The 50,445-nt window shown below is 61.2% G+C and carries 40 protein-coding genes, 1 tRNA gene and 1 pseudogene; 25 read left to right on the top strand and 17 right to left on the bottom strand.

Annotated features, from left to right (window positions below; translation table 11 throughout):
• Window positions 1–401: 401 nt before the first annotated feature.
• The 4 genes from K8U03_08400 (at window position 402) to lysA (ending at window position 4,247) form a co-directional block, all read left to right on the top strand.
• Window positions 402–788, top strand: a complete 387-nt coding sequence (locus K8U03_08400) for an acyl carrier protein (protein ID MCE9604906.1) — start codon at window positions 402–404, stop codon at window positions 786–788.
• Window positions 789–923: 135 nt separating this feature from the next.
• Window positions 924–1,463: a beta-hydroxyacyl-ACP dehydratase gene (locus K8U03_08395; protein ID MCE9604905.1), complete on the top strand. Its 540-nt coding sequence runs from the start codon at window positions 924–926 to the stop codon at window positions 1,461–1,463.
• A gap of 115 nt (window positions 1,464–1,578) precedes the next feature.
• The gene (gene fabF / locus K8U03_08390) at window positions 1,579–2,865 is read left to right on the top strand and encodes a beta-ketoacyl-ACP synthase II (GenBank protein MCE9604904.1); all 1,287 of its coding nucleotides are present in this window, start codon (window positions 1,579–1,581) and stop codon (window positions 2,863–2,865) included.
• Between the two features lie 50 nt (window positions 2,866–2,915).
• On the top strand, window positions 2,916–4,247 hold the full coding sequence (gene lysA / locus K8U03_08385) for a diaminopimelate decarboxylase (GenBank protein MCE9604903.1): 1,332 nt from the start codon (window positions 2,916–2,918) through the stop codon (window positions 4,245–4,247).
• 99 nt (window positions 4,248–4,346) lie between these two features.
• On the opposite strand, the gene K8U03_08380 is transcribed toward lysA, so the two are convergent.
• Window positions 4,347–4,823, bottom strand: coding sequence for a hypothetical protein (locus tag K8U03_08380; GenBank protein ID MCE9604902.1), 477 nt, complete (start codon window positions 4,821–4,823; stop codon window positions 4,347–4,349).
• A gap of 126 nt (window positions 4,824–4,949) precedes the next feature.
• Window positions 4,950–5,909, bottom strand: a complete 960-nt coding sequence (locus tag K8U03_08375; protein MCE9604901.1) for a Gfo/Idh/MocA family oxidoreductase — start codon at window positions 5,907–5,909, stop codon at window positions 4,950–4,952.
• 71 nt (window positions 5,910–5,980) lie between these two features.
• Between K8U03_08375 and K8U03_08370 the strand changes: the two genes are divergently transcribed.
• Window positions 5,981–6,916: an aminotransferase class IV gene (locus tag K8U03_08370; protein MCE9604900.1), complete on the top strand. Its 936-nt coding sequence runs from the start codon at window positions 5,981–5,983 to the stop codon at window positions 6,914–6,916.
• 140 nt (window positions 6,917–7,056) lie between these two features.
• On the opposite strand, the gene K8U03_08365 is transcribed toward K8U03_08370, so the two are convergent.
• Both K8U03_08365 and K8U03_08360 read right to left on the bottom strand, forming a co-directional pair.
• A tRNA-Cys gene (locus K8U03_08365) sits at window positions 7,057–7,127 on the bottom strand.
• A 183-nt stretch (window positions 7,128–7,310) separates the two neighbouring features.
• Entirely contained in the window at window positions 7,311–9,149 is a 1,839-nt protein-coding gene (locus tag K8U03_08360) for a hypothetical protein (protein MCE9604899.1), read from the bottom strand.
• A 534-nt stretch (window positions 9,150–9,683) separates the two neighbouring features.
• Between K8U03_08360 and groES the strand changes: the two genes are divergently transcribed.
• From groES to K8U03_08310, 10 genes are all read left to right on the top strand, one after another.
• Window positions 9,684–10,013, top strand: coding sequence for a co-chaperone GroES (gene groES / locus K8U03_08355; protein ID MCE9604898.1), 330 nt, complete (start codon window positions 9,684–9,686; stop codon window positions 10,011–10,013).
• Between the two features lie 179 nt (window positions 10,014–10,192).
• Window positions 10,193–11,812 (top strand): chaperonin GroEL, encoded by a 1,620-nt coding sequence (gene groL / locus K8U03_08350; protein MCE9604897.1) that lies wholly within the window; start codon window positions 10,193–10,195, stop codon window positions 11,810–11,812.
• Between the two features lie 365 nt (window positions 11,813–12,177).
• Window positions 12,178–13,788, top strand: a complete 1,611-nt coding sequence (locus K8U03_08345; GenBank protein ID MCE9604896.1) for a hypothetical protein — start codon at window positions 12,178–12,180, stop codon at window positions 13,786–13,788.
• Window positions 13,789–14,037: 249 nt separating this feature from the next.
• On the top strand, window positions 14,038–16,290 hold the full coding sequence (locus K8U03_08340; protein ID MCE9604895.1) for a protein kinase: 2,253 nt from the start codon (window positions 14,038–14,040) through the stop codon (window positions 16,288–16,290).
• 36 nt (window positions 16,291–16,326) lie between these two features.
• Complete coding sequence (locus tag K8U03_08335; protein MCE9604894.1) at window positions 16,327–18,144, top strand: adenylate/guanylate cyclase domain-containing protein; 1,818 nt, start codon at window positions 16,327–16,329, stop codon at window positions 18,142–18,144.
• Window positions 18,145–18,254: 110 nt separating this feature from the next.
• Window positions 18,255–18,776, top strand: a complete 522-nt coding sequence (locus K8U03_08330) for a hypothetical protein (protein ID MCE9604893.1) — start codon at window positions 18,255–18,257, stop codon at window positions 18,774–18,776.
• 237 nt (window positions 18,777–19,013) lie between these two features.
• Window positions 19,014–19,436, top strand: a complete 423-nt coding sequence (locus K8U03_08325) for a hypothetical protein (GenBank protein MCE9604892.1) — start codon at window positions 19,014–19,016, stop codon at window positions 19,434–19,436.
• Window positions 19,436–20,221: an SDR family oxidoreductase gene (locus K8U03_08320; protein MCE9604891.1), complete on the top strand. Its 786-nt coding sequence runs from the start codon at window positions 19,436–19,438 to the stop codon at window positions 20,219–20,221. Before K8U03_08325 ends, K8U03_08320 begins: the two co-directional genes overlap by 1 nt.
• Before the next feature lie 79 nt (window positions 20,222–20,300).
• Window positions 20,301–21,563 carry a TlpA family protein disulfide reductase gene (locus K8U03_08315; protein MCE9604890.1) on the top strand — a complete coding sequence of 421 codons (1,263 nt, stop codon included), beginning with the start codon at window positions 20,301–20,303 and terminating at the stop codon, window positions 21,561–21,563.
• A 49-nt stretch (window positions 21,564–21,612) separates the two neighbouring features.
• On the top strand, window positions 21,613–22,563 hold the full coding sequence (locus K8U03_08310) for a CHAD domain-containing protein (protein MCE9604889.1): 951 nt from the start codon (window positions 21,613–21,615) through the stop codon (window positions 22,561–22,563).
• On the opposite strand, the gene K8U03_08305 is transcribed toward K8U03_08310, so the two are convergent.
• A complete protein-coding gene (locus K8U03_08305; GenBank protein MCE9604888.1) occupies window positions 22,560–23,003 on the bottom strand; it encodes a hypothetical protein in 444 nt (147 codons plus the stop codon). The genes K8U03_08310 and K8U03_08305 overlap by 4 nt on opposite strands.
• A 262-nt stretch (window positions 23,004–23,265) precedes the next feature.
• On the opposite strand from K8U03_08305, the gene K8U03_08300 reads away from it, so the two are divergent.
• The 7 genes and pseudogenes from K8U03_08300 (at window position 23,266) to K8U03_08270 (ending at window position 33,140) form a co-directional block, all read left to right on the top strand.
• Window positions 23,266–24,087, top strand: a complete 822-nt coding sequence (locus K8U03_08300; GenBank protein ID MCE9604887.1) for a DUF1080 domain-containing protein — start codon at window positions 23,266–23,268, stop codon at window positions 24,085–24,087.
• A gap of 92 nt (window positions 24,088–24,179) precedes the next feature.
• Window positions 24,180–24,968, top strand: coding sequence for a formylglycine-generating enzyme family protein (locus K8U03_08295; GenBank protein ID MCE9604886.1), 789 nt, complete (start codon window positions 24,180–24,182; stop codon window positions 24,966–24,968).
• Window positions 24,969–25,445: 477 nt separating this feature from the next.
• Window positions 25,446–28,214 carry a DNA gyrase subunit A gene (gene gyrA / locus K8U03_08290; protein ID MCE9604885.1) on the top strand — a complete coding sequence of 923 codons (2,769 nt, stop codon included), beginning with the start codon at window positions 25,446–25,448 and terminating at the stop codon, window positions 28,212–28,214.
• A gap of 73 nt (window positions 28,215–28,287) precedes the next feature.
• Window positions 28,288–29,304, top strand: coding sequence for a GDP-mannose 4,6-dehydratase (gene gmd, locus K8U03_08285; GenBank protein MCE9604884.1), 1,017 nt, complete (start codon window positions 28,288–28,290; stop codon window positions 29,302–29,304).
• A gap of 10 nt (window positions 29,305–29,314) precedes the next feature.
• Window positions 29,315–30,259 carry an NAD(P)-dependent oxidoreductase gene (locus K8U03_08280; protein ID MCE9604883.1) on the top strand — a complete coding sequence of 315 codons (945 nt, stop codon included), beginning with the start codon at window positions 29,315–29,317 and terminating at the stop codon, window positions 30,257–30,259.
• A gap of 61 nt (window positions 30,260–30,320) precedes the next feature.
• Complete coding sequence (locus K8U03_08275) at window positions 30,321–31,775, top strand: HAMP domain-containing histidine kinase (protein MCE9604882.1); 1,455 nt, start codon at window positions 30,321–30,323, stop codon at window positions 31,773–31,775.
• Window positions 31,772–33,140, top strand: a pseudogene (locus K8U03_08270) (sigma-54 dependent transcriptional regulator). Before K8U03_08275 ends, K8U03_08270 begins: the two are co-directional and overlap by 4 nt.
• Before the next feature lie 7 nt (window positions 33,141–33,147).
• Here K8U03_08270 and K8U03_08265 read toward each other — a convergent pair.
• From K8U03_08265 to K8U03_08240, 6 genes are all read right to left on the bottom strand, one after another.
• Window positions 33,148–33,345 carry a hemin uptake protein HemP gene (locus K8U03_08265; protein MCE9604881.1) on the bottom strand — a complete coding sequence of 66 codons (198 nt, stop codon included), beginning with the start codon at window positions 33,343–33,345 and terminating at the stop codon, window positions 33,148–33,150.
• Between the two features lie 195 nt (window positions 33,346–33,540).
• Window positions 33,541–33,981: a hypothetical protein gene (locus tag K8U03_08260; GenBank protein MCE9604880.1), complete on the bottom strand. Its 441-nt coding sequence runs from the start codon at window positions 33,979–33,981 to the stop codon at window positions 33,541–33,543.
• 66 nt (window positions 33,982–34,047) lie between these two features.
• Window positions 34,048–35,433: a DUF1501 domain-containing protein gene (locus K8U03_08255; GenBank protein ID MCE9604879.1), complete on the bottom strand. Its 1,386-nt coding sequence runs from the start codon at window positions 35,431–35,433 to the stop codon at window positions 34,048–34,050.
• An 8-nt stretch (window positions 35,434–35,441) separates the two neighbouring features.
• Window positions 35,442–38,054 (bottom strand): PSD1 and planctomycete cytochrome C domain-containing protein, encoded by a 2,613-nt coding sequence (locus K8U03_08250; GenBank protein MCE9604878.1) that lies wholly within the window; start codon window positions 38,052–38,054, stop codon window positions 35,442–35,444.
• Between the two features lie 237 nt (window positions 38,055–38,291).
• Window positions 38,292–38,912 carry a response regulator gene (locus K8U03_08245; protein MCE9604877.1) on the bottom strand — a complete coding sequence of 207 codons (621 nt, stop codon included), beginning with the start codon at window positions 38,910–38,912 and terminating at the stop codon, window positions 38,292–38,294.
• The gene (locus K8U03_08240) at window positions 38,906–40,048 is read right to left on the bottom strand and encodes a PAS domain S-box protein (GenBank protein MCE9604876.1); all 1,143 of its coding nucleotides are present in this window, start codon (window positions 40,046–40,048) and stop codon (window positions 38,906–38,908) included. Before K8U03_08240 ends, K8U03_08245 begins: the two co-directional genes overlap by 7 nt.
• 1,020 nt (window positions 40,049–41,068) lie before the next feature.
• Here K8U03_08240 and K8U03_08235 point away from each other — a divergent pair.
• A complete protein-coding gene (locus tag K8U03_08235) occupies window positions 41,069–41,290 on the top strand; it encodes a hypothetical protein (protein MCE9604875.1) in 222 nt (73 codons plus the stop codon).
• Between the two features lie 445 nt (window positions 41,291–41,735).
• Here K8U03_08235 and K8U03_08230 read toward each other — a convergent pair whose 3' ends face one another.
• The 3 genes from K8U03_08230 to lpxB all read right to left on the bottom strand — a co-directional run bounded on the left by K8U03_08230 (window position 41,736) and on the right by lpxB (window position 44,777).
• The gene (locus tag K8U03_08230) at window positions 41,736–42,554 is read right to left on the bottom strand and encodes a hypothetical protein (GenBank protein ID MCE9604874.1); all 819 of its coding nucleotides are present in this window, start codon (window positions 42,552–42,554) and stop codon (window positions 41,736–41,738) included.
• Window positions 42,555–42,629: 75 nt separating this feature from the next.
• A complete protein-coding gene (locus tag K8U03_08225; GenBank protein MCE9604873.1) occupies window positions 42,630–43,379 on the bottom strand; it encodes a M50 family metallopeptidase in 750 nt (249 codons plus the stop codon).
• A 132-nt stretch (window positions 43,380–43,511) separates the two neighbouring features.
• Window positions 43,512–44,777, bottom strand: coding sequence for a lipid-A-disaccharide synthase (gene lpxB / locus K8U03_08220; protein ID MCE9604872.1), 1,266 nt, complete (start codon window positions 44,775–44,777; stop codon window positions 43,512–43,514).
• A 169-nt stretch (window positions 44,778–44,946) separates the two neighbouring features.
• Between lpxB and K8U03_08215 the strand changes: the two genes are divergently transcribed.
• A complete protein-coding gene (locus K8U03_08215) occupies window positions 44,947–46,128 on the top strand; it encodes an LptF/LptG family permease (protein ID MCE9604871.1) in 1,182 nt (393 codons plus the stop codon).
• Window positions 46,129–46,918: 790 nt separating this feature from the next.
• On the opposite strand, the gene K8U03_08210 is transcribed toward K8U03_08215, so the two are convergent.
• Together K8U03_08210 and K8U03_08205 are read right to left on the bottom strand one after the other, a co-directional pair.
• Window positions 46,919–47,986, bottom strand: a complete 1,068-nt coding sequence (locus K8U03_08210; GenBank protein MCE9604870.1) for a membrane dipeptidase — start codon at window positions 47,984–47,986, stop codon at window positions 46,919–46,921.
• A 24-nt stretch (window positions 47,987–48,010) separates the two neighbouring features.
• Window positions 48,011–49,243, bottom strand: coding sequence for a hypothetical protein (locus K8U03_08205; protein ID MCE9604869.1), 1,233 nt, complete (start codon window positions 49,241–49,243; stop codon window positions 48,011–48,013).
• Window positions 49,244–49,469: 226 nt separating this feature from the next.
• On the opposite strand from K8U03_08205, the gene K8U03_08200 reads away from it, so the two are divergent.
• Entirely contained in the window at window positions 49,470–50,144 is a 675-nt protein-coding gene (locus K8U03_08200; protein ID MCE9604868.1) for a hypothetical protein, read from the top strand.
• A 28-nt stretch (window positions 50,145–50,172) separates the two neighbouring features.
• On the opposite strand, the gene K8U03_08195 is transcribed toward K8U03_08200, so the two are convergent.
• Window positions 50,173–50,445, bottom strand: a 273-nt coding sequence (locus K8U03_08195) for a DNA integrity scanning protein DisA nucleotide-binding domain protein (protein ID MCE9604867.1), incomplete at its 5' end; no start/stop codon positions are given.

The raw sequence follows: 50,445 nt of genomic DNA, 5'->3' as shown, positions 1-50,445 counted from the left end.
TCGCGACGGTTTGATGGTTCGCCGTTCGTGGCTAATGAATGATTGAGCTTGGTTTGTGATGCGAAGTTTATGTTTGAGTTTTTCGTCCGCCTGATGCTGGGTAATCGAAGAGCAGCGTTTCGAAGTCGTGAGCGTGCCGTTGGGTAGACGGCAAGCTCGGGTAAACGACTTCGCGACTTGCTTTGCGAAGCATCGGTCGGGTTATTGTTTTGGGAACGCCGTCGGTCGCTGCGACCGCGGTCGGAGCACGCGCTTCTAAAGTCGTCGCTCACGAAATGCTCGGTGCCCGCGCTTGCGGGTTCGCCATCGTTTCGTGCGGTGGCGCATCTTTTCATGGAAGCGCCGAATTCGACGCGCGTTTTTCGCCTGCGCTCGCGGTATCAGCTTTTTGGGAGAATCGTATGCCGTCGCAGAATGAGGTGTTTGAGAAAGTCCAAAGCGTGTTGTGTGACGCGCTGGGGGTCGATGAAGACGAAGTTGCGCCCGAGGCCACGCTGGTCGGCGATCTCGGTGCCGAATCGATCGACTTTCTCGATATCGTGTTTCGCCTCGAAAAATCGTTCGACATCAAGATCAGCCGCGGCGAACTCTTCCCGGAAGACGTGCTGACCAGCACCGAATACGTCTCGAACGGCAAGGTCACGGCCGGGGGCATCGCGGAACTTCGCAAGCGCATGCCGTTCTTGAACCTCGACAAGTTCGCCGCCAATCCGAGCGTCAAGGATTTCGGCACGCTGCTGACCGTCCAAGACCTGGTTCGCTTCGTCGAAACGAAGCTCCCCAAGTAGTAATGACTAATGTCTAAATCCTAATGACTAAATAAGCACGAATGACGAAGCGTCGATCTCGCATTCGTCATTCGTGCTTCGGTCATTCCTTAGTCATTAGACATTAGTTCTTAGTCATTCAGCCCGGAGGGCGCCATGCGCTGGATTTGGATCGATCGTTTTTTGGAGTTCGAAAGCGGCAAGCGAGCCGTGGCGATTAAAAACGTCTCGCTCGCCGAAGAGCATTTGCACGACCATTTCCCCGGCCGACCGGTGATGCCGAATTCCCTCATCACCGAAGGAATCGCGCAGACCGGCGGGCTCTTGGTCGGCGAGTACCATGCCTTCGAGAAGAAGGTCGTGCTCGCGAAGCTCCCGAAAGCGATCTTCCATTTCCCGGTCGTGCCGGGCGATCAATTGCGCTACGAAGCGATCGTCGACTACATCAAAGACGACGGCGCCATGGTCACGGCGACGGCGAAAGTCGGCGACCGCGTACAAGCCGAATTCGAAGTCGTCTTCGCGCACTTGGCCGACGACGAACGCTCGAAGTCGCTCTTCGAGCCGAAGAACTTCGTCTTCACGTTAAAGCTGTTGGGCGTGTTCGACGTCGGTCGCAAAGCCGACGGCAGCCGCCTCACCGAGCCGCCGGGCCTCGCGAAGCTCGAACAAGAATTGAAAGGCGCGGGTTCCTAACGCGCCCGACAGTCAGAAGCTAGAAACCAGAAACAGAAGCTAGAAACCAGAAACTCATTGCGGCCGTCGTTCGCAGCGGATCACACGCGCGAGCCGTGCCGAGGAGCTTGTTATGATGCGTCGTCGAGTCGTCGTCACCGGAATCGGTTGTATCACGCCCGTCGGCAACGACGTCGAAACGATGTGGCAAGCGCTGCTCCGAGGCGACTCGGGCATCGGCCGAACCACGATCTTCGACGCCTCGAACTTTCCGACCAAGATCTCGGCCGAAGTGAAAAACTTCGATCTCCGCTCGGTCGGCGAAGATCCCGAAAACTGGAAGCACCAAGCTCGTCACACGCGGTTCGCCGTCGGCGCGGCGAAGCAAGCGGTGCGCGATGCGGGCATCGAAGACACGCGGATCGATCCGACCCGCTTCGGCGTTTATCTCGGCTCCGGCGAAGGTCCGCAAGATTTCGATCGCTTCACGAAGATGATGCTCGCGGCGATGGGGGACGACGGTTCGTTCGACGTGGCGAAGTTCACGAAGACCGGCCTGGAAGTCTTGCATCCGATCGCCGAACTCGAACAAGAACCGAACATGCCCGCCGGCCACATGGCGGCGCTGTTCAATGCCCAAGGGCCGAACGTCAATTGCCTCACCGCCTGCGCCGCGAGTAGCCAAGCGGTCGGCGAAGCGGTCGAAATGATTCGTCGCGGCGATGCCGACGTCATGCTCTCCGGCGGCACGCATAGCATGATCCATCCGTTCGGCGTCACCGGCTTCAACTTGCTCACCGCCCTCAGCACGCACAACGACGATCCGAAGGGCGCCTCACGCCCGTTCGATATGGAACGCGACGGCTTCGTGCTCGGCGAAGGATCCGGCATGCTCATTCTCGAAGAGCTCGAGCACGCGAAGGCTCGCGGTGCGCGAATCCACGGCGATCTCGTCGGCTACGGCTCGACCGCCGATGCCTTCCGCATTACCGATACGCATCCGGAAGGGCGCGGGGCGATCAGTTGCATTAAGATGGCGCTCCGCGATGCGGGAAAGAATCTCGATGAGATCGACTACGTCAACGCCCACGGCACGAGTACCGAGGTAAACGACAAAGTCGAGACCCTCGCCGTGAAGCAAACCTTCGGCGAACGGGCCTACAAGATGCCCGTCTCCAGCACGAAGAGTATGATGGGGCATCTGATCGCCGCGGCCGGGGCCACGGAGCTGATCGTCTGCCTCATGGCGATTCGCGACAAGGTTTTGCCGCCGACGATGAACTATGAGAACCCGGACCCGAATTGCGATCTCGATTACATCGCCAATGCCGCACGCCAAGCGAAGTGCGAATCGGCATTGTCGAACAGCTTCGGCTTTGGCGGCCAAAACATCACGCTGATCGCCTCGGCCTATAAGGGCTAAGCAGACCCGTTCACGCACCACTTGCATCGTAGAGACGTTTGATGTCGACCATGACGAGCGACCGTTTTCCTTCGACCCGAACTCAACTTGCCGGAGTCTCGCTCCGCGAGATCGCACGGAAGTTCGGCACGCCGACGTATGTTTACGACGAAGCTTCGATCGTCGAAAAGATTCAGGATCTGAAAGCGTTCGATGTCGTGCGCTTCGCACAAAAGGCCTGCTCGAACATCGCGATTCTCGACGTCGTGCGCCGCAACGGCGTGCTCGTCGATGCCGTCAGTGCCGGGGAAATTCATCGCGCGATCAAGGCCGGCTTCGAGCCGCATGCGAAGGCCGATGGAGGCGCGTCGCATCCGATCGTCTACACGGCCGACATTTTCGATCGCGAGTCGCTCGACGCGGTCGTGAAGTACGACATTCATGTGAATTGCGGTTCGCCCGACATGCTGGAGCAGTACGGCAAGCGCAAGCCCGGCGGCGATGTCACACTCCGGATCAATCCGGGCTTCGGCCACGGGCACAGCCAGAAGACGAACACCGGCGGCGAGCAGTCGAAGCACGGCATCTGGCATGAGCAACTCGACGAATGTTTGCGCATCGCCGATCGTAACGGGCTCACCGTAACCGGCCTGCATTTGCACATCGGCTCGGGCACCGACCTCGAGCACCTGTCGCAAGTTTGCGGAGCGATGGAGAAGCTGGCCGCGGAAGTCGGCCGAACGTTGACGACGATCAGCGCCGGCGGCGGCTTGCCGACGATCTACAAGCCCGGCGACACGTACGTCGACGTCGCGCACTATTTCGAGCTCTGGGATGCTTCGCGGAAGCGACTGGAAGCGAAATTCGGCCACAAGCTGACGTTGGAAATCGAGCCGGGTCGCTACTTGGTCGCCGAAAGCGGATCGCTGCTGACGGAAATTCGGGCGATCAAGCAGATGGGTAAGAACACGTTCTACCTGCTCGATGCCGGCTTCAACAATCTTGCGCGACCGATCCTCTACGGCTCGCACCATCCGATGTCGATCGTGCCGGGCCCGTTGGACGATGCGAGTGCGGCGGCGAGCGATGATTCCGCCGTTGCAGCTTCGGGAACGGCACGACCGGCGGCCGAGGTCGTCGTCGGCGGACCGCTCTGCGAGTCGGGCGATATCTTTACGCAAGAAGAAGGGGGCTACGTGCGGTCCCGAAGTCTGCCGACGGCGCAAGTCGGTGAGTTGCTGTTGATCGAGTGTGCCGGGGCATATGGCTTCGCAATGGGCTCGAACTACAACAGCAAGCCGCTCGCAGCCGAGGTGCTGCTACGCAACGGCGCAGCCCACCTAATCCGCGCGCGACAGACGCCGGATGATTTGATCCGAGGCGAAGCGATTCCGCCGGCATAACGCTCTTGTTTTATGAGAGTTCGCTAAGCGTTCCTTCAATAGCCGAGGGTGAATACCCTCGGCAGCACCGTAGCGCAGCTCTTGCCCCCAATCCTCGCGCTACGTGTTCCGTAGCGTATATCTCACGTTGCCATGCTGCGGCAAATACTTCCGCATCAGGTGCTCGAAGTGCTGCCGGTCGCGCACTCGCTTCCGGCTTTTACCGCGTGAGAACCAAGGCCCCTCACGATTGTTTGCCAGGCTCATTGCGCGACCTTGTCGCTGCTTGATGCGCATGGCGACTTCATCGGCGCGCTCCTCGCTTTTCCAGCTGACGAGCACATGCACGTGTGATGCCACGACGACCGCCTCGTAAAGTCGCCACTGCGACTGCTCGCAGAACGCAGCGGTTTCGTCGATCATGGCCCAACCGAACTGCGCATCGAACTTAATTTCGTCTGCTTGAGCGCGCTCGCGATATCGGTCTGCGAGATATTCGTTCGCCGGCAAGATTCCTTTTTCGCGCCGTACGAAGCCTCGCCGCCGATCCGGCATCCACGAGCAATAAGCGTGGAACGTGAATAGATAGACGGGCATCGAAGTGCGCCGCGCGTGGGGGCCGAGGGTATCCACCCTCGGCTATTGAAGGAGGCAACTGTGATTGGAATCATAGTGTGCGCGATCATGCCTGTTCAATAGCCGGGGGTGAATACCCCCGGCAACTCAGCGTCGCGCCGTATCGCGCACTGCTTGCACGACGCGCATGTTCGCGAGTCCGTCTTCCGCCGGCGCTTCGATTCGTTTCGCCGCGACGGAGCGCGCGAAGCAGTCGAACATTTCCGCGTACTGATCGGCCGCGGGAATACTAAGCGTTTCGGTGCCCGCGTCGGTTCGATAGACGAGCGTCGAGGTTTCCTCGGGGAGCACGCCGCCGGGGAACTCGAGAGAGCCCTGGGTGCCGACGAGTTCCAAGCGGTTTCGGTTCGGGCACTCGAAGCTCGCGTCGAGCAGCGCGATTACGTCGCCGGGGAAATGCAATTGCATCCCGAGCGACATATCGACGCCCGGCTTGAGGTATCGCGCTCGGGCATGGATCTCGCTCGGCTCGGCGCCGGTGAAGAGCCGACTGATGTTGATGCCGTAGCAGCCGAGATCGAACAGCGCCCCGCCGCCGCGAGCCGCGTCGAGCCGCCAGTCGGCATGGTCGATGACGAACGAGAAGTCCATCTTCACGTAACTGAGCGCGCCGAGTTTCCCTTCGGCCAAAAGTTTCCGTGCCAGAGCGACGCGCGGATGATGCCGCCACATGAAGGCCTCCATCAGCACGACGCCGGCCGCACGACAACCATGTACGATTCCCTCGGCGTCGGCGATGTCCAACGCCAACGGCTTCTCGCAGAGAACATGCTTCCCCGCCGCCGCGGCGCGTAGAGCCCAGGGGCGATGCAACTCGTTCGGCAGCGGGATATAGACGGCGTCGACGTCGGGATCGGCGATCAAGGCTTCGTAGTTGCCGTAGTGCCGTGGTACGCCGAACTCCGCGGCCCATTGAGCGGCGACGTTGCCGTCGCGCCCGGCGATCGCGTGCCACGAAGCGAGTTGCGACTTGGCAAGTGCGCCGGCGATGGCGCGGCGCACGATGCGAGCGCAGCCTAAGATTCCGATGCGAAGCGGTTGCGTCATGGTGTGAATGATTCTAGGTGTCGATGCGGTTTACGGGTTACGAGAGCCGGAGCGTCGAGCATAATAGCAGAATGCAAACAGCTAAGGCATTCTTGAACGGCCGGTTCCTTCCCGCCGATGAGTTGAAGATCGCGGCGTACGACGCCGGCTTCATGCTCGGGGCGACGGTGAGCGAGCAACTGCGCACGTTCGGCGGCAAGCTCTATCGGGTCGACGAACATCTCGCGCGCTTGAGGCGCGGCTTGGAGATCGCCGGGATCGAACCTGATTGCACGCTCGAAGAACTGGCCGAGTGGGCCGAGGAGCTCGCAGCCGCGAATCACGAGATGCTCGACCCGGCCGACGACCTCGGCCTATCGATGTTCATCACGCCTGGCCCTTATGCGACGTCGGCACCGGCCGATGTGCCGCGCCAGCCGACGATCGGCATGAGCACTTATCCGTTGCCGTTTCAGCTGTGGGCGGAGAAGTATGAGCAGGGGGAACGACTCGCTACGAGCATCGTTCGACAAGTCCCGCCTGAATCATGGCCGAGCGAATTGAAGTGTCGCAGCCGGATGCACTACTACTTGGCCGATCAAGACGTGCGTCGCGCCGTGCCCGGCGCTCGGGCGTTGTTGCTCGATCGCAACGGGTATGTGAACGAAACGCCGACGGCGAACATTGTCGGCGTGATGGGATCGGACGCGGCGACTTCGTTCTGGTCGCCGCCGAAGATCACGACGCTTCCCGGCATCAGCCAAGCCGTGGCGGAAGAGTTGGCTCATCGAAAACTCGGCGTCATCCAGTTCGGCGAAGGGGAATACTCCCCCGACGAATTCGGAAGCAGCATGCGTGAAATCTTGATCACCAGCACGCCGTTTTGCTTGCTGCCGGTCGTAAAGCTCGACGACGCCGCGATCGGCGACGGCCGGCCGGGCCCGACGTATAAGAAGTTGCTGGCCGCTTGGAGTGAAGAAGTTGGTGTAGATATTGCCGCGCAAGCGAGACGGTTCGTGGTTCGCTAGCGAGAGAGGGGGAGGTAGTAAGTAGAGAGGAGAAGGACCGAAGTTCGCCGCTTCTCACCTTTCCACTTTCTCCTCTCTCCTATCTCGAACACGAAAAAAGCCTTCGACGAGTGATCGTCGAAGGCTTTTCGTGTTCGCAGAGAGGACGGTGGGAATCGAACCCACTTTCACCGGGTTGCAGCCGGTTGCCTAGCCGTCTGGCTCCATCCTCGCATGGTCGAAGCATAGCGTGCGGGGCATTCGGACCTTGCGTTTCGCTCAAGCGTTGCGGCTTTCGCGTCGCTGGTTTCCGTAATGCCTCCGCACGTTACTTATCGACCGCCGAAGGGGAGCCCTTGAGCGAGTTTTTCCGCTCAAGAAATGAAGGGAAAACGACTCAAGAACGGAAGAATCGCTACTTGCCGATCCCGCCGATCAACGTGTTGATCTGTTGCACGTAGTCGCGCGTGTTTTCCATGAGTTGCATCGGGATGACCAATTGCATCTCGACCGCTTGCGGCGCGAGGCGCCCGGCCACGCCGATCGGCGGAGAAGCCGGGAACGGCGGGATCGCGAACGGCAGCGCGCCGCCGGGAACACCGTTGCCGGCCATGAACGCCGAGGCCATTTTCTTCGCGAGGTCGATGTAGCCGCCGACGTCCATGAAGCCGATCGCGTGCGGCGACGGCAACAAGAGCGCCGCGGTCTTCTTGATCTCGACGTCGTCGGCCAGTCCGCGCTTGCCGGCCTTCGACGCGGCGATGAGCGACTTCAACGACTCGACATCGTAAGCGAGGACGACGGTTTCCTTATCGACGGCCGTGAAGAAGGCTTGCATCTTTCCTTCCGCTCCGAACATCGCTTGGAACATCTGCTTCCCGGCGGCGCCGCCGGGGCCTTTCTCCATTTGCTCGAGCACTGCGGCAAGGTCGCTCGTGAGCACGACGACGTCGAGCCCGTCGATCGTCTTGCGCTCCAACGTCTGCATCGGGATGTTTTTGTCTTTCTTCGTCAGCTCTTGCATGAGTTCGACCGAGGCGGCGTTCTGTTTAAGAAACTTCTCGGAGTCTTCGACTTTGTAGATCGCCGCGATTCCGGAGAAGAGAGTCGCGCCGCTGAAATCGACCGACATCGAGACCCGCTTGACGTTCTTCATCATCCCTTGCATCGCATCGGCGAGCTTCTTCGATAGCTCGGGATCGAGTCCTTTATCTTGCGGCAGCGTTTTAAGCAGGCCCAGTGTGAAGGAAGAGAACACATCGGCCGAGGCCTGCGGAAACACGCCGGCTCCCGTAAAAATGAAGGTTTCGTCCGGCAGGCCCGCGAAAGCTTCGGGGGGCAGAGGAGTGATGTCTTTCGACAACGACGCGAGCTTGCCTTCCGGCTTGAAGACGAATTGCAGGCCGAAGTCGAGGCCGACTTTCTCGGTGAGCGAGCCGCCGATCGCGATATGCGTGGCTTCCTCGCGCAAGGCGACGAAGAGTTTGTCGTAGATATCGAAGGCTTGCTTGATCGAAGCCGTCTGCGGATTGTCTTGCGGGAACGCCTCGCGAATCGACTTCAAGCCGTCGATCGCGGTGCCGATTACCTTCTGCACCCCGGCCGGAGTGACGACGCCGGCGGTCTTATATTTTCCGAGCCAGCTCTTGATCGGTTCGGAAGAGGAAGCGATCGACTTCTTTGAATCGAGCACGCGCTGGATGAGCTCGACGTCGTCCGGACCGCCGACGATCGCATAGTTGGCCTTTTCGGCCATGAAGCCTTTCGGGCCGTCTTCGATTTCGTACTTCGTCGGCCCGACGACGGTGGGATCGGCACCCAAGCTCGCGGCGAACTTTTTGTAGTCGGTGACCGGTACGAGGACGAAGCCTTCGCCGTCGTCATCGTCGGGGACGACGACGAGGGCGTGCGCGCTCTTCGGGTCCCAACCTTCGATTCCTTCGAGGAACTTGCTGAACTCCTGGTAGTTTTCGTCGTCGAACGGCACTTTCAATTTCTTTAAGACCGCTTCGACTTCCTTTTTGGTTTCCATCAGGTCCGTCGCGACGACGAAGCCGAGCGCGTCGTCGGGAATCAGATTCAACACGCCGACTTTCAGATCCGGCACGGCGCTGCCGGCCGGCGCGAGCGCGACGAGCGCAGGGCTCAGCGCCGAGATTGCCGTCGAAGTCTGCGCGGAAGCTCGGCTTGCGCAACAGATCGACGCCGCCGCGAGGGGGATGGTGAGCAGTATTCGATGCCACGACGATTTCATAAGACTGCCTTGAATAAGATATGAGGTGAAACCGGAACGACGTTAGAAAAACGTGCGAGAGAGGAGTCGTGTGGAAATGGGTTTCGCTGCGAGCCGCACATTGCTTTACGCAATGCCTAGCGCGGAGCGGTGCTCGATGTTTCAAAAAGCTCGATGTTTCAAAAAAATCGGCTCGTTCGCCAACCTAAAGCCTCGCCCACGGGGCAGCAAGCCGCCGACGCGAGGCACGACGCTCGTCTTGGTGTTCGCCGCGAGTCGCTGCCATATTGGCAGTGCGGCTCGGCTTTTCGCAGTGTCCGCTGCCGAACCGAGTGGACACTTAATGAGGCCAAAAATGGAAATTTCGGTCTAAGTCTCGTGAGGCTAGCCGCTTCGGACATCGCCTAAGACTTTGGCGCGCCGCTTGCTTCATCTCCGTCCACTCGCGGAGATTCTGCGCCCAAATGGCAGCCCTAGCTGGGCTTCCGCCGCGCGTCCCGCATCGACGACCAATTATCCCCGCTGTTTTCCGTATATTCGGAGGAGTTTGAGAACATGAGCACGGCCACGAAAGAGAAGAAAGCCAAGTCGGGCAAACTATCGTTGCAACCTCTCGGCGATCGCGTCGTGATTGAGCGTGAAGCATCGGAAAGCAAGACCGCCGGCGGGATCGTGCTCCCCGATTCGGCGAAGGATAAGCCTGCTCGTGGGACCGTGCGTGCGGTCGGCGACGGCAAACTGACCAAGGATGGTAATCGCAAGCCGCTGCAAGTGAAGGTCGGCGATCGCGTGTTGTTCAGCTCTTATGCCGGCGACGAGTTCAAAGTCGAAGGCCAGGAACTGCTGCTCATGCGCGAAGACGATATTCTTGCCGTCATCGAGTAGGAAAGGGGTCGGGGGTCAGAGGTCGGGGGTCGGTGCGGCTAGGGCCGCGGGATACCTGTCGATCTCGATGCTCGCTTCCATTTTTGCATTTTGCGTCCTGCGATTTGCATTTCCTCGCACAACCATCCCTTACAAGTTTTCCCACAGCATCGATTTAACGATTCGGAGATTTCTCAGACATGGCTAAGACCATTATTTTCGATCAAGAAGCCCGCGAAGCGATTCGCCGCGGCGTTTCCAAACTGGCTCGGGCCGTCAAGGTGACGCTCGGACCCAAGGGCCGCAACGTTATTTTGCAGAAGAGCTTCGGCAGCCCGACCGTAACGAAGGACGGCGTGACCGTCGCGAAGGAAATCGAACTCGAAGACGTCTATGAAAACATGGGCGCCCGCATGGTTCGCGAAGTCGCCTCGAAGACCGGCGATATGGCCGGCGACGGCACGACGACCGCGACCGTCATGGCCGAAGCGATCTTCATCGAAGGGCTCAAGGCGGTCGTCGCCGGCGTGAACCCGTTGCAGATGAAGCAAGGAATCGAGAAGGCCGTGGCCGACATCACGCAAAAGTTGCACGGCATGTCGATCGCGATCAAGAGCAAGAAGGAAATGGCGCAAGTCGGCACCGTCGCCGCGAACAACGACACGGAAATCGGTGAGTTGTTGGCCGAAGCGATGGAGAAGGTCGGCAAAGACGGCGTGATCACCGTCGATGAAGGCAAGAGCCTTAAGACGGAAGTCGAATGGGTCGACGGGATGCAATTCGATCGCGGCTACCTGTCGCCGTACTTCGTCACCGACTCGACGAAGATGGAATGCGTGCTGGAAGACGCTTATATCTTGGTCTTCGAGAAGAAGATCTCGAACGTCAAGGAATTGGTTCCGGTGCTCGAAGCGGTCGTCAATGCGGGCAAGCCGCTGTTGATCATCGCCGAAGACGTCGAAGGGGAAGCCCTCGCGACTCTCGTCATCAATAAGCTGCGCGGCACGTTCAAGATCGCGGCCGTCAAGGCCCCGGGCTACGGCGACCGTCGTAAGGCGATGCTCGAAGACGTCTCGATTCTCACCGGCGGCACCGCCGTGTTCGAGAGCCTCGGCATCAAGCTCGAAAGCCTGACGCTGAAGGATCTCGGCCGTGCGAAGCGCGTCGTGATCGACAAGGACAACACGACGATCATCGAAGGCTCGGGTAAGGGTTCCGACATCAAGGCTCGCGTCGATCAGATCCGCAAAGAGATCGCGGTCTCGACGAGCGACTACGACAAGGAAAAGCTGGAAGAACGTCTCGCCAAGCTCTCGGGCGGCGTCGCGAAGGTCAACGTCGGTGCGGCGACCGAAAGCGAAATGAAGGAAAAGAAGGCCCGCGTCGAAGACGCTCTGCATGCGACGCGTGCGGCGGTCGGCGAAGGCATTCTGCCGGGCGGCGGCGTGGCTTTGGTTCGCGCTTCGGCCGGGCTCAAGCCGGAAGGTTTGGCGCACGATCTCGAAGTCGGCTACAACATCGTGCGTCGCGCTTGCCGCGCTCCGCTGACGATGATCGCCACGAACGCCGGACAAGACGGCAACGTGGTCTGCGAGAAGGTCCTCGAAGGCAAGGGTAACTTCGGTTACAACGCCGCGACCGACACGTACGAAGATCTCGTCAAGATCGGCATCATCGACCCGACCAAGGTAACTCGCTCGGCGTTGCAAAATGCCGCTAGCGTCGCCACGTTGTTGCTGACGAGCGATGCCTTGATCGCCGAGAAGCCGAAGGCCGGTTCGAAATCGGGCGGCCACGGCGGCCACGACGACATGTATTAATGGAGCATGGCCTCTTCAGGTCCATGATCCATCGAGGGTCGTAGCACCGCTTGCGGTTTCGCGATCGATAGGACTATGGCGGCGAGGGAAACACACGGTTTCCCTCGCCGCTTTTTTTGCGCCTCAAGCGTTCGCCGTCGCTAGCAACGACTTCTGCCGGCAGTGAATCCGAGCGAACGAGGGCTCGAAAATAGGTGATTTAGGAAGAGATTACCAATCGCGAATGAAAACTCTGGATGTTCTTGCTATGCCGTGACGATGACTTGTTCTGAATATACCGGTCTTGCTCGTCGTATCGATTCGACGGCCGAATTTCCGAACAGTGATGAAACGCGTTTCGAGCCACGAAGCGCCGGAGAATAGCGATGATCACCCGAACTGCCCGCCGCAATTGCGGTCTCGCGCTGGGAATTCTGGCGACCTGGAGCCCGTTGTGCGTCGGTGCCGAACAGGAACCGTTCGATCTCGTTGCTACCGATGCCGCGGCGCCCGCCGTGATTCAGCTCGATTCGGCACCGCTGGCTTCGAGCATCCCGGCACCCGTGAAAGTCGGACAAAAAGAGAAGATCTCCGAGCGTTATCCGAACCGCACGTTGAAAGTCGAACGCTACGTCGCTCAAGACGATCAAGGAAACTTCTTCAACCACGGCCCGTGGGCCAAGTGGGACGAGTCGGGCAAGCTGATCGGTCGCGGTCAGTTCATCGCCGGCGCGCAAAGCGGCAAATGGATCCGCTTCTATTCCGAAGAAGAAACCGCCGAAGCTTTCGCGACCGCGATCAGTCTCGGCTTCGAAGCTCCGTTCACGTCGACCGGAGAATTCGCCGACGGCAAGCTCGACGGCATGTGGATCGTGCTCGATGCGAAGAAGCGCCAAGTCAGCGCGGCCGAATTTCACGACGGCCGACGTCACGGCAAATCGGTCTCTTGGAGGCCCAACGGCAGGAAGTTCCGCGAACTCGAATATCAACTCGGCGAGCTCGACGGCAAGGCCGTGGAGTACGATAAGAACGAAGTCGCCGTGAAGCAAGAAGAATTCGTGCAGGGCTTCCGACACGCGGTCAAGGTCGAGCACTACCCTACCGGCGAAGTGAAATCGGAATGTGAAACGCTCTTCGCCAAAGATGTTCTCGAAGTCAACGAGAATTGGTGGAAGGGGACGACGGAAGTTAAGATCATCGGCAAGATCGGACGCGATCAACGCCACGGCAAATTCGTCGCCTGGAATCTCGAAGGGCTCAAGATCCTCGAGGGGAACTACACCGACGACAAAGCCGACGGCAAGTTCACCTGGTACCACGAAAACGGGAACAAGGCTATCGAAGGGAGCTTCGTCGCGGGCAAGCAAGATGGACCTTGGACTTGGTGGTATTCCCACGGGCTCAAGGAAATCTCCGGCGAATACGTGATGGGCCTCGAAGGAGGCAACTGGCGTTCGTGGGAAGAAAACGGCACGGTCGTTTCGAACATGACGATTCTCACCGGCAACAAAGCCGAGGGGACATTGAAGTCGACGAAGGAGCCGACCTTAGCGCCGCCCGAGCCCAAGACGGAACTCAAAGACGCCGATCTGGAGCTGCTGCCGGAAGAGGAAGATGTCGACCTGGAGTCGCAACCGACTCCGACGCAAGCACCGACACCGCCGACACCCACGCGCCGGTTTATCTATAAGCAAGAGACCGTGCCGGCGTCGTCGCTGAAATTGAGCTCGCCCGAAGATAACGGTGCGAAAAAACCAGACGCTGAGAGCAAGCCTGCGAAACCGAGCGGCGCGCAAGCCAGCAAAATCGAGACGAGCACCGGCGAGCCCGCCGACGTGAAAGCCGCGGAAGCCAAGCCGGTTTTCGAAAAGCCGGGCTTCGTCGAAAAGAATTTGCTCGGCAATGAAGCTCCGACTCCGAAAAAGCTGGAAGTCGCCGACGATCTAATCTCGATCGATGCCCTGCTCAAGGAAGCGAAGGAAGCGGCTCCGAAGTAGAGCCGTTGCGAATTCTCCGAAATTCGCGGCCGTCGTTGTTCGTGAAATCCAAGAGCCGTAGCCGATCGATGCCAGTCGATCGGCTACGGCTTTCTTCGTTGCCGCCGGCAATTGCCGCGGTCGATCGCGAGCTCAACTCCGCCGTAATTCGCCGCGGCGGGTAGTCCCTTGCCGCCGGTGCCTGATATAGTGGAAACGAGGCTGTTCCGCTCGCCGCCGGAAAAGCGCGCCCGCCGTTAGGAATATCGCGTGTCGCACGATCCTACCATCTCGCAAGATCCCGACGATCTCGCTCGCGCACAGCAGCGCAGCTCGCAGCGTTTGCGCCCGCCGACCGAAGTGCCCGGCTACGAGATCGAGCGGTTCCTCGGGGCCGGAGCCTACGGCGAAGTGTGGGTGGCGATCGATCGCAACACCGGCCGGCGCACCGCGATCAAGTTCTATGTTCATCGCGGCGGCGTCGATTGGTCGCTCCTTTCGCGCGAGGTGGAGAAGCTCGCGTTTCTGTTCGCAGATCGCTATGTCGTTCAGCTGATCGACGTCGGCTGGGATGCGTCGCCCCCTTACTACGTGATGGAGTATCTCGAAAACGGCTCGCTTGCCGACCGGATGCAGAAGGGGACGATTCCCGTTGCGGAAGCCTTGGGGCTGTTTCGAGACATTACGATCGGCCTCATTCACGCCCACGACAAAGGCGTACTGCACTGCGACCTCAAGCCGGGCAACGTCCTACTCGACCAAGACCACCGCCCGCGCTTGGCCGACTTCGGCCAGGCCCGCCTTTCGCACGAACAAACTCCGGCGCTCGGCACGCTCTTCTACATGGCTCCCGAGCAAGCCGACTTGAACGCCGTGCCCGACGCCCGGTGGGATGTTTACGCGCTCGGCGCGCTACTCTACAGCATGCTCACCGGCGAGCCGCCGCAACGAACGCCCGAAAGCCTTGCGCAATTCGAGCGGCATCCGGGCCTGCCCGAAAAGCTCGCGGCGTATCGCAAGTACATCATGCACGCCCCTTCGCCGACCAGGCATCGGCAGGTCTCCGGCGTCGATCGCGATCTAAGCGATATCATCTCGCGCTGCTTACATCCGAACCCGGCGCGCCGCTATCCGAATCCGCAAGCGGTACTCAACGCGCTCGATGCGCGCTCGCTCCGGCAATCGCGTCGGCCGCTGCTCGTGCTCGGTGCGATCGGTCCGGCGGTGTTGCTGGCCGTCGTTACTTGGTTTGCTTGGAGCGTCTACGGCACTGCGGTGCGCGAGTCGGATGAAGCGCTCTCCCGCCGCGCGATCGAGACCAACGACTTCGCCGCGCAGTTCGTCGCCGAAACGGTGGCGGGACAGATCGACCGCCGTTGGCAGACGCTCGAAGAAGAGGCCGGCGATCGGGACTTGCGCGAGATTTTTACGCGCGTGGCAGCCGTACCGAAAATCACTCCCGCCGACGGCAAGCTGCTGCAAGCTTGGGTCGAGCGACTCGACCGCGAGTATCCGGAGATCGAGGCCGCGAGCTGGGCGATGCTCGACGGCCGCGGCAATCAAGTGGCCCGCGTTCCATACGACGCGAAGACGGTCGGCAAGAACTACGCGTTTCGCGATTACTTCAACGGTCGCGGCGGGCTTCCGGAAGGGACTCCGAACATCGAGCCGATCCGCGTCGCGCATCTCTCGAACGTCTTCGTCAGCCAGTCGACGCAAGAACGCAAAGTCGCGTTCTCGGTTCCGATCTGGAGCACGGAGCCGGAGCTTGCGGCGCGCAAAGTGATCGGCGTGCTTTCCGTAACCGTGGCGATCGGGAAGTTCGCGGAGCTCCGCGCCGATGGCGCTTCGCAGCGCAGCCAAGTCGCGGTCCTCGTCGACAGCAAGAAAGATTCCGACAATCGCGCCGGCGCGATCCTCGAACATCCTCATCTCGCCTCGCACATCGGCGAACCGAATGCCGAGCCCGCCTACTTCGACGCCGCCGGAGTCGAGCGCTTGCAGAAGCTGACGCGCCTGGCGACCTCCTCCGATCCCGCAAGCGCGAAAGCCGCGACCGCTCTGGAGAACGATAACAACTACCACGATCCGCTCGACCACGGCGCGAACAATCGTTGGCTCGCGGCGTTTCAACCGGTCGTCGTCGCCGGGCGTCCGCCGGAGGCGGGAGCGACCGGTTGGGTCGTGATCGTGCAAGAACCTTATGCTGAGGCGCTTCGCCCGGCTCAAGAGCTCGGTCGGAAGCTCATGCGCTACGGTCTGACGGCGCTCGGCGTCGTCATTGCCGTGGTCACTGCGCTGTGGGGCTTCGTCATGATCGTGCTCAACGAAGCTCCGCAGAACGAGTTCACGAAGTTCTTGCGCCGCTATACGGGCCTCGCCGGCGCGAGCCTGAGTTCGACGACGCAACCTTCTTCGAATTCCGATTCCGGCGTCGTCGGCATTACCGCGGCGACCCGTCCGGCCGCGGCGACGTTGATTCATAAGCCGAATGAAAAAACACGTGGACCCGATGGCCTCTAGAAAAGTCTCGTCGTTTGCCGAAAGCGCTGCTTCCCGATGGCCGACCTAATCGCCCAAGGCTCACGACCGCATCACCGCTGGCGTCGCACGCTCGTGCCCGACGAAGCGGTGACGCTCGGCCGCGATTGCGGCGCTTGGTCGGTCACTTGGGACGAACGGATCTCGCGCCGTCATTGCGAGCTCGTGCTGCGCAAGGGAAAGCTTTTCGTCCGGCGTTTGCCGACCGCCCGCAATCCCGTCTTCGTCGGCGGAAACGATCCGGCGGAGTTCGAGCTTCGGCCCGGCGAGCATTTCGTCATCGGCGAAACGACGTTCACTTTCGCCGACGACCGCATTCGCGTCGGCCGTGAAGGTCCGCAGCCGCTCGAAGAGAAAACGTTCAGTCCTCAATATCTCGAACGGGTTCGCTACCGCAACGCCGACCAGCGGCTCGAAGTTTTGAGTCGCCTCCCGGAAGTGATCTCCGGGGCCGGCAACGACGAAGAGCTGTTCGTGCGCCTCGTCAATCTGCTCCTCTCCGGCATCGCGCGGGCCAACGTCGTCGCCATCACCGCGGTCGAAGCGGAAGTCGCCGATCCCGAAGATACGAAGTCGCACCCGACGGGGCGCGAGCAAGTGCGCGTGTTGCACTGGGACCGTCGCCACCACACGGCCGGCGATTTCCAACCGAGCCAGCGTTTGATTCTCGAAGCGATCCGGCGGAAGCAAAGCGTGTTGCATGTGTGGAACACCGGCACCTCCGGCACGAGCGGCTCGTTTACGATGACCGAAGAAGCCGATTGGGCTTTCTGCACGCCGATCGTCGGCGAGGCTTGTCGCGGCTGGAGCCTGTATGTCGCCGGTCGCTACCACGGGCCGGCCGGCTTGAGCGTCACGCCGAGCGATCCTTCCGATTTGCGCGAAGACGTGAAGTTCAGCGAGCTCGTCGCCTCGGTCTTAGCGGCGCTCCGACAGAGCGAGCACTTGCGACGTCGCCAAGCGGCGCTGAGCAACTTCTTTGCGCCGGCCGTGCTCGGCGCGATGCAAACGGCCGATCCCGATCTCGTGCTCGCGCCGCGCGAGGCCGATGTCTGCGTGATGTTCTGCGATCTCCGCGGCTTCACGCTCGCCATGCAGCGCAACGCCGACGATCTGCTCGGGTTGCTCGAGCGCGTGAGTCGGGCTCTCGGCGTAATGACGCATCAGATTTTGGAGCAGGGGGGCGTGCTCGGCGACTTTCACGGCGATGCCGCGATGGGTTTCTGGGGCTGGCCCTTGCCGCAGCACGATGCCGTCGTGCGCGCGTGCAACGCGGCGCTCGCGGTGCGCCGCGAACTGGAAACGGCCTCGACGCAGCCCGGCCATCCCTTGGCCGATTTCCGCATGGGGGTCGGGCTCGCCTCGGGCCGCGCCGTCGCCGGGCGCATCGGCACCGTCGATCAAGTGAAGGTCACGGTCTTCGGGCCGGTCGTGAACCTCGCTTCGCGCTTGGAAGGGATGACGAAGCTCCTGCACGCGCCGATCCTGCTCGACGAAGCGACGGCCGTGATGGTCCGCAGCAGCGTCTCGCCGACGATCGCGCGCTGCCGACGCGTCGCGCGGGTGCGCCCCTATGGAACCGACGGGTTCGTCGAAGTGAGCGAGCTCCTGCCCCCGATGGGCCCGACCTCGCCGCTGACGGATGAACACATCGCGAACTACGAGCAAGGACTCGACCACTTCATCGCCGGCAACTGGAGCGAAGCGCTGGAAATGCTCCACGCCGTACCGGCGAGAGACCGAGTGAAAGACTTCCTCACGGTCTTTATCGCCCAACACGGCAGAACCCCGCCGCCGCATTGGGACGGAGTGGTGCCGCTGAGCTCAAAGGGGTGACGCCGAAGGTGCTCGCCAAGCAGGACGACTCCATGTTCTAATGGCTTCAACAAACGCACGTTGCTTGATGTGGCCATGAGGTCTCGCGTTTCTTGCTCATGAGTTCTTCGATGTTTCGCAAGTACGCTCAGTTGCTGATCGTCGTGGCTCTATTTTGGGTTTGCTTGCGCGGTTGCTTTCTTGATGAAACACCGGTTCATTTGGTCATACCGAATGGTTTTACCGGTGATATCAAAATCATTCTCGATCCGGCACGTGGTCAACGTATTCACGTAAAGGACGGTAGATTTACCTATGCAATTCAAGCCGATGGTACCTTGCGAGTGAAGTCCTTGCAGCCCTTCCATGAATGGCATAAGCAAACAGCGAGCTACGAAGACGGCACTTCGATACAGAATGGTTTCCCGATGGGTAGAGGCTTCACGGAAGAACAGCTAAAGGCCGACAAGGGAGAGATTTTCTATATCGATGGAGGTTTCACATTAGGTAACAACCATACAAAGACGATCCATGGCTACGTCGGCACCATGCTCGGCTATGAAAAGAAGTTGCGAGGAGAAAATCCAGCTATATCTCAGAAGGATCGCACTTCAAATGAGATGGTTACGCCCTCTTTGAATATGGATAAATAAACAGAATCGTCGTGATGAAAGTCGATTCAAGTATCTCATGCCACATCCACTAGAACCGTCCGCCGCTCGCTCCAAAGTCGCCCTCGTCACCGATAGCGGTGCCACGACGAGGCTCGTGCGACGGCTGCGGAACTTCAGGCCGATGGTGTTGCGGCGATGGTGGTCGTCGGCGACGCTCGCTCATTTCGACGAACGCACATTTAGGTTCCTGCAAAACGAATCTTTACCGACGGAAGTATGAGCACCAGTCCGTTCTTTCACATCCGTTCCGATAAGTTCACGATCTTACCCGGTGAAGATGAGGATATCGTCAACGAAGGCATGTACGGCAAGTCGCTTTGCCTTTACTTGCAAAGGAAACTTTCCGAACGAGGTTGGACGATCGACTTCCTCGGTTCCGAGGATTGGGGATGGGCTGTCGGAATACGAGTCGAGTCTCTTCGCTTCCTTCTTTGCGTCTATGGTGTCGAGATGGAAGCCGGTGGCTTGGATCTGTGTGTCACGGTGCAAGCGCTGCCCGATAGGAAATGGAGTTGGAAGCGACTGCGATTCATCGACACGACGGAGGTCGTCGGCCGGATGAATTCGGAGTTGAAGGCGATCTTTATCGAGGATAATGACGTGCAATTTTTAGGATCGACACAGGAGTTCCCCTTGTAATGAGCTCCTTGTCGAAGACTCATCGCTCCGATGCTGCGAGGCATGACAACACGAAAGTCGCCCTCGTCACCGGCAGCGGTGCCAAGCGGGTCGGGAACTTCGTCGTGCGGGCGCTCGCTGCGCGTGGGTATGCCGTGGTCGTGCATGCGCATCTGTCCGTCGACGAGGCTCGGGCGACGGTTGCCGAGCTCGAGGCCGATGGTGCTCAGGCGATGGTCGTCGTGGGGGACTTGTCCGAGGAAGTCGTCGTCGAGCGGATCGTCGGGGAAGTCGTTGCGCGGTTCGGGCGGATCGATGTGTTGGTGAACTGCGCCGCGATTTGGAAATCGAAACCGTTGGAAGAGGTCCGGGCCGCCGATGTGCGCGAGCACTTCGAGGCCAACACGCTCAGCACGTTTCTCTGTTGCCGCAGCGTCGGCTTGCAGATGGTCGCGCAGCCCGAAGGGGGCGTCATCGTGAACGTCGGCGATTGGGCGACCGAGCGGCCGTATCGGGACTATGCCGCCTATTTTCCCTCGAAGGGGGCCATTCCGACCACGACCCGGATGTTCGCCGTCGAGCTCGCGGCACGAAATCCGAAAGTGCGTGTGAATGCAGTCTTGCCCGGCCCTGTGATGCTGCCGCCGGAGTTGACGGAAGACGAACGCCGGCAAGCAATTGCAGGAACGTTGGTGAAACACGAAGGGAGCCCGCAGCATGTCGCCGCGGCGGTGCTTGCGCTGGTGGAAAACGAGTTCATAACCGGCGTTTGTCTCCCGGTCGACGGGGGACGGACGATCGCTTAGCCCTCCTTTCGAGGTTTGTTTTCACCGCGCCGGCGCGATACGCTCAGTGATTACCTAATTCTCGGCGGGAGCGGTTCGCATGCGACTCTTCGAACGATGGAAGCCGACGTGGACGATCGTTTGCGTCGGCCTGGCTTGCGGCACGGCCGCCGATGCCGCCGCGCAAGACGGAGCGGCTGCGAAACCACCGGCGGCAGCGGTCGCTAAGGCCGAGCCGATCGTAATCCCCAGCGGCACCCCTGCCGAGTTGCTCGAGTTTATCGACAAGACGAAGAAGCTGCAGCCGCCGGGACGCGACTTGCCGGCCGTCGTCGCGCATCTGAATCGCGTTTACGAAGCGGTCGCCGCGGCGGTCGACAAGATCGGGACCGCCGGAACCGAAGAAGAGCAGACGCGCGCGATCGGCGAGAAGCTCGCCGCCTTGCGCATGCTGCGACGCGTCGAAGCCGCCGGGGCGACCGAGCGAATGAAGAAGTACCACAACGATCTGCTGGCCGATAAGCGTCCGTTCGTCCCGCCGCTGGCGAAGATCTACGAGCTTGCGACTCGGCTGCAAGAGATCGATCGGGGAAATCTCCCCGTGGTCGAAAAGCTCGTGGCCGAAGTGCGGCAACATGTGCGCACCGCGAAGCTCGATTCGCGCAACTTGAGCTTGGCGTTTCAAACGGCGCTCTTGGCCGAATCGGTCGGGCTGACGAAGCAGGCGGCCGAAGCCTATATCGAATTCGCGGCCGCATTTGCCACGAGCGACGAACCCGCCGTGGTCGAGAACTCGAAGCGACTCGCCGGCGCGGCGCGCTTGTTGTCGCTCCCCGGTCAAGCGATGGACGTTGCGGCGAAGACGGTGGAAGGGAAGCCGTTTGACTTGAAGGAGTTGAAGGGGAAGGTCGTGCTGGTCGACTTCTGGGCGACTTGGTGCGGCCCTTGCATGGCGGAGCTGCCGACGCTGAAGGATTGCTACGCCAAATATCACGGGCGGGGCTTCGAAGTGGTCGGCATCAGTCTCGACGACAATCGTTCGCGGTTGGTCGACTTTCTTAAGCGCGAAGAGTTGCCCTGGATCACGCTGTTCGACGACACGACGAAAGACGCCGCCGCCAAGTCGGGAGGCTGGGACCAACCGCTCGCGCTGCAATACGGCATCATGAGCATTCCCCGTGCGATCTTAATCGACCGGACGGGCAAGGTCGTCTCGCTCCACGCGCATGGCGACGCCTTGTGGGATCTCTTGGCCGAGCAGATCGGCCCGGCCGAGCCGAAGAAGAAAGAACCTGCTGAAGAGACGGAAAAGAAGAAAGACGACAAGCCGGCCGAAGCTCCGAAAGCGACCGGCGCAGAGTAGCGGCAGCGACCTTCAACGAGCCACGGTTTTCGAAGCGATCTATTCTCCGATGACGACCATGACGAAGAGCAGCGAGAAAAGCGGTAAGTGGATGAGCGATCTGCGCCCGGAAATGCCGGCCTCGCAGGCCGCTCAGGCGACGCTCGAGCGCCGACTGGAGCCGGTGTGGAAGTGGTCGGCCGCTGCGGCGAAAGCGAAAGAAGGGGCGACTCGGCCGGTTCATCAGTTGCGCGTCGCCGTGCGACGGGCGATGGCTGCGATGCAAGGCTATGCCGAGCTCTTGCCGCGCCGCAAAGCGACGAAGATCGAAGCCAAGCTCCATAAGCTGCGACGTCGAGCCGGCGAAGCCCGCGACTTCGATGTGCTGCTCGGCAGGCTCGTTGCGCATCCCGATGCCGAACGCCTGAAACCGCTGACGGAGCGGATCGCCGAATTGCGGGTCGCAGCGCAAAAGCCGATCGTGCGGTTGCATCGCAAGTTGAAGAAGCGCGGGTTCCACGAAGATTTGCACACGCTGATCGAAAAAGTGCGTGCCCCGAAGCATTCGCAGGAGACGACCTTTTCGGCCTGGGCTCGACATGGACTGTCGCGTGCGGTCGATGTGTTTTTCGCGGCCGGTGCGGCCGATATGTCGGACACGACCCTGTTGCATCACTTTCGCATCGAAGGGAAGCAACTTCGCTATGCGATGGAATACTTCTCGGCCGCGTTCGGGCCGGAATTGCGCAAGGATCTCTATGCCGACATCGAGAAGGTGCAAGCGCTGCTCGGCACGGTGAACGACCACGCCTCGGCACTCGCGCATTACGAAGCGTGGAAGAGCGAGTGGGACGACCCGTCGCTCGCCCAGCTGCTCGAAGAACTCATCGCCGGCGAACGGAATTCGGTAACCGGAGCGACTCAGGAGTTTTTCGCCTGGTGGACGAAAGAGCGCTCGGATGATCTACGCCGGCGCTTCGACGCCACGCTACAATTGCCGAACGAAGAGCACGCCGCTTAGCTCGCGGTGCGTGCCTGCGGAAGTTCGTCGACTCCGGTGCGCACGAATTTGCCCCCGATTTCGTACCAACCGGCTTGCGTGAAGCGGCACCAATCGACATCGAGCAGCAACTCGCAACGGCCGCGGTTCGGTTTCTCGAGCGAGGCCACGACGAGCCGATAGGGCAGGGGCTCGGGATGGAAAAAGCTGAGCCCTGCCTCCGAGATTTGCTTGCCCGATACGGTCAGCAGCGGGCCGATCGTCGTGGTGCCGTCGGTACCGACGGGCCGCAACCGAATCAACTTCGGAAACGGGTAGCGCTGCTCGGTGCGGCGCTCGAAAGGGCCGGCCGGATAAAGGCCCGACAATAGTTCCCGCACCTGCCATCGCAACTGGTCGTCGGCGGAGAGTCCGCCTTCGAGGATTTGCATTCCGTAGCTTTCCAGTAGGTGGGTGCTCATGGCAGATGCTTTCAAAGACGAAGCGAACGTTTGGACTGTTGGAAGTCCGTGGGGTGAGATGAGAAACGATACGAGAGAGAAGTGAGTGTCGAACCCGCGGCCGTTAAAGGCACAATGGATATCTACGTCGCGGTCGGGCTCGGGTCAAATTTCGCCGAAAGACATTTGATTGACGACGGTAATCCGTCGGCGCATACTGCCGGCGGAAACGAACGTATCGCTTTTGCTCTGAGTTTTTCCAGTGTCGTGAGGAGTTTGCGCCATGATGTTGCCGCTTTACCACAGGCGTCGAGTTTCGACTTCGGTTCTCCTCGGGGCGATGCTCGCAAGCATCATCGGCGCCGCCGGCGCGAATCGTTGCGTTGCCGCAGAGGGCTGGATCGAACTGTTCGACGGTAAAACTCTCGCCGGCTGGCATAAGAACGCCGATAAGATCGGCCACGGCACCGGCGGGCAATGGACCGTCGAAGGAGGGGCGATCACCGGGCAACAAGATCCTCCCGGGAGCGGCAACGGCGGCATCTTGCTCACCGATCGAAAGTTTAAGGACTTCGAGCTCGAGATCGACCTCAAACCCGACTGGGGCATTTGCAGCGGCTTGTTTCTGCGGTCGAACGAAACCGGTAAGTGCCTGCAAATGATGGTCGACTACCACGACGCCGGCGATGTGGGCCACGTGTATGGTGAAGGGACCGGCGGCTTCAATACCCGCGCGTTCAACATCAACGGCGTCGTCGACGCTGCGAAGAACCTGACCTCGATCACGACGAAGCCTGTCGCGACTCCGGTGAAGGTCGACTACACCTGCACGGGCGACGAGTGGACGAAGGCCTGGAAGATCAACGACTGGAACTCGGCCCGAGTCCGTGTCGAAGGCAGCCCCGCCAAGGTGACGACCTGGCTCAACGGCGTGAAGATCATCGAATGGGACGGCAAGACCTACGAAGGCCCGGGCTACGATAAGGCGAAGGTCATCGACACGATCGGCGACGAAGGGAGCATCGCGGTGCAAGTCCACGGCGGGAAAAGCTGGCCGGTGGGAGCGAAATGCCGCTGGAAGAATATTCGCATCAAGCCCCTATAGAGATGACCATGCGGTCGTCTTTCAAAAGGTCTTGTCGCTGCGGATGCCGTTGCTGTTGCGTGCTGCTCGCGCTCTTGTCTCTCGCAGGATTCGTGAACGCCGAACCGCCGCCGGCCTCGACCAACTCGATCGGCATGCGCTTCGTTTACGTCGTGGCAGGCGAGTTCTTGATGGGCTCGCCTGCCGAAGCCGGCGGCGGCGATGGCAGTGAGGCCAGTGATGAGCGTCCGTCGCATCGCGTGCGCATCTCCCAAGCGTTTTACGTTGCGCAGTTCGAAACGACGCAGGCCGAGTATCGCGCCGTGATGAACGAGAACCCGAGCTGGTTCTGCGCGACGGGAGGAGGCCGTGGCGAAGTTGCGGCACTCGATACGAGTCGGTATCCGGTCGAGATGGCGAGTTGGGACGAAGCGACGGATTTTTGCCGACGACTGTCGGAACTGCCTGCCGAGCGCCAAGCTCGGCGAAGCTATCGACTCCCGACCGAGGCCGAATGGGAATACGCGGCTCGCGCCGGCACCGCGACGCGGTATTGTTTCGGCGAGGAACTCACGCCGTCGCAGGCCTGCATTCTTGCTCCCGACGGAGCCGCCGCGCCGCGCACACGTCCCGTCGGCAGTTATGCGCCTAACGGATTCGGACTCTACGACGTGCACGGCAACGTCTGGGAATGGTGCGCCGATCGTTACGGTGCCGACTACTATCAAAGCTCGCCCATGCTCGATCCTCCAGGGCCCGACATGGGAACCGGTCGGGTCGTGCGAGGGGGCGACTACCGCTTTCCGTCCGCGATGGCGCGGAGCGCGAATCGCGACTTCACACGTGCTTCACGCCGCGACCAAGGCAACGGTTTTCGGGTCGTCCTCGTTGTCGAACATTAGCCGGTACGCGTTAGCGTCCGGTCCCCAACGTTCCCCGTGAAACCGAATCCGCTCTCGAACCGGGGGCTAATGCCCACCGGCTGATCGGACGCGGCGCGGCGCCTTATTTTGCAAGGCCAAATCGGCCTCTCCGGCGAATGTTTTCGAGCCTGTTTTCAGGCTGCTTCCCTCGTCGTTCGGTAATTGTGAAACGGCCTGAAAACCAGTATATTTATGGTTTCGGAATTCCTCGCCCGCTCTGGGTAAATCGGTGAGTTTTCGCGCGGCTTAGGCCGTGCGAAAAGCAGCCGTAAGCAGAGCGGAAAAATCGACCGCGGCACGAGCGCGAGCGGCGCGACGAGCGACCTCTTCGAGCTGCCGTAGCGACGCGGTATCTCGACTCCATAAAGGATTGTAGATTTGGCCGACGACGACTCTTCCAACGGCGACGACACGGACGAAAACCTTCCCGCCGACGACTCGGATGCCGGTGGCCCTATGCAGGGGGCAGGCAACGGATCGATCGTCGACCTAGCGATCGAAGATGAATTGAAGGAAAGCTATCTGACGTACGCGATGAGCGTGATCGTCAGTCGTGCGCTGCCCGACGTCCGCGACGGTCTGAAGCCCTCGCAGCGCCGCATTCTCGTGGCGATGAACGACTTGAGCCTTACGCCGGGCGCTGCACGCGTCAAATGCGCGAAGATCTCCTGCGACACGAGCGGCAACTACCACCCGCACGGCGAAAGCGTGATCTATCCGACCTTGGTCCGCATGGCCCAAGAGTGGAACATGCGCCATTTGCTGATCGACAAGCAAGGCAACTTCGGCTCGATCGCCGGTTTGCCTGCCGCGGCGATGCGGTATACCGAAGCGCGCATGTCGCCCATCGCCGCGCTCTTGATGGAAGACATCAAGCTCGACACGGTCGACTTCACGCCGACCTACGACGAACGTCGGCTTGAGCCGACGGTGCTGCCGAGCAAGTTCCCGAACCTGTTGGTCAACGGCGCGAACGGCATTGCGGTCGGCATGGCGACGAGCGTCCCGCCGCATAATCTACGCGAAGTCTGCACTGCGGCGATTCGCTTGATCGACGATCCGGAAGTCTCGATCGACGAACTGCTCGACATCGTTCCGGGTCCGGACTTCCCGACCGGCGGCATCATCTGCGGCAGAAGCGGTATTCGTCGCGGCTACCACTCGGGCCGCGGCACGGTCACGGTGCGCGCTCGGGCCCGCGTCGAAGAGATGGGGAAGAATCGGCAGCGGATCATCGTTTCCGAGATTCCTTTTCAGCAGACGCGCGATCGGGTCGTGAAGGCGATCGCCGACCTCGTGAACGACGACCGCATTAAGGGGATCTCGGGCATCCGCGACGAAAGCGATCTTAAGGAGCCGGTGCGGCTCGTGATCGAAATCAAGCGCGATGCCGACCCGGACGTGGTTCTCAATCAGCTCTATCAGTTTTCGCCGCTGCAAGACACGTTCTCGTTGATCTTCTTGGCGCTCGTCGACGGCAAGCCGCGCACGTTGAACTTGAAGGAAATGCTGTTCGAGTACGTGCGGCATCGGGTGATTGTGTTGCGCCGGCGCACGCAGTTCTTGCTCAACCGCGCGCGGCAACGGAAGCACACGGTCGAAGGCTTGCTGCTCGCGCACGCCAACATCGACGAAGTGATCCGTGTGATTCGGACATCGTCGACGCAAGCCGAAGCCAAGACCCGTTTGATGACGATCGAGTGTCCGGCCCCGCTCATGCAGCGCGCGTTGGGAGACGTCGGGTATGCCGACTTCACGAACGAGCGCGGCGGTTCGGCGCAATCGTATCGGCTGACCGCCGTGCAGTCGGATGCGATCCTCCGCATGACCCTCGGCCAGTTGGTCAACCTCGAACAAGAGAAGCTCGGCGAGGAATACCGCAACTTGCTCAACGAGATCGCCGAATACCTGCGCATCTTGGGGGACGACGCCAACATCTACGACATCATTCGGGCCGACCTCGAAGAAATGTCGAAGAAGTACGGCGACGCGCGCCGCACCGAGATCAGCCGGGAAGAGATGGGCGGGGTCGATCTCGAAGATTTGATCGAAGAAGAGAACATGGTCGTCACGATCAGCCACCAAGGCTACATCAAGCGCACGCCGACGACGACCTATCGCGCGCAGCGCCGCGGCGGCAAGGGAATCACCGGCGCGAAGAACGACGACGAAGATCCGATTCGCAACCTCTTCGTCGCCAGCACGCACGACTACTTGCTCTTCTTCACGAACATCGGCAAGGTTTACTGGCGCAAGGTATACGACCTGCCGCAACTGGCCCGAGAGAGTAAAGGTCGGGCGATCGTCAATGTGTTGAGTTTGTCGGAGGGGGAGAAGGTCGCCTATTGCACGGCGATTCGCGATTTCTCGGCCGCCGAGCATTTCCTCATCATGGCGACTCGCAAGGGGCTCGTGAAGAAAACGCCGCTCAGTCAATACGGCCGGCCGTTGAAGACCGGCCTGATCGCGATCAAGCTCAAGGAAGAAGACGAGCTCGTCGATGTGGCCGTGACGAAGACCGGCGACGAGATCTTGCTGTCGACGTCCGGCGGGATGGCGATTCGCTTCGACCAGGCCGATGCGCGCTCGATGGGGCGCAATACCAGCGGCGTGAAGGGGATCAAGTTGTCGAAGGGGCAAACCGTCATCGGCATGGTCGTGGCCGATCCCGAGGCGACGTTGCTGACCGCTTGCGCCAACGGCTACGGCAAGCGGACGCCGTTCGGTGCCAACGATCCGCTCACCGGCACGCGCGTCGAAAGCGAAGAGCCGGTCGAGGGTGACGTCGCCGAAGCCGACTTGCCGGAACCTCCCGTCGCCGACGACGCAGGCGAAGACGACGAGAGCTCGGCCCAGCGCTATCGAACGCAACATCGGGGCGGTAAGGGAGTGCGAGACATTAAGACGACCCCGCGCAACGGCCCGGTCGTCGGGATCGTCGGCGTTTATGAGACCGACGAACTATTGATGATCACGGCCGGCGGCAAGATCCAGCGGATCACGGCGAAGAGCGTCAGCGAGATCGGGCGTAACACGCAAGGTGTGCGGATCATGTCGCTCGACGAAGGAGACACCTTGGCGGCCGTGGTTCGAGTGCCCCCTGAAGAAATCTCGGCGACCGACGACTTGCCGGCGAAGCCTTCCGCTCCGGCAGCGCTGCCGCCGCCGGTCGATGCGCCGGAAGAGGCGTCGGACGACGGAGAAGATGATTCGGCCGAGGAGTAACTAGAGGAGTAGCCGATCGTCAAGTCTTCCTCCGGAAGACGCAGCGAGCCTTTCATTCGACGAAACGACTTCTATGAAAAAAGCGGCGCTCATCACGGGCATTACCGGACAAGACGGCGCGTATCTTTCCGAGTTGTTGCTCGGCGAGGGATACGAGGTGCATGGCATCGTGCGCCGCTCGAGCACCGACACGTTCGAACGCATCGCGCATTTGCGCGATCGAATCCACCTCCACCAAGCCGATCTGACCGATCAGCTTTCGCTGGTGAACATCTTGCGCGACGTCGGCCCGCGCGAAGTCTATAACCTCGCCGCGCAAAGCTTCGTGCCGACGAGTTGGGGCCAGCCGCTGCTGACCGGCGACGTCACGGCGCTCGGCGTCACGCGCGTGCTCGAAGCGATCAAGTACGTCGACAAGTCGATCCGCTTCTATCAGGCCAGCAGCAGCGAGATGTTCGGCAAAGTCCAAGAAACGCCGCAATCCGAGCGGACGCCGTTTTGGCCGCGCAGCCCTTACGGGGTCGCCAAGGTCTACGGCCATTGGATCACGGTGAACTACCGCGAGAGCTACGAGATGTTCGCGTGCTCGGGCATCTTGTTCAATCACGAATCGCCGTGGCGCGGCAAAGAGTTCGTCACGCGCAAGGTGACCGATGCCGTGGCGCGCATCAAGTTCGGCGTGCAAGACAAGCTGAAGCTCGGCAACTTGGATGCCCGTCGCGATTGGGGCTTCGCCGGCGATTACGTTCGTGCGATGTGGCTGATGCTGCAACAAGACGAACCGGACGACTACGTGGTGTCGATGGGCGAGATGCACTCCGTACGCGATCTGGTCGAGATCGCGTTCGCGCACGTCGGGCTCGATCCGGCGAAGCATGTCGAGATCGATCCGGCGTTTCTCCGTCCGGCCGAGGTGAGCGAGCTGTGCGGGAATCCGGCCAAGGCCCGCGCCGAACTCGGCTGGGAGCCTCGTGTTCGTTTCCCGCAACTGGTGGCGATGATGGTCGACGCCGATCTGGAGCGCGTCCGCCGCGAGATCCAACTCTCCCAGATGCAACCGATCGACGCGGGTCGCAGCGCGAAGGCTTAGTACGTCGCTTATGAAAGCGCTCATCACGGGCATCACGGGCTTCGTCGGCGGTCACTTGACGCAGCATCTGCTGGCGTCGGGCGACGAAGTGCTCGGCACATCGCAAAACGGCGACTGGCCGGAAGACTTTCGCCTTCCCGTCCCCCTCGTCGCCTATGACTTGGCCGCCGATATGGAGCCGGCCTTCATCGATGCGATCGACACCTTCGCACCCGATGTCATTTACCATCTGGCGGGAATCAGCATTCCCGCCGAATGCGAAGCGGCAGGCGAGCCGACTCCGAAGGCTTGGAACATCAATGTCGAAGGGGTTCGCCGCATCCTAGGGCTGAGCGCAGCGCTCCGTCGTCGGCCGCGCGTGATCTTTACCAGTTCCAGCCATGTTTATCGTACCGTCCAGCCGGATGAACCGATCGTCGACGAGAACGCGCCGTGCGAACCTCGCACGGCCTATGGGCGAACGAAGCTCGCCGCCGAACGGCTTTGCGACGACGCCGTTCGCCAGGCGGGTTTGGATATCGTGACGGTTCGCTCGTTTTCTCAAGCCGGCGAACGGCAAGATCAACGCTTAATGCTCGCCGAATGGGCCACGGCGTTAGCCCGTCGCGACCCGGAAATGACCGTCGGCGGCCTCAACGTCACGATCGATCTCACCGATGTTCGCGATTCCGTGCGCGCTCTTCGCTTGCTCGCGCTTCACGGTGCCTCGGGCACGGTCTACAATGTAGGCTCGGGCGTTCCTCGAACGACCGGCGAACTATTGGGCTTACTGCGGCAAGCGGCCGGCGATTCGCGACCCGTCCGCGCTCGTAGCACGGAGCGACGGAGCGATCCGGTGGCCGATCTGAGTCGGCTGCAAGCTGCGACCGGCTGGCATCCGGAAATACCGATCGAGCGAACGATCGCGGACGTTTGGAATTATTGGCGACGCCGAATTCGGAACGAGTCGGCTTAAAACGGAAAGGTAGCGTGCCGGCCGGCGCTTCGCTTCCGACATGCGGAAGAAAAGGGGATCGATGCGCCGTTCGTTACGCAGCCAGATTCTCTATCCGTTTGCCGGACTCACGGCCGTGGCCGTCGTGGCGGTGAGCGCGGCGGGGGCGTGGCGCGCCGCTACGGTTGCCGAGGCCCGCATCGAGGCGCATGTCCGCAGCGCGGCCGATGTATTGCTCACGGCCGGCTTTCCGCTGACCGATGCCGTCTTGCGTCAAACTCACGGCCTCTCGGGTGCCGAGTTCGTCTACGCGAACGAGCACGGCGACATCCGCGCCAGCAGCTTCGAGACGGTCCCGCGCGCGTGGTCCGATGCGGTCTCCTCGGTCGCGAACGTCGAGGGTTCGTCGTCGGTCTCGAATGCTCCGACGAACTTAACGCTCGACGGAATCGAGTATCTGCATTGGCGCATCGAGCGTGTTGCGCGCCGCGCCGAAGATGCCGGCCGCACGTTGCATATTCTTTATCCGCAAGAGCAACGGCGGCAAATGTTGCGCGAAGCGATCGGTCCGCCGTTGATGGTCGGTGCGTTGGCGTTGGTTGCGGCGTTCGCGCTTTCCTATCTCCTGGCCGCGCGCATCGGCAAGCCGATCGCCGCCGTTCGCGAGCAGTTTCGCAAACTCGCCGCCGGCGACTACGCCCGTTTGTCGCTTCCTACGCGAGACGACGAAGTGCGCGATTTGGTGGCCGCGGCCGATACGCTGGCCGTGCAATTGGCGGAACGCGATTTGGCCGTGCAACGCTCGGCCCGCTCGGCGCTGCTCGGTCGGCTAAGCGGCGGCTTGTGCCATCATCTTCGCAACGCCGCCGCGGGGGCGAAGCTCGCCGTGCAGTTGCATCGTCGCCGCTGCGATGCCGATGATTCGGAGAGTTTGGCTGTGGCGCTCCGGCAGCTCGATTTCGCCGAGCAATACGTGCAACGTCTGCTCACGCTCGGCAAGCCGCAACCGCTCCGTTTGCAGAGGCTCGATCTGCGCGAAGTGGTCGCCGATGCCGTATCGCTCGTCGCGCCGACGTTCAAACATCGCGATATCGAGCTGCGCACGATCTTGCCAGCCGTGCCGATGGTGCACGAAGCCGCCGACCGAGAACAGCTTCGTCAGTTGCTCGTGAATCTTTTGTTGAATGCGGTCGATGCCGCCGGAGATCGGGGTTGGGCTTCGGTGGAAGTCGCTGCGGGGGAACGGGATTTGCGAATCATCGTGGCCGACGGTGGTCCGGGACCGCCGCCGGAAGTCGCCGCGAAGCTCTTCGAGCCGTTCGTTACCGGCAAGCCCGACGGCATCGGGCTCGGACTCGCGGCGACTCGCGAGATCGCGCGCCTGCATGGGGGCGAAGTCGCGTTCGCGCGTAGACCCTACACTTGTTTCGAAGTCGTACTGCCGAATCTTGCCAAGTCCGAATCATCGAGTCTCGGCGTGCCGTTGCACGCGTTGCCCGCCTCCGCAGTCAGCCGTAATGAAAGCGCCGTAACATGAGCCATGTACTGATCGTCGATGATGAAGAGAGCATCTGCTGGGGGCTGCGCCGCCTGCTCACCGAGGAAGGGCATGAGGTGACCGTAGCCGCGGGAGCCGAGGAAGCGTTGGCTGCCGTCGAGCGCCGTCGGCCCGACTTGGCGCTGTTCGACGTTCGCCTTCCCGGCATCGACGGCTTAACGGCCCTCGAGCGCTTGCGCGCGACGAATCACGACTTCCCCGTGATCATCGTCACGGCCTACGGCGACCTCGATACGGCCGTGCGCGCCGTCGAGCGAGGGGCCTTCGATTATCTAACGAAGCCGTTCGATCTCGAGCATGTCGTCGCGGTCGTGCGGCGCGCCGCCGAAGTCGTGACCCGTAAGTTTCCTCCGATTCCCACGCGCGATAAGCCCGTGCTCGATCCGGAGGAATTGGTCGGGCGCGGGCCGGCGATGCAGGAAGTGTTCAAGCGCATTGCGCTCGCCGCGCCGACGGATGCCGCGGTGTTGCTCGTCGGCGAGAGCGGCACCGGAAAAGAACTCGCGGCGCGAGCCTTACATCGACATTCTCGCTATTCGGCGGGGCCGTTCGTGCCGATCCATCTCGGGGCGTTGAACCCGTCGCTGGTCGAAAGCGAGTTGTTCGGGCATGCGCGCGGCGCGTTTACCGGAGCCGATGCGGATCGGGCCGGCTTGTTGGAAGCGGCCGAAGGGGGAACCGTGTTCTTAGACGAAGCGGCCGATATTCCTCATCCGGCGCAAGTGAAGCTGCTCCGTGTCTTGCAACAGCGTGAGATGACGCGCGTCGGCGAGACCCGTGCGCGACCCTGTCGGTTTCGAGTCGTAGCGGCCGTGAATCGCGATCCGGCGGATTGCGTTCGCGAGGGGAACTTGCGCAACGACTTGCTCTATCGCCTAGCGGGCTTCGAGATCCGCTTGCCGCCACTTCGCGAACGACGAGAAGATGTCGTGTTGTTGGCCGAAAGGTTTCTCGATATGAGCGAAGCTTCCACATCGGCGCGTGGATTTTCCGATGCAACGTTGCGCGAGTTGCGACGTCGGAGTTGGCCCGGCAACGTGCGCGAATTGCGAAACGCGGTCGAGCAAGCGGCGATCTGCGCGCGGAGCGGCGTGATCGAGCCGGCGCATTTGCCTCCGCCGGGTGCCTACTTGGGCCGAAGCGGCCGCCAACCACTCTCCTGATGTGCGCGGGTTGTACGATCGGATGCTCGACTAGACGGAGCCGCCGTTGTTCGATGTCGTCTTACGGCGAACGCTCGGCAATCGAGCCGCCGCAGCCGATCTCTTAGGGTTGCATCGGGCGACGCTGCGCAAGAAGCTCGCCGAACGACGTGCCGGAGACGACGACACCGTAAGCGAATAGGCTCGGATCACTTCGTGAGAATGAGCTTTCCGGCGGCGGTGATCCGCAGGCGATATTGTTCGTTTCCGTGTTCGAACCAAACTTCGCGCCGACCTTGAAAGAGCTCTTCGGTTCGATAGCTGATCCGATCACCGGCGGTGTTCGGCGTCGGGACGGGACTAGCAGGAGCGTGGTCGCGTTCTTCGGGTTCCAAAGTCGTGCTCATCGTCGGAGGCTCGAAGGAGTTGATGTCGGTTGCTGCGAACCAGAGCAACGACCGTGCCGTGCGTGGCCGGCAGTCGGCATTCGAGCGTTGCCGATAAAATAGCCGGTTTTCAGCGCGGTTCCGAGCGCGAGGTGCGACCAACCTTTCGCCGCTCGCGGCGATTATTTCGCCGGCGGTTGTAATCGTTCGCTTACGCTACGAACCGGCCGCGGCGTAGCGACGAAACGGATCTTCATCGAGGAACAGGGCTTCGCGCGTTAGCTGAAAAACGACCTGCGTCGGCGGCGCGCCAAACGTTTGGAGGAGTCGATCGAGCGCGGTGGGAGGGCAAGTCCCCTTGAGGTCGACGTGCAGCATTCGGCCGTCGCGGTCGTAGAGGACGCCGTCGAGTTGCCAAGCGTCTTGCGGATCGGAAGAGACCCACACGAAAGAACCGTCGGGTTCGAAGAACATGCGCTCTAAGCGTTCGAGCGCTGCGGCGACTTCCTCGAAAGTCCGCGCGAAACCTGCGAAGTCGGCAGGCGCGAGCTGCAAAGTCGGCAGCTCTAAGCCTCGTAGCGAAAAGGAATCGCCGGCGAGCGCGACCACGGGCCGGGCATGAATCGTGACGGCGAACTCGTAACGGGTCGTGCTCATACGGCGTAACGTAGCAGATGCGCCTCGTCGAGCAAGCCAGCGCGCCGTCTACTATGATGCTGCCGACTACGAGATCACTTCGCGCACGACTCGACCGTGGACATCGGTCAGGCGGAAGTCGCGACCGCCGTAGCGATAAGTCAGCTTTTCGTGATCGAGGCCGAGTTGATGGAGAATCGTCGCATGAAGATCGTGCGTGTGGACGATGCCGTCGACTGCGCGGAAGCCGTATTCATCGGTGCTGCCGTAAGCCATGCCGCCGCGTACGCCGCCGCCGGCGAGCCACATCGTGAAGCCGTCTTTGTTGTGTCCGCGACCGTCGCTCGTCCGATCGTCGGGCGAGCGGCCGAATTCTCCTCCCCAGACTACAAGCGTATCTTCCAGCAGGCCCCGTTGCTTCAAGTCGGTGAGCAGGCCCGCGATCGGTTGATCGATCTGCTTGCACTTGGAAGGCATGCTCTTCGCCACGCCGGCGTGATGGTCCCAGTTGTCGTGCGTGAGCTCGACGAAGCGGACGCCGGCTTCGAGCAAGCGACGAGCGGTCAGACATTGCCTGCCGAAGTCGAGGGAATCGCCGGTCGCTGCGCCGTAGAGATCGAGCGTGGCTTGCGTTTCGTGCTTGAGATCGAGCAGTTGCGGCAGCTCTTGCTGCATCCGAAACGCCGACTCGTAGGAGCGAATGACGCCGTCGATCGCGCCGGAAGCATCTCCTTGTTCGGCCGCGAAGTCGCGGTTCGCCGCCGCTAAGAGATCGAGCTGCCGACGTTGAGCTTCGCGCGTGAGCGAAGGATGCGATGTGTTCGAGAGCTTGGCCTTCGCCATCGCGACGTCCATCGTGCCGATCGGTAGGCCTTGGTAAGCGGGAGGCAGGAATGCGGAGCCGTAGTAACGAGCCCCGCCTAAGACGACCGGCGGCTTGATCGAAACGAAGCCCGGCAGGTTTTGGTTTTCGGTGCCGAGCCCGTAGAGGACCCAAGATCCGAGCGAAGGACGCTCGAATTGAAAACTACCGGTGTGCATTTGGTCGGATGCTTCCGGATGGTTCAAGTGGTCGGTCTTCATCCCGTTGAGGATGCAGAGATCGTCGGCGACGCGAGCCGTGTGCGGCATGAGGTCGGAGATCCACAAGCCACTTTGCCCGCGCCGAGCGAACTTCCATTGCGAGCCGAACAGCTTCATGTTCTTGTTCGGCGAGGGCTTACCGTTGTCGGCGTTGAGGCGCGGCTTGTAGTCGAAGGTCTCCATCTGCGACGGCGCGCCGCGCATGAAGAGGAACACGACCCGCTTGGCGCGCGGCGTAAAATGGGGGGCGACTTGCGATGCGCCCCGAGCGGCTTGTTCGGCGGTGATGCCGGCGAACGCCAGCGCACCGAAGCCGGCCGACATCGTGCTCAGCCAATGACGACGCGAGAGCAGCGGTGCGCGAGATTGCGGGACGTCGAAAAGGCTCATGGCAGGTCTCAAGGAAGATAGCGGAATTCGGCGGCGGCGAAGAGCGTTTGGCAAAACGACGTCCAGGCCTCGAGACGTGCTGAAACGACCGCTACTGTAGCGGCCGGTACTGAAAGATTCGGTGCTGCAGCGACCGGCAGGGGAGTCTTAGGAGCAACTGTGGGCGTCGCCTCGGCGTTCAAATAGGCAATCGCTCGTTCTTGCTCGTTGGTGCGTGCGTGGCGACCGAAGCAGAGCAGATAAGCGCGGTCGATCCGTGCCGCATCGTCTGGGAGCGTCGCATCGTTTAAGACCCGCTCGGCTAGCTTGAGCGATTGGGCGACGACCAGCGGCGAGTTCATCAGGTAGAGCGCCTGCGTCGGCAAGGTTCGTTGTTCGCGTCGGGCTGCCGGAAGCGAAGGGTCGGGGAAGTCGAACAACGCAAACATCTCGGGCACCGCCGAGCGAACCATCGTCAGATAGATGCTGCGCGGCGTCCGATCCATTTCACCCGGAGGAGGTTGCTGGATCGAGTTGGCCGAATCGACCGTCGCTTTCATGATTTGCGAACCTACCGGACGAGCGAGCTCCAGCGTGCCGGCGGAGGCGTGCATGGCATCGCGAATCGCCTCGGCTTCGAGCCGTTGAACGACGCGTCGACCGAAGAGGCGATTGTCGGGATCAAGCGCCGCTAGGGGCAAGTGCTCGTCGACGGCAAGCTGAAAGGTGCGCGTGAGCATCAGCCGACGGATGAATCGCTTGGTGCTCCAACCGTCGCGCATAAACTCGGCTGCGAGATAGTCGAGCAGCTCCGGATGGCTCGGCCGATCGCCGAGGTTGCCGAAGTTGTCGAGCGTTTCGACGAGCCCTTGCCCGAACAGATGATGCCAAATCCGGTTCACTGCGACGCGGGCCGTCAGCGGGTTCTGCGCGTCGGCGATCCACGCGGCGAGTTGCAGACGCCCGCTTGCTTGCGGTTCGATCTTCGTGGCGCCCGCGAGCTGGAAGAGAGACGGTGTTCCTCTGGGTACGACGACATCCGGTCGCTTCCATTCGCCGCGCAGGCGCAACGCGCAGTCGGCCGGCTTCGCCGCTTCGCGCATCGCCATCGCATAGCCCGGCGCCGGTGGGTAGCTGGCGTTCAAATGCGCGAGTTCTTTTTGCGTCGCTGCGATCTTAGCATCCCACTCGGCGATCTTGTTGATCTCGACTTTGAGTTTCGCATCGATCGCGGCCAGAACCGCGGGCTTGAGAGGGACTTTCGCTTCGGCCGCTTTGCGTTCGATCTCAAGCGCGGTCTTCGTATTGAAATTGCGGTAGCGATCGGCTCGAAGTTTGCCCAGCGCGGCATCTTTGTCGCGCGCGAGTTTGTCATGCGCCTCATAAGGGACGCGTAGCAGCTCGGGATTTTTGCCGATAGCTTGGTAGGCCGAGTCGCTTCCTTTGTATCCGTTGTGCTTCGGGCCTGGTCCGCACAGCGTTTCGCTGCTTTGGAAGATTCCGACCAAGGCATAGTATTCGGTCTGCGGAATCGGGTCGAACTTATGGTCGTGGCAGCGAGCGCAGGCGACGGTGAGCCCGAGCATCCCGCGCATCACGACGTCGATCTGATCGTCGGCCATTTCCAGAATCAATCGTTCGCGGGCCGAAGCTTCTTCGTAGGATTTCGAGCCGATCGCAAGGAAGCCGGTCGCCGTGATCTGCACGGTGCGGGCCGTGTCGTTGTCCGCGGGAAGTAAGTCGCCGGCGATTTGCTCGCGCAGAAATCGATCGTACGGCAGGTCGCGGTTCAACGCGTCGATCACGTAGTCGCGATAGCGCCACGCGTGCGGCCACCAGAGGTTCATATTCTTGCCGTTCGACTCGGCATAGCGCGCCGTGTCGAGCCAATGACGACCCCAGCGCACGCCGAACTCCGGCGAAGCGAGAAGGCGATCGACCGTCTCTGCGTAAGCGGTCGCTTGATTCGGAGCCGGCGAAGCTTCGAGCGCGGCGACTTCCGCGGGAGTCGGCGGCAGGCCGGTGAGCAGGAATGAGGCTCGTCGCAAGAGCGTGCGGCGCTCGGCCTGCGGCGCGGGACGAACGCCGGCCGCTTCCAACTTCGCGAGCACGAAGCGATCGATCGGGTCGAGCGACCAAGCGGCATCGAGCGTGGTCGGCGGAGCGACGACGCGAAGCGGTTGGAAGGCCCAATGTTTGCGCGCTTCGGCGTAGTCGACGGTCGGCTTGACGACGGGAGCCGAGCCGTCGCGCGGGTCGGCGGCGCCTGCGGCGATCCAACGCTCGAAGTCGGCGATCACTTCCGCGGGCAGCTTCCTATCGGGCGGCATCGCGAGGCCGTCGTGGCGAATCGCGGCGAGGATCAAGCTTTTATCTTCGTCCGAAGGAACGACCGCCGGGCCGCTCGAGCCGCCGGCGCGCATCGCGCTGCGCGTGTCGAGAGAGAGGCCTCCTTCGGCTTTTCCCGCGGCTGCCGAATGGCACTTGTAGCAATGTTCGACGAGCACCGGCCGAATCTTCTTCTCGAAGAAGTCGTGGTCGGCGGAGCGTTCCGCTGCTAGAGATGGCCGATCGGCACCGATGAAAACGGTTGCCGCGATCAGCAGGAAGGGCGCGCATCGAATCGCTCGAGCACAGCACACGGAAAGCTTATGCAAAGATCGAACCGACGGCATGACGACTCCGAGGCGGGATGGCGGAGTGAGCGAGCGGGCAGGGCGTAGGAAGGCGGGCGACGAATGAGCCGACGCAGGTCGCGAGCCCATGCTAAGAGTATAAATGCCGCGCCGTTGCGGAACAATAGAGCCAGTGGCGCTGCGGCACGAGCAAATCGCGCCGCAGCGGTCGATCTTCATTACGAATCTGTTTGCTGATCGAGCTTAGACGCTCGCTGCGATCCCGGCGCTGACGGCGAATTTCACGAGTTCGGGAAGATTATCGACACGGAGCTTCTGCATGAGGCGTGCGCGGCGATCTTCGACGGCCCGACGACTGACTTCGAGGGTCGAAGCGATTTTCTTATTCGGATGCCCTTCAATGACTAAATTGAGCACTTGCCGCTCGGCTTGGCTCAACAGAGCCAGCCGCGACGACATCGCTTCTCGTCGGCCATGGGCGGCGCGGCGCTCGGTATCCAGAGCGATGGCGCGCTGAATCACGTCGCGCAGCTCGAACTCTTCAAACGTTTTTTGCAGGAAATCGAGTGCGCCCTGACGAAAGGCCCGGAGCGCGACGGGCACTTCGGCGTGTCCGGTGAGAATAACGATCGGCGGACAGAGGGGATATTGCTTCAACTTCTCCTGCATCGCGAGGCCGCTCATGTTGGGCATGCGCACATCGAGAATGATGCAGCCGGCTTGCGTCTGATCGAAGGCTTCGATGAACGTTTCGTAAGATCCGAAAGTCTTCACCTGGAGCCCCATCGAAAGGATGAGCAAAGACAGCGAATCAAGAAATGCCGGATCGTCGTCAACGATAAAAACGGTGGCTTCGTTCAGCATGGGATGTGTTCGCCTTTCGAAATCGGAAGTGTAAAAGCAAAGATAGTTCCTGCCGCGCTCGACTCGACGCTCATGCGTCCGCCGTGGCTTTCGACGATCGAGCGAATAATCGATAAGCCGAGCCCTAGGCCCGAGGCTTTGGTGGTGAAGAAAGGATCGAACAACCGCGCGAGCTTTTCAGCTGCGATACCGGAACCGGTATCGCCGACCGAGATCGACACGAAAGCATCATCGGTGGCAGTGCGGATCGTGATCCTATGTTTGCGAGTCGGCAGCTCGTGCATCGCTTCGACGGCGTTACGAATCAGATTGAGAAGCACCTGCTCGATCTGAACGGGATCGGCCAGGATCTCCGGTTCGGATGCGTCGAACTTGGTTTCGGCTTCGATCGGCGTAAAGGCATCGAGGCCGGAATGCAAAGTCGGCAAGGCATGAGAGAGGACATGTTGAACGAGGGTGTTGATTTGAACCCAAGTCCGCCGGCCGTCGTCTTTCTTGACGAATGTGGCGAGGCGATTGGCGATCTGAATCGCGCGCATCGACTGTGCAGCGCACCGCTCCATCCATTCCAAGATCTCGGGCGAGGCCGAGCATTTCCCGCTTCGACCGAAATTGATGCAGGCCCGAGCGTAGTTGGCTGCGGCTGCCAGCGGTTGATTGATCTCATGGGCCAATTCCGCCACCATCTGCCCGACGGTGCTCAAGCGAGCCATGTGCGCGGATTCGACGAAGCGGTTGCGAAGCAGATCGTCGGTTTGTTTGCGGTTGGTGATGTCGTGAACGATGTTCGCAAAGCCGAGCAAGCTTCCGGCAACGCTGCGCAGCGGAACGAGCGTGACTTCGGCGAAGTAGCAAGAGCCGTCTTGGCGGACTTGGATCGCTTCCCGTTCGTGTCGACCTTGGGCCTCGGCGAGAGATAAGATCCGTTGCAGTAGATCTGCGGAGAGGTCTTCGGCACGACCCAGAGAGGAACAAGGGCGTCCGACGATCTCGTCCGACGCAAAGCCGGTCATCCGCCGCGCACCTTCGTTCCACGTGACGATGTTGCCGCCTGGATCCAGCATGTAGATGGCGCGGTCTTGAACATGCTCGATAAAGAGCCGAAAGAGTTCGTCTTGAGACGAAAGATTTTCCACGGTGGGCGATCTTAAGAGGTCGGTGCCGCACGCAAACTTCTTCACCGACGATCGCACGTCGGGCCTGGGAACTTCAGCGAGATCGAATCTCCGTCCCGTCGATCGAAGAGCCTCATCGCAGGAAGATCGGCTCTGCGAGAAACCGGAGATAGGCGATGGCTTTTGGGTTGGCTTTTCGCTGTGCATCGTGGCAACTTCGACGTGGTAAATACGGCCGTTTGACGGCACTTCCGCACGCGCGAATCGTGGGTCGAACGGTATTTGAATAGGTCGGTTGGTGGGGTAGAAGACGGTGAGGCGAACCTACTCTAAATAGTTACTTTATGACCATTGCGTGGTTTTCCATCTCATGCGGTTTTCCCTATTTAAGAGCAGATGTATTTCGTGGTAATCGGCCAGGCAATTCATCGTCGAAAGTCACGCGACGAGATGCACTATCGCCGCTCGAAAATCGTGTTTGAGCGCGAGGCGTTTTGTGGGGAAAGACGGAGTGAACTTGCGCGACAAGATGATCGTGAATACATTTGCCGCTCGCCGTAGATGATCGCCCTAAGCGATGAACGGCCTCACCTAGTTGCACGAATAGGAATACTGCAACCGGCGGTCGCTTCCCGGTGTTGATGCTGTCCGCGAAGAAGCGCATGGGACGACAAGCGGCAAACGTCGCGTGCGACGGGAACAGCCACGTCGACTCAAGAAATCGCACTTGAACCGACCGCCGATGTTTTGCGGGCGGAAATGCTCGGCGCGGCACGAATCGTGCAAAAAACGGATCGCGCAAAACTAAAGGTCGCGCAAAAAGAGAGTCGCGCAAAAAAATAGGGCCGCTCGACATCGGTCGAGCGGCCCTGTCTCGGTGTTGCCTGCTGTCCGTCGGGGAAGCAGTTGCCTGGGTCGAGGGAGAAATCGTGTTCGAGACACAACCTCGCCGTGCCGCAGACCGCCTACCGGTGCCGCACATCAGGATAAAATCCCGACGACGCGACTACCCGACGGAGAAGAAGCTACTTCTTCTTCTTCTTGGCAGCCTTCTTGGCGGGCTTGGCAGCAGCAGCTTTTTTCTTCTTGGCCATGGATCGGTCCTCCGAAATGAAAAAACTCGGTGAGATCCCTCTACCGATCGTCGCGTCGCCGAAAATATTCAGAACTCACCTTTGCAAACAAGCAGAGCTTGGTTTGCAAACGATGAATCCTGAGGCCACCTTCGTCGACGCACCGGTGTCGAGCGATTCGCACCCTTAACAAGAAACGGACATCCTATCACAAGGCTCGCCGAACTCATCCGAAACCAAGTTCGCGGCTCGATCGTCTTTCCGTTTCGTTCTTGCGAGCGAAGCGGAACTTCAGTCGATCCGAGTCTCTGGTTCACTTGATCGATCTTGCGATCGATCGTTGCTCGGCGAGTCTACTTGTCTGAGTGATGAACCTTGTCGAGTAACTGTACGAATTCTTTTCGTTTCTGCAACGCTATTTTTCAAAAATCCTTGACGCACGCCAAGATTTTTTCTATCGGCAGCATCGCGCGCTCGTCGAGAGCATGCTCGATCGCATCGTTTGCGCGCTCGTGATCCATCATCGAAGCGCCGTTCGACCGTGTGCACGAAGCGCTCGGCGGCGTATGCACTCGGCATCGCTTCGCCGGCGAAAAATTGAGCGCTACACAAGCGCTATCGAGCGCCGCTCACGCTCAATACAGCGAGATTCGCGTGGCATCGTCGAGCACCACGCTCGGTTGTCGGCGGCGTTGCGCGATGCCGAACAACCAACGTTCTTCGGGCAACCAAAATTGCGTTCGCAACCAAGACGCGACCGAGTGATCGAGCGACGAGACACTTTCATAATCGTTATCGGCCTCACGGCTCCGGTCGCCGCTCTGCGCCGCGTCTCGTAATAAAATTTCTTGCCAAGCCGCGCGCCATTGCGACCGGCGATAGTGAATCGGGTCGAGCCCATACCACGCTGCGCGCGGCTCGACGAACGTGGCGCCGAAGCGCTCGGCCAACCCTCGAACGCCCGCATCGACGGCTAGGCAACGCTCGGTCACTTGTGCCAAACTATCCCTATTTCTCGGGAAAAACAGCCTGCGGAAGGCCTGGAACCGAATCGGGCCGAGCCGCGGCAAGTTGACGAGCGGCAGGCCCGTCACGACGACTTCGGCGTCGACTTTCGCGAGCCTCGCGAGGCAAGCTTCGACCCACTCGAGGATCTCGGCAACCGCGGCACCGTACATGACGTCGTTGCCGATATCGGTCAGCAGCGCCGAGGTCGGCAGCTTCGCACGTGCGGCAAGATCGCGCCACAAACCGCAATCGAGGATCCCCGGCAAGCCGCGGCCAAGCAGGCGGGCATACCATCCATAGGAGCGCCCGTTGCCGAGGGCCGCCATGAGATCGATAGGCGTCCGATGCGTTCGCTGCGCGATCGCGACGGCCGTGGCGAGACCACGCGTCAGGTTACTCGCACCGAGTAAGACCCAACGTCGCTGAGGCTCATCGCCGGCCGTCATAGTCTACCCTTTTTAACATCGCGACTCTCGCTTGCGACCTCGTCCGGCGAGCTTCGGCTGCTCAAGCGACGCCCGTTACCAACGTCGTCCGCCGTAGCCGAGGTCTTGCAGCGCTTGGTAACTCGTATAAGCGAGGTAGATGAAAAAAATTCCGGAGAACAAACTGATTTCGAGGAACATCAGCGCGGCAGTCAGTCCGGCGACGATGATCGACAAGATCAAGGCCTGACGCGGACCGGTTTGCGGATCGAAGCGCGTGAATAGGAATTGAGAGATCCGGCCACCGTCGAGCGGCACGATCGGCAGCAGGTTGATCAACGCCCAAAACAGGCTGATCAGCACGTACAAATTGACGAACTGACTCAGAAACGAAGACGTGCCGACGACGACGATCGGAACGAACCGGAAAAACCCACTCGGTGGGAACACGACGTCGTAGCCCGCCGCATAACAAACGGCGACGAGGAGATACGCCGAAAGCATTTCCGCCGCAGGACCGGCAAAGGCCACGATCGCTCCATCGCGCGGCGCCAGCCGCGGAGCGAAGGAGCCGCCATAGCCGCCGTATGGGACCGCCAATCCGCCGAACGAATGCAGCACGACATACGAATCGACGCCGAACCTGCGGAAGGCGAACACATGCCCGAATTCATGCACCAGGAGCGACAAGACGACCGCCGCCAACCAAATCAGGACGAAGCTCGGCTTGCCGTTGCCGGAGAGCAGCACCGTAAAGAGCCAGAAGAACGGATGAATGCGTACCGGAACCCCGAACAGCCGGAAGTGAACGTCGTACGGGGAACGCGGAGGCTCGCTGAGTATCACGCGAAAGACCTTAAGCGAAAGGCAAGAAACGGAGAGCGGCCGGCATACGAAGCGCCGCAACGATCGAACGCCGCACTCGCGCGCAGTATAGCACCCGCAATACCCGTTCTGAGCCGCTTCGTTCGATGTTGCCTAGTTCGACCGCCGAGTTATTGTAGCCTTGCCGACCGAGGCGCGAAGATAGTGCGGCCGGGCGATCGGAGTCGGCGAGGGTTCGAGGACGTTCACGATGTAGTCGGCGCCGCGAGCCGAGGCTCCGCCGCCTCCCACTTCGTCGCAAAGTCGGGCCAGTCGGCCGATCGTGCGCTCGCGCACCGCTTCGTTGGTCAGCCATTCGACGACCTGGGTTCCCATCTCCGGCGAGCGATCCTCGGCCGAAAGAAACTCCGGGAACAACACGCGTGGATCGTCGAGCGGCGATTCTCCGCGCCCTTCCGCAGCCCGATCGCGCTCGAGTCGGCCCGTCGCCAAGAGATTGACGAGCGTGATATAGGGAACTTGTCGGAAGAAATTCTGTACGAGATAGCCGAACCGCGCGACTCGGTAGCCGATCACCGTCGGCTTGCGATGGTAGAGCAACTCCAGCGAGACGCTTCCCGAGCAGGCCAAGCAACAGGTCGCGGCGCGAATCAACTCCGGGGTTCGGCCGACGAAGACTTTCACATCCATCTGCAGCTTGGCAACGAGCTCGCGCGCCCATTCGGCTTGATGCGGACGAAACGCCGCCACGGCGAAGCGCACGTTCGGCACCCGTCGGCGGATCTCTTGCGCCGCGCGCAGAAACGTCGGCAGGTTTTGTTCGACTTCCTGCGTGCGCGAGCCGGGAAGAATCGTTACGAGCGGACCAGTCCCTGCGGCGGCGAGTCCGTCGAGAAATTCTTGATCGAACCGCTGACGTCGCACCTCATCGAAATAGGGATGGCCGATGAACTCGGCGTGGCAGCCCCGATCGCGAAACCATTTCTCCTCGAACGGTAGGCTGCACAGCACATGGTCGACGAAGCGGCGCATCTTCGCGACGCGCCAACTTGCCCAACCCCAGATTTGCGGCGGCGTGTAATAGAACACCGGAATGCCGTGCGCCTTCGCGCGACGAGCGATCCACCAGTTGAAGCCCGGATAGTCGATGAGCACGACGGCGTCGGGTCGCTGGTGACGGAAGAAGCGATCGGCCTTCGAGACGAGATCGAGAAACTTGTGCAAGTTCAGCAGCACGCGCAGCAGCCACATCACGGCGAGCGCCGTGAGGTCGCGATGCAGCGCGCAGCCGGCCTCGGCCATCAACGGCCCGCCGTAGCCCATGCATTCGACATCGGGCCGGCGCTGCCGAAGAGCGCGAATCAGGTTCGCGCCATGCAGGTCGCCGCTCGGTTCTCCGACGGAAAAGAAGATGCGCATCGGCTTGTTTCGGCAAGAGGTTCGTGAAACGTCGGCAGGATCGCTACGTCGAAATGAACGCGGAAGTATGTCAAAACGGGTAATTCTAAGGAAGGCGGATCGCGCTCGCTCGCTGCCGGCACAACTGACCTTGACCCTGCCGGCAACCCCAACGAAACTACGCGGCTCTATGGGCATCATTAGCCGTTACGTGCTGTTCGAACTGCTTAAGATCTTCAGCCTTTCATTAGGCGTGTTGACGCTGCTGTTCATCCTCATCGGGCTCGTGAAAGAGGCCCGCGCGCAAGGGCTCGAGCCGCAGCAAGTCGTGCAGTTGATTCCGTTCGTCTTGCCGGATGCCTTGCGGTATACGGTGCCGGCGACGATCTTGCTCGCCGCGTGCATGGTCTACGGGCGGATGTCGAGCTCGAACGAAGTCACCGCGCTGAAGTCGCTCGGGATCAGCCCGATGACGATTCTTTGGCCGGTCCTGATCCTGTCGTTCATATTGAGCGTGGCGACGGTCTGGCTCAATGACCTCGCCGTCACTTGGGGGCGTGAAGGGGTGCGCCGGGTCGTGCTCGAATCGGTCGAAGAGATCGTCTACGGCATGTTGCGCACGCAACGAACTTATTCCGCGAACGGCATCTCGATCGTCGTCAAGCGAGTCGAAGGGCGCAAGCTCATCAGCCCGACGATCTCGCTGCAGTCGAAGAACAGCTCGATGACCATGAGTTCCGAAGAAGCCGAATTGCGCAGCGATCCGGCGGAGGGAGTGCTCACGATTATTTGCCGCAACGGCGAGCTCGAAGTCGAAGGGAAAGGGAAGGTTTTCTTTCACAACGACGTCCTCGAACGTTCGATTCCTCTGGATCAGAAGAATGCCGCCATCGAAATCGCGCATCCCTCCTATATGGCGATGCACGTGATTCCGACGGTGATCGCGGAGCTCGAACGAGAGATCGAAGCGCAATACAACGAACTGGCGTCGAAAGCGGCCCTCGCCATGATGACGGGCAACTTCGCCGAGCTTGCCTCCGCCGAATGGGGCACGGAAGAAGATGAGAAAAAGATCACGCAGCAGAAGATCTTTCGCTTGCAGACGGAGCCGCATCGACGCTGGTCGAACGGCTTCAGTTGCTTCTGCTTCGCGCTCGTCGGCGCGCCGCTGGCGATTCGGATGCGCAATTCCGATTTCATGACCAGCTTCTTTATGTGCTTCTTGCCGATCTTGTTCGTCTACTATCCGCTGTTGGCCTTCGGGGTCGACTTCGCCAAAAACGGCGCCTTCCCGCCACACGCGGTCTGGGTCGGAAACATCATCCTGATCTTGGCCGGCCTCTGGACGTTGCGGAAAGTCATTCGCTATTAAAAGTAGTAGGCACGTTCCACGTGCCGTAACCACTTGCGCCTTTCCATCGCGACGCATGCTCGCGCTCCGTTCAGCCTTTGTTCAATAGCCCCGGATGCATATCCGGGGACACACCGTAACGATCGTTCCCTATCAGTCGTGGCGGACGGCACGTGGAGCGTGCCTGCTACTTTCATCTTGCGCGCGGCACGGCCGTGCTCGCCTCGATTCGCGATTGAAAAAAGATTCGTGCGTCGCGGCCCGAGGTGCTCGGGCATCTTGTCAAACGTTCTCTGCGCAGAGCTTTGCTTCCCGAACGGTTCTCCGTGGAGAACAAGGTCGGGCCGACGACGCACCGGACGACACCCGAGGCAAGCGAAGCGCTCCTCTCCGGGTTGCAACCCTGAGAAGACCGTCGTGCAAGTTTCGATCCGCGGTTTGTTTTCGATACGCGCTTCGTCCGAACGCGCAGCGACCGCAGATCCCGAAGCTTCGAGGTTCGCCGAGGCGAACCCCTACGCACCGCAGGCCGGAAGAAGACGCCGAGCGGTTTTCACACCGCGGGGCCGACTAGCGTCGCGACGGACCGACTATGAAGTCGATTGCCCTAAGCTCGCACGGCGACAAGCGGCGCAGCACGAGCTCGAGATTTCCAGCGCGATTCGTCGTCGCACTCAAGCGACGCGTCGAAACCTAACGAGGTCGGAGTCCTGTCTCCCTCACGCAGCTCAACATCGCACTTCACGGTGCGAATCTCAAGGCGAAGATTTGGGCCAAGCCACGTCCGTAGGCTTCCGGGCGCGCCGTGTTCTTACTCCCAGGCGTTCTTCAAAAATCGAATCCAATTGCCGCTCATGATTCCTGGGATGTCGTCTTGCGCGTAGCCGCGGCGGGTCAGCATGTCGGGCAGGCGATTTAGGTCGGCGATCGTATCGATGTCGCCGGGGCTTTGCTCTAGGCCGTAGCCGCCGTCGAGATCGGTGCCGATGCCGATGTGCTTCGCATTGCCGGCGAGTTGGCAAATGTGGTCCCAATGGTCGAGCAGATGGTCGAGCTTCACGCCCGAGCTTTTAGGGGTCGTGGTTCCGCGAATCCAGCCCGGCACCATCATCCAAGCATCGAGCGCGCCGCCGATCACCGCACCGCGCTGAATCAGCGCCATGATTTGGTCGTCGTCGAATTGACGTTGATCGGGCACGAGCTTGCGGCAATTGGAATGGCTCGCCCAGACCGGGCCGTGAAAGAGTTCGAGCGCTTCCCAAAACGCTTCGTCCGAGAGATGGGTCGCGTCGAGAATCATCCCCAAGCGATCCATCTCGACGACCAACTCGCGACCAAGGGCCGTGAGCTTGCCCGGCAGATGCGTACCGGGCGAGTAGCGGCCCGCTCCGTAGTGCGCCGGCCCCAGCGCGCGCAAACCTTGCGCGTAGGCTTGCTCGAGATGACCGGGCGTGCGGATCGAATCGGCTCCTTCGAGGCTCAAGATATAACCGATCGGGGCATCCGGCGGAGGCTCGTTGCTCCACAACGCCACTTGCCGCTCTAAGCCGGCCGTGTCTTTGATTTGGATCATCTCGCCGGCTTCTTCCATCGCCCGATACCAAGCGAGCTGACCTTGCGTTTGCGCCCACGCGATCTCGGGACTATGCCAACCCGGCAGCGGATTCTTCTGATCGACGTAGCGGCCGATCTGCGTCGCGACGCAGAGGCCGATCTGGCCGCGGCGCATGTCGGGCAGGGCGACGGTCCCTTGCGCGCGGTCGACTTTATCGTTCCGGCCGGCTTCACGCTTGCGAATTTCGTGAACCGACTTCGTGAGGTCGCGGTTCCATTCCAAGGCATTCATGCTCAAGTCGAGATGGGCGTCGAACGTCAACATGCGGAGGGCTCGCTAACAGGTGGGCTATGAATCGGTTGTCCTTCCGCCGTTCTCAACTCGGCGGGTCACGACGGCCGTGACCCTATCACCTCGGCGAATCAAGATCAAGCAAGCCGACTCCTCTCCGCGAAGTTTCAACTCGCTACGAAGTCGCTCGAGATCGAAATCGACCCCACGTTTCTTCATTTCGAGCCGGCCGATACGACGCTCCGCGAGCCAAGTGCGGAGCTTGCGCAGGTCGAACGGCAGGGCTTCGACGATCTCGAACGAGGTCCAAGCTTCGTCGTCGACGATGGGATGGTCGCTCGTCAGGTAGGCGGAACCGGAGAAGATCGACGACAGGCCGTGTTCCGCGCCGGCCGCGGTCGTGAGTTTCGCAGCCAAGATCGCCGCGTCGGGCTCGTGCAAGTAGCGGCCGAGTTCGACGACGGCGAGTCGGGCCTCGTAAGACAACGCATCATCCGGCTCCCCGACGATCGACCGGGGTGCGCGATCGCCGGACAGAATCGTCGCTCGGCGGCTCCCATGCCGTTCGGTCAACGCGCCGAACCAAGCGACCAATTGTCGGCACTCCCCGTCGAGGCTGAGCCATTCCCATTCGGCGCGATCGGTCCACGCGGGCCAAGGTTCGGCGGCCGGAGCGAGCTTGATCGCCGCGGCGGCGTTGACGGCGAGGAACGTCTCGAGCGTCTCCACCGAAGGTTCATGCAGCTCGATGTGCGTCGTTCGCTTGCCGCCGGGGCGACGGTCGGGATCGATGTGCCAAGCCGCGACGTCGGCGAGGTGCGCGGCCTCGGCCTTCGCGCAGACGACGCCGGCCTGCAACGCTCCGCCGCTCGCAACGTGCAGCATACGAACGTTCGCGGCGGCGAAGATCGACGTCGGGGCGTCGAGGTCGTAGCCGATCGTCGGCCCGCGCAAGCCGAGGGCCAGTAAGTCGCCGCCGATGCCGCAACAGAGATCAGCCGTCGGTGCGTGGCCGGGAAATCGCGCGGCTTTGTAGCGCGACGTGACGGCGTCGGTCGCTTGTTCGAGGCCCGTCTTCGTAAAGTACAGGCGCGAGGCGGCGGGAAACTTCTTGACTGCGCGACGTCGCAACCCGACTTGCTCCGCCACGAGCGCGGCGCGAGCCGAACTCAGGGTCTTGCGCAGCCGCGTCACCAGTTGCAGCGTGTCGATCGCGTCGGCCGAGGCTTGAAGCAACGCGCCGGCCTCTTCGCCGACCAGCCAGCGATAGTCTTCGAGATCGGAACTCAAGGCATCCTCAAGCAAGAAGCGACCGTTAAGAAATCGCGGTTATGCGGAACGGGTCGATCGTCCGGCCTTCGGTCGAGGCGACCTCGGCGGACGTAGCGTCGGCACCGAATATACCAACCGCGACGAACTTGCGCTCGGCGTACCGGTCGCCGAGCGAAATGCAGGCGAGCGACCGGGAACGTCGAAGAAAGAAAAGAAGCGTTCCGTCGGAAGGATAGGAATCAGCATGTTCGGTCGCGGATCTTTTCTCGCATTTCTCGTCGGCGGGGCTGCCCTGCCGTATTTGCTTTCGTCCGGCTCGGGCGTGCGCGAAGCCATCACATCGCCGCTCCAGGCGGTGACGGGAACGACGGAAAAGCCGGCCGTTGCACCGCATGCAGCCGCCGAGATTCATGCCGCGGGCCACGCGGCTCCGGCTGCGCACACGGCTGCCGACCCTGCCGCGACGAAGCCGGTCTCGGCACACGATGAGAAGCTGGTCCCCTTCGAGCAAGCTTTGCGTTGGGAGATAACGCCGGTGTGGGTCATGTCCACTTGGCCGCGCGTGACGACGCATCTCTCGGAGCTCGACGCGCAGGGATACCGCGTGACGCTCGTCAGCGGCACCGCGCAGTCCGATATCGCCGGCGCGCTCACCTACTACTTCGATGCGAAACAGCAATTGCAGCGGATCACGTTCAACGGCACGACCGGCGACGCGCGCCGACTAGTGCAGTTCCTGGTGACGAACCACCGCTTCGAGCGGCGGTTGCTCGACGACCCGAGCGTGTATCTCTATCAAGTCGAGCAAGATCAACGGGCCTTGAGCGAGCTGAAGATCAAGACGGCTCCGATCGTCCGGGCGAGCGGCGCATTGTCGCGGTTCGAGGTCTCGCTCGTGATGCGCCGACCGGCCAAGTAGTCGCGAGCTTTGACGTCGCTGTAGAAAGCTACTCGCCCGGCGGTTCGTGTTCGTAGTCTTTCCACTTCATCGGCCGGCGGAACGGCTCGATGCGGAGCACGACCTCGCCGTTCTGAAAGATGCGGACGGTGCCGCTCGACTCGCTGACGCAGACGGCGACCGCTTTCGTGGCGCGGCTGATGGCGGCGGCGGCCCAGTGGCGCGCCCCGAGCCCTTTCGAGAGGGTGATGTCGGTCGCGGGCGCGTCGAGATATTGGGCCGCGGCTTCGACGGTGCCGTCGGCCGCGACGATGATCGCGCC

The organism is Planctomycetia bacterium (genome assembly GCA_021413845.1).
In the GTDB taxonomy this organism is placed as follows: Bacteria; Planctomycetota; Planctomycetia; order Pirellulales; family PNKZ01; genus PNKZ01.
The sequence above is the reverse complement of the archived record's forward strand: the minus strand, read 5'-3'. Positions and strand labels throughout refer to the sequence as shown.

Excerpts from the sequence above, each read along its gene's own strand:
- K8U03_08210 (MCE9604870.1), bottom strand. The coding sequence starts at position 47,986 with ATGTTGACGTTCGACGCCCATCTCGACTTGAGCATGAATGCCTTGGAA.
- K8U03_08375 (MCE9604901.1), bottom strand. The coding sequence starts at position 5,909 with ATGACGCAACCGCTTCGCATCGGAATCTTAGGCTGCGCTCGCATCGTG.
- K8U03_08400 (MCE9604906.1), top strand. The coding sequence starts at position 402 with ATGCCGTCGCAGAATGAGGTGTTTGAGAAAGTCCAAAGCGTGTTGTGT.
- K8U03_08255 (MCE9604879.1), bottom strand. The coding sequence starts at position 35,433 with ATGAGCCTTTTCGACGTCCCGCAATCTCGCGCACCGCTGCTCTCGCGT.
- groES (MCE9604898.1), top strand. The coding sequence starts at position 9,684 with ATGAGCACGGCCACGAAAGAGAAGAAAGCCAAGTCGGGCAAACTATCG.
- K8U03_08305 (MCE9604888.1), bottom strand. The coding sequence starts at position 23,003 with ATGAGCACCCACCTACTGGAAAGCTACGGAATGCAAATCCTCGAAGGC.
- K8U03_08315 (MCE9604890.1), top strand. The coding sequence starts at position 20,301 with ATGCGACTCTTCGAACGATGGAAGCCGACGTGGACGATCGTTTGCGTC.
- K8U03_08230 (MCE9604874.1), bottom strand. The coding sequence starts at position 42,554 with ATGACGGCCGGCGATGAGCCTCAGCGACGTTGGGTCTTACTCGGTGCG.
- K8U03_08280 (MCE9604883.1), top strand. The coding sequence starts at position 29,315 with ATGAAAGCGCTCATCACGGGCATCACGGGCTTCGTCGGCGGTCACTTG.
- K8U03_08335 (MCE9604894.1), top strand. The coding sequence starts at position 16,327 with ATGGCCGACCTAATCGCCCAAGGCTCACGACCGCATCACCGCTGGCGT.
- K8U03_08265 (MCE9604881.1), bottom strand. The coding sequence starts at position 33,345 with ATGAGCACGACTTTGGAACCCGAAGAACGCGACCACGCTCCTGCTAGT.
- K8U03_08215 (MCE9604871.1), top strand. The coding sequence starts at position 44,947 with ATGGGCATCATTAGCCGTTACGTGCTGTTCGAACTGCTTAAGATCTTC.
- K8U03_08325 (MCE9604892.1), top strand. The coding sequence starts at position 19,014 with ATGAGCACCAGTCCGTTCTTTCACATCCGTTCCGATAAGTTCACGATC.
- K8U03_08310 (MCE9604889.1), top strand. The coding sequence starts at position 21,613 with ATGACGACCATGACGAAGAGCAGCGAGAAAAGCGGTAAGTGGATGAGC.
- K8U03_08360 (MCE9604899.1), bottom strand. The coding sequence starts at position 9,149 with ATGAAATCGTCGTGGCATCGAATACTGCTCACCATCCCCCTCGCGGCG.
- groL (MCE9604897.1), top strand. The coding sequence starts at position 10,193 with ATGGCTAAGACCATTATTTTCGATCAAGAAGCCCGCGAAGCGATTCGC.
- K8U03_08200 (MCE9604868.1), top strand. The coding sequence starts at position 49,470 with ATGTTCGGTCGCGGATCTTTTCTCGCATTTCTCGTCGGCGGGGCTGCC.
- gmd (MCE9604884.1), top strand. The coding sequence starts at position 28,288 with ATGAAAAAAGCGGCGCTCATCACGGGCATTACCGGACAAGACGGCGCG.
- fabF (MCE9604904.1), top strand. The coding sequence starts at position 1,579 with ATGCGTCGTCGAGTCGTCGTCACCGGAATCGGTTGTATCACGCCCGTC.
- gyrA (MCE9604885.1), top strand. The coding sequence starts at position 25,446 with ATGCAGGGGGCAGGCAACGGATCGATCGTCGACCTAGCGATCGAAGAT.
- lysA (MCE9604903.1), top strand. The coding sequence starts at position 2,916 with ATGACGAGCGACCGTTTTCCTTCGACCCGAACTCAACTTGCCGGAGTC.
- K8U03_08380 (MCE9604902.1), bottom strand. The coding sequence starts at position 4,823 with ATGCCCGTCTATCTATTCACGTTCCACGCTTATTGCTCGTGGATGCCG.
- lpxB (MCE9604872.1), bottom strand. The coding sequence starts at position 44,777 with ATGCGCATCTTCTTTTCCGTCGGAGAACCGAGCGGCGACCTGCATGGC.
- K8U03_08370 (MCE9604900.1), top strand. The coding sequence starts at position 5,981 with ATGCAAACAGCTAAGGCATTCTTGAACGGCCGGTTCCTTCCCGCCGAT.
- K8U03_08300 (MCE9604887.1), top strand. The coding sequence starts at position 23,266 with ATGATGTTGCCGCTTTACCACAGGCGTCGAGTTTCGACTTCGGTTCTC.
- K8U03_08275 (MCE9604882.1), top strand. The coding sequence starts at position 30,321 with ATGCGCCGTTCGTTACGCAGCCAGATTCTCTATCCGTTTGCCGGACTC.
- K8U03_08395 (MCE9604905.1), top strand. The coding sequence starts at position 924 with ATGCGCTGGATTTGGATCGATCGTTTTTTGGAGTTCGAAAGCGGCAAG.
- K8U03_08345 (MCE9604896.1), top strand. The coding sequence starts at position 12,178 with ATGATCACCCGAACTGCCCGCCGCAATTGCGGTCTCGCGCTGGGAATT.
- K8U03_08320 (MCE9604891.1), top strand. The coding sequence starts at position 19,436 with ATGAGCTCCTTGTCGAAGACTCATCGCTCCGATGCTGCGAGGCATGAC.
- K8U03_08245 (MCE9604877.1), bottom strand. The coding sequence starts at position 38,912 with ATGCTGAACGAAGCCACCGTTTTTATCGTTGACGACGATCCGGCATTT.
- K8U03_08330 (MCE9604893.1), top strand. The coding sequence starts at position 18,255 with ATGTTTCGCAAGTACGCTCAGTTGCTGATCGTCGTGGCTCTATTTTGG.
- K8U03_08260 (MCE9604880.1), bottom strand. The coding sequence starts at position 33,981 with ATGAGCACGACCCGTTACGAGTTCGCCGTCACGATTCATGCCCGGCCC.